Origin of the sequence: Mesorhizobium norvegicum, from assembly GCF_004919685.1 — a bacterium.
Taxonomy (GTDB): Bacteria; Pseudomonadota; Alphaproteobacteria; order Rhizobiales; family Rhizobiaceae; genus Mesorhizobium; species Mesorhizobium norvegicum.
Genome location: NZ_SMYZ01000003.1, coordinates 1 through 56456, shown reverse-complemented (window position 1 = coordinate 56456; position 56456 = coordinate 1). Strand labels below are relative to the sequence as shown.

Below are 56456 nucleotides of genomic sequence, written 5' to 3'. Positions count from 1 at the left end.
CCCAGCACCACGTTGGCGGCGCTCTCCGGCAGATCCTCGCCGAAGGCGCGCTGGTAGAACTCCGCAACCACCGAGCGTTCCAGTTCGTCGCACTTGTTGAGGAAGGTCAGCCGGAACGCCATGCCGATATTGCCGAAGATCTCGGCATTCTCGGCCCAGGTGATGACGGTACGCGGGCTCATCACGGTCGACAGATCGCCATTGATGAAGGCCGAACGCGTCATGTCGGCGACGCGCACCATCTTGTTGACGATCTCCTTGCCCTTGGCGTCGCGATAGTGCTTGGCCTTGGCCAGCACGATGGCGACTTCATTGTCGTGCGGCAGGTAGTTCAGCGTGGTGACGATCGACCAGCGGTCCATCTGCGCCTGGTTGATCTGCTGGGTGCCGTGATAGAGGCCCGTGGTGTCGCCGAGGCCGACCGTGTTGGCGGTCGAGAACAGCCGGAAGGCCGGATGTGGACGGATGACCCGGCTCTGGTCGAGCAGCGTCAGCCGGCCCGACGATTCCAGCACGCGCTGGATGACGAACATCACGTCCGGGCGGCCGGCATCGTACTCGTCGAAGCACAGCGCGACATTGTGCTGATAGGCCCAGGGCAGGATACCGTCGCGGAATTCGGTGATCTGCAAGCCGTCCTTGACGACGATCGCGTCCTTGCCGACGAGATCGATACGGCTGACATGGCTGTCGAGATTGACGCGCACGCAGGGCCAGTTGAGGCGGGCGGCGACCTGTTCGATATGGGTCGACTTGCCGGTGCCGTGATAGCCCGACACCATGACGCGGCGGTTGTAGGCAAAGCCCGCAAGGATCGCCATCGTCGTGTTCTTGTCGAACAGATAGTCCGGATCGATGTCGGGCACATGCTCTGATGTCACCGAATAGGCCGGCACCACCATCTTGGACTCGAAGCCGAATTTTTCCTTCACCGACACCGTTGTGTCGGGCAGGTTGGCGATGTCACGATCGACCTTGTTCATATCTCTCAACGTCTCCACGGGCGAAACCCCTGATTTCGCCGGCAATCGATTTTGTCCGGGGGCGGTCTTAGAGCCTTTTCCAACCTTATGAAAGTTGGAAAACGACACGAACCGTATGGTCGCTCAGCACAGGCCCGCCTGTTTGAGCACGCGATAGGCCTGCAGCACATCGCGGAACCGGTCTTCCGAACCTCTGTCGCCACCATTCGCATCCGGATGGTGGAGTTTCACCAGTTCCTTATAGCGCGCCTTGATTTCCTTGCCAGTCGCCTTTGTATCAAGGCCAAGCGTTTCCAGCGCCTTGGCCTCAAGCGGCTTGGCCTTGCGCTCGCGCGCCTCGCGCGGATCCTTCGGCCCCTTGAACAGGTCGAAGGGGTCGCGCATGCGGTTGTAGTAGCCGGCGCGGCCGGAGCGCAGCTGCGCCATATCCGGCGACGAACGCGTCGAGGCGCCGTTGACGCCCATCTTCCAGGTCGGCCGGTGACCGGTCATCGCTTCCTTCTGGAAGCGCGCGACCTCGGTGTCCGGCACGCCGGAAAAATAGTTGAAGCCCTTGTTGTACTCGCGCACATGGTCGAAGCAGAAGCGGAAATACTCGCCCTCCTTCATGCGCCCGACCGGCGCACGATGAGTGCCCGCTTCCTTGCAGCCGTCCCACTGGCAAATCGGCGAGTGCGACTTCAGCTCCGCGTCCTTGTCGGGGCGGACGCGAATCTTCTCGAAATATTTGGGGTACGGCTTCATCTAACCCATTTATGGGGCGTTCGCAGATGCGAAACAAGAATTGACATTTTCGAGATCATCGCCCTAACCGCTGAATCGCGGCATAAAGCAGGCGAATGGCGGATTTTGTTGCGCGGCAGCGGCTTTTGCGGAAACCGATTCCGGTTTTGCGGGCTGACACGCCGACCATATGTGGTGAAGGGAGACGACGATGTCCATACAGACGACCATGGAAGACAAGCTCAACAAGGCATTTTCGCCGGAGCGGCTTGTCATTATCAACGAAAGCCACCTCCATGCCGGCCATCACCATCACGGCTCCGACCATCACGGTGCCTATGACGGCACCGGCGAGACGCATTTTCGCGTCCGCGTCGTCTCTTCAGCCTTTGCCGGCATGAGCCGCATCGACCGTCACCGCGCCGTCAACGAATTGCTTGCCGACGAACTGAAGGCAAGCGTGCACGCGCTGGCGATCGAACCGGCGGCTCCCGGCGAAAAGACCCGCTGGTAGGCCAGACCCGCCCTCACCTCCGCCGCGCTCAGAGCACCGCTTCGATGAGGAACGGCCCGCGCCGCGACAACGCGCTGTCCAACAGCGCGTCGAACCGCTCGCACGTATCGGCGCGAGCCGCTTCCACGCCCATGCCTTTGGCCAGCGAGACCCAGTCCAGCGACGGATGGTCGAGATCGAGCATACGCCTGGCGTTCTCGCCGATCGCCTCGACACCGACATTCTTCATCTCGCCATGCAGGATCGCATAGGTTCGGTTGGCAAAGACGATCGTCACCACGTCGAGCTTTTCCCTGGCCTGGGTCCACAGCCCCTGCACCGTGTACATGCCGCTGCCATCGGCCTCTAGATTGATCACCTTGCGGTCCGGGCAGGCGATTGCCGCCCCGGTCGCCATCGGGATGCCTCCGCCGATCGATCCGCCTGTGCCCATCATGTAGTCGTGCGGCGCGGCAAAGGCGGACAGGCCGAAGAAGCGCCGCGCCGAGGTGATCGCTTCATCGCAGACGATCGCATCCTCGGGAAGCCTTCGCGCCACCGACAATGCGATGGCATCTTCCGTCAGCCTGCCGTTCGGTGTTGCCTCGTCGGGGAAAGCGGTCGCGAACACCTGTTGTTGCGACGGCTTTATGCCGAGTTCGTCGCGAAGCGCTTCCAGCGCCGCATGCAGATCGTTGCCATGGGCGGCCAGCGTCAGCACCTGGCACCCCTCACGGACAAGCCGCCCCGGTTTTCCCGGATAGGCGAAGAAGGCAACGGGTTCCTTCCCGCCGACCAGGATCAGGACGTCGATATCCCTGAGCACGGCCGTCGCAGCATCGACCGGATAGGGGATGCGCGTGGGCGCGACACGCCCGCGTCCGCGCTGCATTCTGGCGATCAGAACCTCGCTGAACAGGCGGACATCGCTGCCCGTCGAGATCTGCCCGGCGATGGCGAGCGAATCGGCTCGTGCGGCCCTCCCGCGAACGGCCATGCCGGCCCGACCCGGAGCGGCACGGATCGCCGCTGCGATCTTGCGTACCGCGTCCATGTCGACGGCGGGCGGCGGCGCCAGCCTCACCTTGCCAACCGAGACCGCCCCGACTTCACCCCAGGCGGCATCCGCCGGCAGGATCAGGGTCGTGACGCCGGGAGGTGTCAGCGATGCGCGCAAGGCCGCCTCGGTCGCCGGCGCGACATCGTCCGGGCCACCGATGCGGCGCACCCAGTTCGACATCGGCCTCGCAAGGCCCTCTATATCGCTGGTGAGCGGCGCATCGAGCGGCAGATGGTAAGACGCATGGTCGCCGACAATGTTGATCATCGGGCTCAGCGCGCGCCGCGCATTGTGCATGTTGGCGAGGCCATTGGCGAGGCCTGGACCGGTATGCAGCAGCGTCGCGGCGGGGCGATCGGTCATCCGCGCATAGCCGTCGGCGGCACCGGTCACCACACCCTCGAACAGGCCAAGCACGCAACGCATCTGCGGTTTGCGGTCAAGTGCGGCAACGAAATGCATTTCGGACGTGCCGGGATTGGCGAAGCAGACCGTCACATCGTTGGCCAGAAGCACGTCACACAGGACATCGGCGCCATTCATGCAATTCTCTCCTGTTGACGATCGAAGAGCAATTCCAGGAAAAGTGTGAAGCGGTTTTCCGTCCGGAATTGCGTCAAAACAAACAGAGAGAGCACTTGCACCTGTGGGCGTCCGCACGGCAATATCCCGCCAGTGCTTTTGGTCTGATCCAGTCGCGCTGACGCCGCTGCCTCGGAGGCTCGGGATCAGCCGACCGTCGATTTCAGGAATGCAAGCGCCGCGGTGGTCAACGCGTCGCCATCCTCGCCGAAATCGTGATTGATCGACATGTGCGTATAGGCGCTGCCGTCGAACAGCGTGACCCTGGTGCCGGTGGCGCGCAGGCGCTCGGCAAAGGCCTTCGAATCCTCGCCACGGCCAGACGCCCGCGAATAGGCAATGAAGGTCGGCGGATGCTTGCGGCCGTCGACATAGCTGGCAGGCGAAAGTGCCGCCCATTGCGAGGGGTCGGAAAACACACGCGCATAGGCCCGCACCATGCCGCCATTTTTGGCAAGCGCTGCAAGATCATAGGCCCTGGTGTCGTCGAGGATGAGCGCAGCTATGCCAGGCAACCCGCCGCGCATGCCGGTCAATGCAATCAGATGGCAGCCGGCCGAATGGCCCATGCCGACAATGCGGTTGGGGTCGCCGCCATGCTGGGCGATATTGGCGCGCACAAAGGCATAGGCCTTTTCGACATCGCCCGCCTGGGTGGCGACGTCGGCCTCGGGCAACAGGCGGTAGTCGATGGAGACAAAGCAAAAGCCGTTGGCGAGCAGAAAGGTCGGCTTGGCGTTGACCTGGCTGCGTTTGCCGAATTGCCAGGTGCCGCCATGGACGAAAAACACGACCGGCAGGCCGCTTGCACCATCAGGCGCATAAATGTCCAGCTTGGCTGGCCCGTAGTCGAAGGTTTTTGGCGCGGGTTGGCGCGAGCGCTGCGCGGCCGATGCTCCCAATGGCAGCATCGCCGCCACGGAGGCCAGAATGAGGCTTCGGCGATCGATCATCATGGTCTCCCGAGCGTGTAGGCCAACAGTGTCCGCAGGCGCCACGAGCGTCCAGTTAAGGATTGGTAATACCCTCTGGCTCGGCGATCGATCATCGATCCGGACCTCGAAAATGGCACTCGAGCTTTTGGGGGCTCATCCGCTGCAGAGGAAGCCGGATCAACCGGGCTTCGTCGAACTCGCACCGGGTCGCAACTTTCGCCGCTTCAGGCCGCATCAACGCACTGCCCTTGTCGTTCAGTTCACGAAATCAATATCTACCCCTTGACGGTCTCATCTGGCCATCACCACTTAAGTATTTGGACAAGAATTTCAGTGACATGGGTAGTGTCCCAGGTCTCAATGCCAGATGCACGCGCTCTCCTTCATGTGAAGGAACCACAATGCGTTCCGGCAGTTGAATATATGATGAGCCAGCCGGCAGCCAGAACGGCTCTGAGGGCAAAATATCATGCGAGAGAACCAGTCTGACGTCTTCGATCTGTTTTCGGAAATTTATACGAATGCGGCGCAGGAAGAGATCAGCCTCCAGCAATATCTCCTTGCCTGCCGCGAGGACAGATCGATGTATGCCTCGGCGCCTGAACGGATGGTCGACGCGATCGGCGAGCCGAACCTGGTCGACACCAGCAAGGACGAGCGGCTCGGCCGCATTTTCTCCAACCGGACCCTGAAGGTGTACCCCTCCTTTGCAGATTTCTATGGCATGGAGGACACAATCGAGCGCATCGCCGGCTATTTTCGCTATGCGTCCCAGGGGCTCGAGGAGCGCAAGCAGATCCTCTATCTCCTCGGCCCGGTTGGCGGCGGCAAATCCTCCCTTGCCGAACGGCTGAAGAAATTGATGGAGCAGCGCCCGATCTACACGCTGAAGGTTGGCAACCAGGTCAGCCCGGTTTTCGAATCACCACTTGGCCTTTTCCATCCCGATCGCATGGGCGACCTGCTGCAGGATAAATACGGCATTGCCCGGCGCCGTTTGAACGGGCTCATTTCGCCATGGGCGGCCAAGCGCCTCGACGAACTGTCCGGTGATATTTCCAAGTTCAGCGTGGTCAAGCTGATGCCTTCGCGATTGCGCCAGATCGCCATCGCCAAGACCGAGCCCGGCGATGAGAACAATCAGGACGTCTCGGCCCTGGTCGGCAAGGTCGACATCCGGCAATTGGAAAATTTCAGCCAGTCCGATCCGGACGCCTATTCCTACAGCGGCGGACTGAACCGGACCACACAGGGCCTGCTTGAATTCGTGGAGATGTTCAAGGCGCCCATCAAGGTCCTGCATCCGCTGCTGACCGCGACCCAGGAGGGCAGCTACAACGGCACCGAAAATTTTGGCGCCTTTCCCTACCAGGGGATCATCGTGGCCCATTCCAACGAGTCGGAGTGGCAGCAGTTCAAGAACAACAAGAACAATGAGGCCTTTCTCGATCGCATCCTCGTGGTCAAGGTGCCCTATTGTCTGCGGATCACCGAAGAGAGGCAGATTTACGAAAAGCTGCTGCGGGAGAGCGAATTGGCCGCCAGCCCCTGCGCCCCCGAGGTGTTGGACATTCTCAGCCGGTTTACAGTCTCGACCCGTCTGGCCGAGCATGACAATTCGCCACTCTACACCAAGATGCGCGCCTATGACGGCGAGAACCTGAAGGACGTCGACCCCAAGGCGAAGTCGGTTCAGGAATATCGCGACGCCGCCGGCGTCGCCGAAGGCATGACCGGCGTCAGCACACGCTTCGCCTTCAAGATCCTGTCGCAGACATTCAACTACGATACGAAGGAGGTGGCTGCCGATCCTGTGCATCTGATGTACATCCTGGAAGAGGCGATCAAGCGCGAGCAGTTTCCAAAGGAGACGGAAGCTGCCTATCTCGAGTTCATCAAGTCGGAACTGGCAACGCGCTATGCCGAGTTCATCGGCCACGAAATCCAGAAGGCCTATCTGGAATCATACAGCGAGTATGGCCAGAACCTCTTCGACCGTTACATCGCCTATGCCGATGCCTGGATCGAGGATCAGGACTACAAGGATCCCGATACCGGCCAGGTTCTCAATCGCGAGGTATTGGACAAGGAATTGTCGCAGGTCGAAAAACCGGCCGGCATCGCTAATCCCAAGGACTTCCGCAACGAGGTGGTGAAGTTCACGTTGCGCGCGCGCGCAAGAAACCACGACCGCAACCCGTCATGGACGAGTTATGAAAAACTGCGCGAAGTCATCGAGAAGCGGATGTTCGGACAGGTCGAGGATCTCTTGCCGGTGATCAGCTTCGGTTCCAAGCAGGACAGCGTCACGGAAAAACGCCACAATGAATTCGTGCAGCGCATGGTCGAGCGCGGCTACACCCAGCGGCAGGTGCGTCGCCTTGTGGACTGGTACATGCGAGTGAACAAGGCGGGCTGAGAGAGCCCGGATGGTTCCATGCCGATCTTCATCGACCGTCGCCTGAATCCAAAGGACAAGAGCCTCGGCAATCGCCAGCGCTTTCTCAGGCGTGCGCGCGAGGAACTGAAGCGGAGCATACGCGATCAGATCCGCACCGGCAGGATCGCCGACGTGGATGCCGAGCACGCCGTGCCCATGCCTGAAAGAGGCACAGGCGAGCCGAGCTTCAACAACGCCTGGAACAGCGGCAGGCGCCAGCACATCCTGCCGGGCAACAGGCATTTCTCCCCTGGAGACCTGATCCCCAAGCCCGGCCAGGGCGGCGGCGCGGGAGCGTCGTCCCCGGGAAACACAGCGTCTGAAGACGACTTTCGTTTCGTGCTCTCACGCGAAGAGGTGCTCGATCTTTTTTTCGAGGATCTCGAACTCCCAGACATGGTCAAGCTCAGCCTCAAGGAAATCCTTGCCTTCAAGCCGCGCCGGGCTGGCTTCGCCGCTTCCGGTTCACCGACCAACATCAATGTTGGGCGCACGATGCGTAACAGTCACGGCCGCCGCATTGCACTGAGGCGTCCTAAGCAGGAGGAATTGGACGCGATCCTCCGGGAAATCGCCACGCTTGAGGTGGTGCCATCCAGCGCAGCGGCGCGCCAGCGCACTGCAGCGTTGCGCGAAGAGCTTGACCGGCTGGAGCGGCGGCGCAGGCGAATTGCCTATGTCGATCCGGTCGACATCCGATTCAACCGCTTCGATCTCCGACCTGTGCCGAACGCCAATGCCGTCATGTTCTGTCTGATGGATGTGTCCGGCTCGATGGGCGAGCGCGAAAAGGATCTGGCCAAGCGCTTCTTCGTGCTGCTGCACCTGTTCTTGAAACGTCGCTACGACCGCATCGACATCGTCTTCATCCGCCACACGCACCTGGCCCAGGAGGTCGATGAGGAAACATTTTTCTACAACACGCAGAGCGGCGGCACTGTCGTTTCCACCGCGCTGGAGGAAATGCACCGCATTATTGAGGAACGTTACCCTGCCCGCGAATGGAACATCTACGCCGCCCAGGCCTCGGACGGCGACAATTTCGCCGGCGATTCCGAGCGATGCATAGCATTGCTCAACGGCAAGCTCATGCGGCTGTGCCAGTATTTTGCCTATGTCGAGATCATCGATGAGCGTGAAGCCCATATCTTCGGCACGACCGAAAACGGGACATCGCTGTGGCGTGCCTATAGCGAAATCGACCTGAGGTGGCCGAACTTCCAGATGAGCCGTATCGCCACGCCCGCCGATATCTATCCGGTCTTTCGCCAGCTCTTCGGCAGACAGCCGGCTCCCCGTAAGAGAGCGTGAGTGGGTCCGATGGCCAGACAAGCCAGCAAATCCAGCCTGCTTTTTTCAGGATCCGACTGGGATTTCAAGACATTGTCGCGGGCCTATGACGCGATCGAAGCAATAGCGGTCGAAGAGCTTCATCTCGAAACCTACCCCGTGCAGATGGAGATCATCTCCTCCCAACAGATGCTCGACGCCTATTCGTCGGCCGGCATGCCACTGATGTACCGTCACTGGTCTTTCGGCAAACATTTCCTTCACCAGGACCTGCTCTATCGCAAAGGCGGGCGAGGGCTTGCCTATGAACTGGTCATCAATTCCAATCCCTGCATCGTCTATCTGATGGAGGAAAACACCATGGCCCTGCAGGCCTTGGTGACGGCCCATGCTGCGCTCGGGCACAACCATTTTTTTAAGAACAATCAGTTGTTCAAGCAGTGGACGGACGCCGGGGCAATCCTCGGCTACCTGGACTTCGCCAAGGGCTACATTGTCCGTTGCGAGGAGCGGCACGGCCTCGCCGCCGTCGAGGCTGTTCTCGATTCCGCCCACGCGCTGATGGCGCAGGGCGTGTTCCGCTATCACCGGCCGCCGAAGCTATCGTCGGAGCGGCAGCGCGAAGGGCTTCGCGAGCGCCTAGAATACGAAGAACACTCCTATAATGATCTGTGGCGCACACTGCCGCCGTCGCAGCAAACGGCCAACGACAAGGGACACGACCTGGAGCGGAAGAAATCGCTCAACCTGCCCGAGGAAAACCTGCTTTACTTCCTGGAAAAGAACAGCCTGATCCTAGAGCCTTGGCAGCGTGAGATCATCAGGATCGTTCGTGTCATAGCACAATATTTTTATCCTCAACGGCAAACACAGGTGATGAACGAGGGCTGCGCCACTTTCGTCCACTATACGCTGATGAACATGCTGTTCGATCGCGGCCAGATCAGCGAAGGCGCCATGCTCGAAATCCTGCGCAATCATTCTAACGTGGTCTTCCAGCCGGCATACGACGATCCGCGCTTTTCCGGCATCAACCCCTACGCACTCGGCCTCGATATGATGCAGGACATTCAGCGCATCTCGACCGAGCCTACGGCGGAAGACCGGGAATGGTTTCCCGACATCGCCGGCCACGGCAACTGGCTCGAGATCCTGCTCAATGCCTGGGCGGACCACCGCGACGAGTCCTTCATCCGCCAGTATCTCAGTCCGACTTTGATCCGGAAATGGCGGTTCTTTGTGCTCGGTGACGCTGCCGACCAACCGCATTGCCAGGTCTCCTCGATCCACAACGAACGCGGCTATGCCAAGATCCGCGCCGCGCTTGCCCACAGCTACGAGATCGGAGCGAACCAACCGGACATCCAGGTTGTGGATGTCGATCTGCTCGGCGACCGCCATTTGCGGCTGCAGCACAAGGTCAATGACGGCATCCTTCTTGAGGATGCCAGCCGCGATGCCACGCTTCGTCACATCCGCAGGCTTTGGGGTTATGAGGTCAGCTTGGCGGCCGTCGACGCTGAGACGGGCGCGGCTATCCACGAACGCTCGACGAGCCAGATCGCAGAATGAGGCTCCACAGCTGCGCTGGTTCTCATGGCGCCAAAAAGTGCGCAGCGGTTTTGGGCGACGTGCATCAAAACGGGGCTTGAAGCGCGTCGCCTGTCTTCGTTTCAACGGGATGCGTCTTAACCGTCGCCGGCTGGCCTTATCCTCAACCTTGCGATCCGGTTCTTGTCGCGCTTCATGACGGTGAAGCGCTTGCCGTGGAACGTAAAAGCCTGCTTCTCCTCCGGGATCAACTGCGTCTCGTGAATGACGAGGCCGGCGATCGTGGTCGCCTCCTCATCCGGCAGGTTCCAGTCGAGCGCCCGGTTGAGATCGCGGATCGGCACATTGCCATCGACGACGACGGAGCCGTCGGCCTCCTGCTTGACGCCCTGAATGTCGACATCATGCTCGTCTGCGATCTCGCCGACGATCTCCTCGATAATGTCCTCCAGCGTCACCAGCCCTTCGACCTCGCCATATTCGTCGACGACGATAGCGAAATGCGCCTTGCGGCGCAGGAAGGCGTTGAGCTGTTCCTGCAAGGTCGTCGTGTCGGGCACGAACCATGGTTTCGAGGCGATCTTCATCACATCGATCCTGGAGAAGTCGTTGCCGACTTCGTTCAAGGCACGCAGCAGATCCTTGGCGTGCAGCACGCCGACGATGTTGTCGAGCGAGCCCTTCCACAGCGGCATGCGGGTGTGCGGGCTCTGCAGGATCTCGCGCACCACCGCTTCCGGTGCATTGTCGGCATTGACCGAGCGCATATTGGTGCGGTGGACCATGATGTCGGACACTTCAAGCTCGGCGAGATCGAACAGGCCGCCGACGCGGTCGCGGTCCTCGCGCACCACCTGGCCGTCGCGGCGGAAATCGTCCACCGCGCCGCGCAACTCGTCCTGGCTCGAGCGCAGCGGCTCGATGCGAGACAGCTCGTAGCCGAACATGGCGAGGAGGCGCGTGCGCACGGCAACGACCAGCAGGAGAAGGATGGCAAGGACGGCGACAACGATCCAGCCGGTGTCCATCTCAGCCGGCTTTCCCGTTGGCTGGATGGTTTTCCCTCAGGAACGACAGCACTTCCGAGGCCGGCACGTCCTTGGCGATGAAGGCCTGGCCGACGCCGCGCGTCAGGATGAAGGTCAGCGCGCCGCGCGACACCTTCTTGTCCTGGGTGATGAAGGCCAGCAGTGCTTCGGCATCGGGCAAATCGCCCGGAATGTCGGCCATGCGCCAGGGCAGGCCGACGGCGCGCAGATGCGCCTCGACGCGCGCCGCATCGTCGGGGCTGGCCAGATTGAGCCGCGACGAGAACCGGTACGCCAGCGCCATGCCGATGGCGACCCCCTCGCCGTGGACGAGGCGAGCTCCGTCATACTGCGTGGCGGCTTCCAGCGCGTGGCCGAATGTGTGGCCGAGATTGAGCAGGGCGCGGTCGCCGGTCTCGAACTCGTCGCGGGCAACCACGTCGGCCTTGGCGCGGCAGGCTTCGGCAATGGCCTGCGCCCTCTCCGGCCCGCCGGCAAACACCTTTGCCCAGTTCTCTTCCAGCCAGGCGAAAAACTCCGGCCGGTCGATGAGCCCGTATTTGGCGAGTTCGGCGTAGCCAGCGCGGAATTCACGGATCGGCAACGTGTCGAGCACTCCGGTATCGGCCAGCACCAGCTTCGGCTGATGGAAGACGCCGACGAGGTTCTTGCCGCGCGCACTGTTGATGCCGGTCTTGCCACCGACAGAGGAATCGACCTGCGCCAGCAGCGAGGTCGGGATCTGCACGAAATTCATGCCGCGGCGCACGATGCCGGCGGCAAAGCCGGCGAGATCGCCGATGACACCGCCGCCGAAGGCGATGACGATGTCGCCGCGCTCCAGCCTGGCAGCCAGCACACCGTCGACCACCTCTTCGAGATGGGCGAAGCTCTTGGTCTTCTCGCCAGGCGGCAGCGTGATGATGGCGGGCTGGATGCCGCTCGTTTCGAGGCCGGCCTTCAGCGCATCGAGATGTGCCGCCGCGACATTGGCGTCGGTGATGACGGCGGCGCGGGTGCCTGGCAGGCGGCGCGAAATCTCGGCACCGGCGCGCGACAGCAGGCCGGAGCCGATCAGAATGTCGTAGGTCCGGTCGCCAAGGCCGACTTCGACAACAACGGGTGCATCAACGCTCACGATTCCACCTCGCCTGTCGCGGCGGTCTCATCGATGCCGAAATGCCGGCACAGCGCGTTCACCACCTCGGTGGCGATGACCTCCTTGCGGTCGTCGCGGGTCGGCACGGTGACATCGGATGTCGCATAGACCGGATAGCGCTCGCCCATCAGCCGCTCCAGCACGGCACGGGGGTCAGCACTTTTCAGGAGCGGCCGGTTCTGTTTCTTGGAGACGCGATCCATCAGAAGGTCGAGCTCAGCCTTCAGCCACACCGACACGCCGTGCGCGGCGATCGCCTCGCGCGTCTGCGCGTTCATGAAGGCGCCGCCGCCCGTCGACAGCACTTGCGGGCCGTTTTCCAGCACGCGCAGGATGACGCGCTGCTCCAGCGCCCTGAACTCGGTCTCGCCATAACGCTCGAACAGCTCCGGAACGGTCATGCGCGAGACGCTTTCGATCTCCTGGTCGCTGTCGATGAAGGGCAGCGCCAGCATCGTCGCCACCTTGCGGCCGATCGCCGTCTTGCCGGCGCCCATCAGCCCGACAAAGACGACGGAACGGCTGCCCAACCGGCCAAGCAGCGCGGCGTGGGTCTCGTCTGGAGGATTTGCTGGCAGCGCGTTCATCGAATGTTTCTAGGGCCCTCTTTGCCGGCGTATCGACATGAAAAGCCCGTTTGCGTCAAGCGTGGCAAGCGCCTTGAGCCCGATATGGGCTGGCAGGGCTCTGCATCAGAAGTTGCTAACAGGCCTCAGCTTCTTCCTTGAATTGGCCGGATTGGCGTCCCATAAGGGGACAGGGTTTGGAAACGCAGAACAAGAAGACGGGCGAAAATTGATGCCGACACTGTTTCGCTTTGTCGTAATAACAGCGATTCTGGCTGGCATTGCCTATGGTACGATGTTCGCACTGGTGATGTTCGTCGAGCCCAAGAAGGGGGAAATGAGCGTGCGCATCCCTCCGGAAAAGCTCAATCCCAAGAAAAGCTGAATGACAAGAAAAGCTGAATGAACAGCGCCGCCCGCATCGAAGCCTTTCTGGAAATGATGAGTGCCGAGCGAGGCGCTGCCGAAAACACGCTTTCCTCCTACCGCCGCGACCTCGAAGACGCCTCAAGCGAGATCGATGGCGGGCTCGCCGGCGCGGCCGCCGCCGATATTCGCGCCTATCTCGACGACATCGCCGCCCGCGGCTTTGCCGCCACGTCGCAGGCGCGCAAACTGTCGGCGATCCGCCAGTTCTTCAAATTCCTCTACGCCGAAGGCCTGCGCGGCGATGACCCAACCGGCACGCTGGACAGTCCGAAAAAAGGCCGTCCGCTGCCCAAGACGATGAGCGAGGCCGACACCGGCAGGCTGATCGACCGCGCAGCGCTTGAGGCCGGCGATGCCAGGCTCGGCAACGATGCTGCGCTAGGCAACAGTGAGTGGCTGGCGGCACTGCGCCTGCATGCGCTGGTCGAGGTGCTTTATGCCACCGGCCTGCGCGTTTCCGAACTGGTCGGCCTGCCGGTGACGGTGGCGCAGCGCGACGACCGCTTCTTCATGGTGCGCGGCAAGGGCGACAAGGAGCGCATGGTGCCGCTCTCGGCCAAGGCGCGCATGGCGATGAAGACCTGGCTTGCCGCCCGCGCCAAAGTTCCAGCCTTCGCCGACAGTCCGTTCCTGTTTCCGGCCGCATCCGACAGCGGCTATCTCTCGCGCCAGGTCTTCGCACGCGACCTGAAAGGGCTGGCGGCAAGGGCCGGCATCGCCTCGGCGAAGATCTCGCCGCATGTGCTGCGCCATGCTTTCGCCAGCCATCTCCTGCAGAACGGCGCCGATCTCAGGGCCGTGCAGCAATTGCTCGGCCATGCCGACATATCGACGACACAGATTTACACCCATGTGCTGGAAGAGCGGCTGGTGCGGCTGGTCAACGATCATCATCCGCTTGCCGACTAGGCCTCATATCGCTATGTGAGGACGACATTCCACCGCCCGGAGCCTTGTATTCAAGGGTTCCGTCAGCCATTGCCTTCCGACGTATCGGTCCGCTCACGCATGTATAATTACCTCGATTTCGAAAAGCCGGTGCAGGACCTCGAGGGCAAGATCCTCGAGCTGAAGAAGCTTGCCGAGAACGGCGAGGCGGTCGATGTCGGTGACGAGATCAGCCGTCTCGAGAAGCGCTCCCGCGACGCGCTGCGCGACGCCTACAAGGCGCTGACGCCGTGGCAGAAGGTGCAGGTGGCGCGCCATCCCGACAGGCCGCATTGCGTCGACTACATCAAGGGCCTGTTCAACGATTTCACACCGCTGGCCGGCGACCGCAATTACGGCGAGGACCAGGCGATCGTCGGCGGTTTCGCCCGCTTCCGCGGCGAACCTGTTGCCATTATCGGCCAGGAAAAAGGTTCCGACACGACCAGCCGCCTGAAGCACAATTTCGGCTCGGTGCGGCCGGAAGGCTACCGCAAGGCGGTGCGGCTGATGGAACTCGCCGACCGCTTCAAGATCCCGCTGCTGACGCTAGTCGACACCGCCGGCGCCTATCCCGGCGTCGGCGCCGAGGAGCGCGGCCAGGCGGAAGCCATTGCGCGCTCAACTTCGGCCTGCCTTGGCCTGAAAGTGCCGTCGATCTCGGTGGTCATCGGCGAAGGCGGCTCGGGCGGCGCCATCGCCATCGCCACCGCCAACCGCGTCTATATGCTCGAACACGCCATCTATTCGGTGATTTCGCCGGAGGGTGCTGCCTCGATCCTGTGGCGCGACACGACACGATCGAAGGACGCGGCGACCAACATGAAGATCACCGCGCAGGATCTTCTGGAGCTGAAGATCATCGACGCCATCATTCCCGAACCGCTCGGCGGCGCGCATCGCGGCGCCGAAACGGTGATTGCCGCGACCGGCGACCTCATCGCCAGGACGATGAAGGACTTTGCCGGCGCCAACACCGATTTCCGTGAGCAGCGCCGCGAGAAATACCTGGCAATGGGCCGCAGCCTCTGACCGCAGGCAGCCTTGCCCGCCACAATGTGGCGGCGCGGAGCATTTTTGCCACAAAAATGCCGCTGCATTCGGCTCAATGAGACTGCCGCAGGGGGACGCGTCGGCACTTGCGGTAAGGAATTTTCAAGGTTAACGGGCTTAGGGTCCGTCGATGCGCAGTGCAGTAGCCGGGGCAAGAAACGCCCGGGCGCCAGAGAAAAGACGATATCCGTAGCCATGTTTGTCAAGCTTGCCCGCACCGGAATCCTGATCGCAGCCCTCGGCGTTGCCGGGTGTAACAATTCGTCGATGAAGGATTTCGCGCCGGAGGCCAACAAGCCGCTGCCCGACAAGATCCTCGCCGACATGAGGGCCAAGGGCATGGTCCGTACCTCCTCGGTGATGGCCCGCATCTTCAAGGAAGAGGGCAAGCTCGAGATCTGGAAGGCCAAGACCAACGGCCGCTACGACATGGTCGCCAGCTACGACATCTGCAAATGGTCGGGCAAGCTGGGGCCCAAATACACCGAGGGCGACCGCCAGGCGCCGGAAGGCTTCTACACGGTGCGGCCGTCGCAGATGAATCCGCGCTCGAACTATCATCTGTCCTTCAACATCGGCTTTCCCAACGCCTATGACCGCGCCAATGGCCGCACGGGTCAGAACCTGATGGTGCACGGCGCTTGCTCGTCGTCGGGCTGCTATTCGATGACCGATGCGCAGATCGAGCAGATCTATGCCTTTGGCCGCGACGCGTTTCAGGGCGGGCAGACCGAGTTCCAGGTCGAGGCCTTTCCGTTCCGCATGACCGCCGCCAACATGGCGCGCTATCGCAACGACCCGAATTACGAATTCTGGAAGATGCTGAAGGTCGGCTACGACAATTTCGAGATCACCAAGGTGCCGCCGAAGGTCGATGTCTGCGAAAAGCGCTATGTCTTCAACCAGGTTGCCGCCGACGGCCAGACATTCGATCCGACCGGCGCCTGCCCGGCGACGACGCAGCCTGATTCGCTGAAAAGCGCCTACAATTCCTACATGAGCACCTATGACGCGGCTTTCAACGGCGCGGTCAAGGCCAGCGTGCCCCCACCCAAGCCGACCATCGCCGGCATCAAGGAAGCCAGCATCGTCTCCGACTGGTCCAAGCGCCGGGCGCGCGGCGAGCGCGTGCCGATCGACCCGCCGTCGCTCAACAATGACGGCTCGGTCACCGAGACGGCGCGCATGGGCCGCATCGATTCGCCGGCCGGCCGCAAAATGGCTGCGCTCGACGCCGAAAAAGCCGCCAAGCAGAAGGCCGAGGAGCAGAGGCTGGCTGCCATAGAGGCGGCCAAGCAAGCCAAGGAAGCCGCCAAGGCCCTGGCTCTGGCTGAAAAGGAGGCCGAGAAGGCCGCCAAGGAAGCCCCTGTCGCCACCGCGACCATCGCTGCCCCTTCCGAAGCCGCGCCGGTAGCGGAAACGCAAGCGGCGAGCGCCGACGAGAGCCGCGTGACGAAGCTGAAGAACAAGCTGCTCGGCATGTTCGGCGGTTGATTTCACCCGTGGCTGATCGCGCCGCTGTTTATGACCTCAAGGGGCTGAACTGCCCCTTGCCCGTGCTCAAGGCGAAGAAACGCCTGGCCGGGATGCAGCCGGGCAGCCGGCTTTGGTTAGAGACCACCGACCCGCTCGCCGTCATCGATATTCCGGCCTTCTGCTCCGACAGCGGCCACCAGTTGATTGAGACGGCGGCGGTCTCCGGTGGTCATCGCTTCCTGGTCGAGCGCGGCGCGCCGTAATCGTAGAGGTCAACGTCCGGCAATCGCCAGCGGGTTGTTTTCCAGCGCCGCGCGGTCGGGCGTGTCGATCGACGGCCGGTTGGTGAAGGCGGCGAACAGCCTGCGGATATAATCTTCCGGCATGTCGAGCGTGATCAGCACCAGCCGCGTGCCGCGCTGGCCATCGGGCCAGGACGGCAATTGCACCGGCGGATGCAGGATTTTCTGCACGCCATGGATGACCAGCGGCCGCGACGGGTCTTCCCTGAGCTCGATGACGCCCTTCATGCGCAGCAGGCGCTCGCCATGGGTCGAACGCAGCAGGTCGAGAAACATCTCGATGGCTGAAAACGGCACCGGGTCGTCATGCACCAACGAATAGGAACGGACGCGCGAATCGTGGCGATGACCATGGCCATGCTCGTGATCATGGCCATCATGATGGTGATGATCATGAGCGGCTTCCTCGCCAAGCCAGCGCCGCACATCGGCGGATTTCGTCGCCGGGTTGTAGAGGCCGCAGTCAAACAGCGCCGCCACGCCTGTCCCCGTGTCGGCGACATCGAGCAGTTCGGCGCCCGGATTGATCTGCCGCAGGCGCGCCCGCAACGTTTCCAGGTCGCCGGGGTCGGCGACCAGATCGGCTTTGCTGAGCACGATGCGGTCGGCGACGGCGACCTGCTTGACCGCCTCGACATGGGCGTCGAGCGTGGCATTGCCGTTGACCGCATCGACCAGCGTGATGACGCCGTCGAGCCGGAAGGCCTGGACCAGCGCCGGATGCGCCATGATCGACTGCAACACCGGCGCCGGATCGGCCAGCCCCGTGGTTTCGACGATGACGCGGGCAAGTCGGGCGATGCGGCCGGTCTGCAGCCGGTCGACCAGGTCGGCCAGCGTGTCGACCAGCTCGCCGCGCACCGTGCAGCACAGGCAGCCGTCCGAAAGCTGGATGATGCCGTCGGAAGACTGCTCGACCAGCAGATGGTCGATCGCCACCTCACCGAACTCGTTGATGATGACCGCCGTGTCAGCCAGCGCCGGATCCTTCAACAGCCGGTTGAGCAGCGTCGTCTTGCCGGCGCCGAGGAAACCGGTGAGCACCGAGACGGGGATCGGGAAGCCGCTCATTGAGTTCTATCTGTTTGTTTGAGCATGATCTTTTCCGAAAACCGGTATCCAAGTTTCGCTGACGCGGACCTTCGGTTCGGGATCATGCTCTAGTTCGCAACCTTGGCCGGCTGGTCGCCCAGCGCGGCGGAGCCGGCAATCTTCGGACCGGTGCCGGCCGGAGCCGGTCTATCGGGCCGCCAGCTCGGGATCGGCACGTCGGCGTATTCCTGCGCACCCTGGTCGAGGATGGCCTTCGGCGCCGGACCGGTGGCGCCGCCGAGCCCGACGGCAACCAGCGTCGGCACATGGTCGAGCTTTTCCTGATAGGGCGATTTCGGCACATCCTTGGCGACGACCGGCGGCGCTTCGGACTGCTCCTGCGGCGTCTTTTTCTTGCAGACCTCGTCATGCATGTCGTTGGGCGAGACGGTGTCGCCGTAGGGCGCCAGCGTGGTGACGGTGGCCGAGCCGGCGGCAGGCGTGTCAAAACCCTGGTCGAGCAATCTCGCGGCGGCCTCGGCACGGGTGACCGCCGACTTCTCGCCAAGCACGACCGCGACCAGCGTGCGCCCGTTGCGGGTCGCCGAACCGATCATGTTGAAGCCGGAGGGGCAGACAAAGCCGGTCTTCATGCCGTCGGCGCCGGGATAGCGGCCGATCAAGAGATTGTAGTTCGGGATCGCCTTCTTGCCGACGGCAAGGCCTTCGATCGAAAACCAGGGCGCGTATTGCGGGAATTCCTTGCGGATCGCCATCACCAGCAAGGCGAGGTCGCGCGCCGTCGTATACTGCTCCGGCGAAAACAGCCCATTCGGGTTGACGAAATACGTTCCGGTCATGCCGAGGCGCCGGGCTTCAGCGTTCATGCGAACGGCGAAGCCCGCCTGCGAGCCGCCGACATTTTCGCCGACGGCCATGGCGATGTCGTTGGCCGATTTGACCAGCATCATCTTCAGCGCGTTGTCGAGCCGCATCACCGAGCCCGGCTTGAAGCCCATCTTGCTTGGCGGTTCGGCGGCGGAGTGTTTGGTCACCTTGATCGGCGAATCAAGCTGGACCTCGCCGGCGGCAATGGCCCGGAAAGCCACATAAGCGGTCATCAGCTTGCTCAGCGACGCCGGATACCAGCGCTTGAACGCATCCTGATGCTGCAGGATCTTGCCGCTGTTGAGGTCGAACACAACCACCGGATTGGCCAGCGCCGGCCCGGCCAGAACCGACAGCGCGATTGTGCCAGCCGAGAATAGTTTGAGGAAATGCCTGTGCCGCATGATCAAATCCGAAATCGCCTCTTGCCGTAGTCGCCCCTGGCTCCGTAAGATTTCGTTACGCGATCGCCAGCATGATAGGTCCGACCCTCAAAAACCGGACCGTATCGTTGCGGTGCTATTTACTCTATGTGACGCCAACATGGCAAAGTGCCTGGCGATCACAATTGCAAGGCGGCGGGCAATACCCGCCTGTCCCAACAGCGAGATGGAACCATCATGCCAATCCTGAACCGTGCCGCCGAAATGCAGGACGAAGTTGCCGGCTGGCGCCAGCATCTGCACCAGACGCCAGAACTGAACTTCGATGTCTTCAAGACCGCAGCCTTCGTCACCGAGAAGCTGAAAGCCTTCGGTTGCGACGACGTGGTGACCGGCCTGGGCAAGACCGGCGTGGTTGGCATCATTCGCGGCCGCCAGGGCGAAGGCCCCACCATCGGCCTGCGCGCCGACATGGACGCGCTGCCGCTCAACGAGATATCAGGCAAGTCCTACGCCTCGACCATTCCCGGCAAGATGCATGCCTGCGGCCATGACGGCCACACGGCAATGCTGCTGGGTGCCGCGAAATATCTCGCCGAAACGCGCAATTTCACCGGCTCGGTGGCGGTGATCTTCCAGCCGGCCGAGGAAGGCGGCGGCGGCGGCAACGAGATGGTCAAGGACGGCATGATGGACCGTTTCGACATTTCCAAGGTGTTCGGCATGCACAACATGCCGGGCTTGCCTGTCGGGCAGTTCGCCATTCGCCCGGGCCCGATCATGGCGGCGACGGCCGAGTTCACCATCACCGTGCGCGGCAAGGGCGGCCATGCGGCCATGCCGCACGGCACGATCGACCCGATCGTCATCACCAGCCAGCTGGTCGGCGCCTTGCAGACGATCGCCTCGCGCAGCACCGACCCGGTCGAGGCCGTGGTGGTGTCGGTGACCAAGTTCCACGCGGGTGACGCCTACAACATCATCCCCGAAACGGCGGAAATCGCCGGCACCGTGCGCACCTTGCGCAAGGAAATCGCCAAGAAGTCGGAAGAGCGCATCCGCACGATCTGTGAAGGACTGGCGACCGCCTTCGGCGCCAAGATCGAGGTCGACTATCAGGCAAACTACCCCGTGACCTTCAACCACGCGGAGGAGACGGTGTTTGCCAGCGATGTCGCGATCGGCGTCGCCGGCGACGCCCATGTCCATCGCGGCATCCAGCCGGTGATGGGCGGCGAGGATTTCTCCTATATGCTGGAAGCCCGCCCCGGCGCCTTCATCTTCGTCGGCAATGGCGACACCGCCGGCCTCCACCACCCGGCCTACGATTTCAACGACGAGGTCATCCCGCACGGCATGAGCTATTGGGTGAAACTGGCGGAGACGGCACTCGCCGCCTGACGCAAACCGCGCAAAGGCTGGCCGAATTGCGTTCGGCCGGCCTCTTGGCGAAACGATCCGAAGCGGCTATGTGTCGGGCCGCGTGGTCCCGTAGCTCAGTAGGATAGAGCGGCAGATTCCTAATCTGTAGGTCACAGGTTCGATTCCTGTCGGGATCACCATGCATTTCAAAGGCTTAGCGAGCCGCCATACTTTTTGCGAAATTGGGTCCGTTGGAGTGGACGAAACCATCACGCCCTCCTTCGCGCATTTGACAACGGTCGGGCCTCGGATGTGAAAGAGAATCCTCGCCTGCGCTGGCATTTCGGCATTCGTCTGCTGCATTGGCTAACCGTGATCGCTCTCGCGGCGCAAATCGCCATTGCCTTCGGACCGATGGACGGACCGGGCATGGCAACGATGAACTGGCTTCCGCTTCACATGTCGATCGGCGTGACGATCCTTGCCGTCATCGTCCTCAGGCTTTGCTGGCGCATCTTCACCCGAGCCCCTGTCAGGCAAACCTCACGGTTCATGCGGTTTGCGACGGCTTTCTTCCACATGTTTCTCTACGTTGCGATTCTCGCCGTCCTGATAACGGGATGGCTGGGCTACCGGCCAATGCCTTTCATGCCTCCCGCACGGCTTTTCGGAAACTTGCCTGTCCCGTTGGCGCCATCCGTCGGCGCGCTGTCGGCAAGGGGTTTCGCGTTCATCCATGCAAAGCTGGTCTGGGTATTGCTTGGACTTACCGGTGTTCACGTCCTTGCTGCCCTGGTGCATTTCGGGCTGTTGCGCGATGGTGTCATGCGAAGCATGGTCTTCAGCCGGTCGAACACCGCCTCGCGGGAATAGAAAATGCCGCTTGCGGTCGACGATGAGGACAGCTGCTCACGCCATTGCCCACAATCCTCCCGCGACGATCACCGCATAGCGCGCGGCCTTGCCTATTGCGACAAGAGCAACGAACACGCCAAGGTTCACGCGTGCCGCACCAGCAGCAATGGTGAAAGCGTCTCCGACAACCGGCAGCCAGGCAAACAGCAGCGTCCATTCGCCAAAGCGTCGGAATATCCGGCTTGCCTGCTCATAGCGCTCAGGACTTACAGGAAACCAGCGTCTGGTCCGCAGCGTGTCAATGCCACGCCCCAGAATCCAGTTCACCACGGAGCCGAGCGTGTTGCCGATCGTGGCGACCGCAAGGAGCAGCCAAGGATCACCGCGGCCCGAGACGATCAGGCCAGCGAGCACCGCCTCCGACGAGACCGGCAGCACGGTTGCGGCGAGGAACGCGCTGATGAACAGCGCGCCATAGAGCGCCGCCACGCCGGACTATGCCTGCACGTCGACAATGCCCATCATACCGAGCTGCTCGTGCTCGAGGATGTGGCAGTGATACATCCTCGGCCCCGGCCGGTCCTGTCGCAACAGCAGGCGCACCGTCTCTCCGCGCGCGACGTTGACGGTGTCTTTCCAGGCGCGATAGGCCGGCTTTGATCTCTTGCCGCCGCGTTCGTGCTCGACCACTTGGAACTGCGTCCCATGCACATGGAATGGATGATCCATGTCCGCCTTGTTGACGATTTCCCAGAGTTCGACCTGTCCAGCCTTGGCGACGACGTCGACGCGGTTCATATCGAAGGCGGCGCCGTTGATCAGGAACCCCATCTCCATGCCGCTGGCGTTCATGGCCATGGTTTCGGTGAAGACGAAGCGGCGGCGGACGGCAGGAGCGCCGAGCTGCGCGATCGGCCGCAGCCTGTCGGGCAATGGCGGGACCGGCTCGGCCGGCATCTCCGAAACATTGACCGTGAAGAGTGTCAGCCCGGCATCGGCAGGACGTCCAGCGCCCATCCAGCCGCGATCGTATTCGAGCGTGTAAAGCGTCGCGGGGCCGGGCTTGTCGAAAGAGACGACCAGTTCAAGCCGTTCCGCCGGGCTGAGCAGGATGTCGTCAGCCGCGACTGGCGCCTCCAGCAGACCGCCATCCGTTCCGATGATCGTCATCGGCGCGCCGTCGAAGGAGAGCCGCAAAAAGCGCGCGTTGGTCGCATTGTAGAACCGGAAGCGCCGCTTCGCGCCTAAGGGGACCGTCAGTGCAGGATTCTTCTGGCCGTTGACCAGCACATGGTCGCCGACGCGCCCGTTCATCAGGTCCGTCATCGTGTTGTCGGGCAAGGTGCCATCGGCCGCAAGGCGCAGGTCGGTGAACACCAGCACGGTGTCGCCATAGGCGGCCGGGATCGGATCGGCCTTCGGCTTGACCACGATCGCGCCGGCAAGGCCGCGATAGACCTGCTCAGCCGTCTTGCCGTGCGGATGCGGGTGATACCAATAGGAACCGGCGCTGCCTTCCGGCAGGTCGAAGCTGTAAGTGCGATCGGTGCCTGCCGCGACAGGGTCCATCGGATTGCCGTCCTGGTCGGCCGGCACCGGCATGCCGTGCCAATGGATGGTGCTTGCCTCGTCCACAATCCGGTTGGCGAAGGTGATCTCAACGCGGTCGCCCTCGACCGCCTCGATCAGCGGCCCCGGGCTGGTGCCGTTGTAGCCGAGGATCGGCGTGTCCAGCCCTTCCGCAAAACGCACCGTGGCGGACCCGGCCGTCAGCTTCGCCTTGAACAGGCCGGGCGTGCTGGCTTCGTTCGCCAGCAGGGGCAATTCGCGAAGTGCTTCTCCTTCCGGCAGCACGGCCGCGCCTTGCGGCGCGGCGCCCATGTCGTGGCCCGCGTGGCCACCCATGTCCATGCCGGGCATGTCGTCCATCTTCATCTGGGCGACGGCACGCCCGCTCACAAGAACCGTCGCAAGACCAGCCGCCAGAAAACCACGTCGATGCATCTGTCGTCTCCTCGATCAGCCATGAACGCCAGGGGCGATCCCAAGAAGACTGCCGAAGCCCAACCAGGTCAATGCGGCGTTTAGGCCGCCTGATCGGCCCGGCATCATGGCCGTTGGAAAGCCGCGTCTAGCAGAGCGGGCAACCATCGCGCCAAAGACCCGCCAGGGGCGCCAACCGACGGCGGCCCACGCAATCAGGCCGCCTCAGCCGACCCTGACGACAAAATGCTTCGTCACCGGCTCGATGATCTTCCAGGTTCCCTTGAAATCGGCTTCCACCACGAAGGCGTCGCCCGGGCCGACTTCGACCGGGGCGCCACCGTCCGGCGTGATGATGATGCGGCCGGCAATCATGTGCACGAACTCGTAGTCGGTGTAGGTCGCGTGATAGGTGCCGGGCGTCGCCTGCCAGGTGCCCGACAGCACCTTGCCGTCTTCGGTCGTGTGCTGGACGGCGGTCTTCATGGTCGGCTTGCCCTCGACCACGACCCAGCCGGCCAGATCGCCGGCGTCCGCGTTTTCGACGGCGCCGAATTTGAGAATCGTGCTGCGTGTCATGTCCTGGGCTCCGTCTGGTGCGTTGTGCCGGCGTTATGTGCCTGGACGGTCAGATATCCGATACCCCTGGCGCGGGCAATGCCGGCGCCGTGCGGCCATGGCGCGCCTGCGCACCCGGTTCGACGGCCGGGTTTAGGGTTTGTGTTGTGCCGAAACCAGCTCGGCCTTGCGCCGCGCCGTCTCCAGCCCGAGGCCGATGAAGGCGCGTGCGTGTTTGGCGAGCGCCAGATTGTCTGTCCACAGATTGCGCCAGATGGCGGTTTTCTTCGACAGGTTCTCATCGACGATCTCCGACGAGAAGGATTCGAAGCTGAGGTCGTCGCTGTAGCCGATGGCCGTCAGCGCATCGAAGATCGCGGTGAAGTCGATGTTGCCGGTGCCGAGGAAACCGCGATGGCTCTCGCCGATATGGACATAGCCGATCTTGCTTGCGGCGTGGCGGATGGCCAGCCCGACATCGGCCTCCTCGATGTTCATGTGGAAGGTGTCTAGATGCAGGAAGATGTTGTCCGAGCCGGTATCCTCGATGAACGCCAGCCCTTGCGCGGCGGTGTTGAGCAGATTGCTTTCGAAGCGGTTGACGATCTCGAGATTGAGCGTGACGCCGGCGGCCTTGGCCGTCTCGGCGACCTTCGCCAGCGTGCCGGCGCTGCGCTGCCATTGATCGCGTGTCGGCGCCTCGACCTGCAATCCGTGGCTGGTCGAGAGAATGCCGGCCACCTTCCGGCCGCCAAGATCGCGCGTCAGCGCGATGGTGTCGTTGAGGATTTCGACGCCGCGCGCGGCAATCGCCTTGTCGGCGCTCGAAATGTCGCCATCACCAGGCAATCCGATGCTGATCGCGACGCCGAGGCCGAGATCGGCGATGCGCCTGGCGAGCCCGCCAATGTCGACATTGGCCGGGTCGAGATAGGAGAACTCGATGAGGTCGAAGCCGGCCTCCCTGGTGTTGGCCAGCGTCCGCTCGAGATCGGCCTGTGCCGAGCTCGCCGACCAGACGAAAGAATGGATTCCAATGCGCGACATCATCGTCTCCGGCTTCTGCGCGGCATCGGATCCAGAAGCGGAAACCGATGCCTGGACAAGACGTGCGGCCGGGTGATCCCGGCCGCACGTTTTTGATGGGAACGTTAGCGGGCCGCGGTCCAGCCCTTGTAGTCCTTCAGGTTGTCGGCCGTGATCAGCTTCGGGTCGAGCAGCACGATCGGCTCCGCCGGCTTCTTGCCGGCAAGAAGCTCGGCCGCCATCGTCAGCGACTGGCCGGCCATCACATAGGGGTCCTGCGAGGCCGAAGCCTTGATCATCGAGGTGCCGGAGGAGAGTTCCTTCTCGATATCGGGCGCGCCGTCGACAGCGGTGAAGATGAACTCCGCGCGGTTGAGCTGCTTGGCGGCGAGCTGGGCGCCGATCGCCGTCGGATCGTTGATGGCGAACACCGCATCGATCTTGTCGAAGCGGGTCAGCAGCGACTGGAACACCTTCAGGCCGCCGTCGCGCGAGCCTTCGGCATTCTGGTCGTCGGAGAGGATCTTGATGTCGGAATGCTGCGCCAGCACGTTCTTGCAGCCCTTCACCCGCTCCAGGATCGACGACGATGCCGGCCCGTTGAGGATGACGTAATCGCCCTTGCCGCCCGTATGGTCGACCAGGTACTGGCAGGCCTCTTCGCCGGCCTTGACGTTGTTGGTCATCACCGTGACGTCGGCGCCCGGCGCCGAAACGTCGAAGGCGGCAACGACGATGCCCGCGGCTTGCGCCTTCTTCACCGCCGGTGCGATCGCCTTGGCGTCGACGGCATTGAGCATGATCACGTCGACGCCGGCGGCGATGAACGAATCGACCTGCGAGACCTGCTTGTTGAGGTCATAGTCGGCCGACACCGATGTCACCTCGACCTTCGGGTTGATCTTCTTGGCCGCGTCCTCGATGCCCTTGATGGTGGCGACGAAGAAGGGGTTGCCGAGCAGGCCGACCGAGATGCCGACCTTGTTGAGGTCCTTGGCCGACGCAGGCGCGATGGCGAGCGACGCGAGTGCGACGCCGCAGAGCAGTTTGGCGATGGTCTTCATTGCTTTCCTCCGATTGCCCCGCGCCTCTCACGGTGCGTTACACAAACCGGTCGTTTACGCCGGCGACTAAGGTCAATCACGTTCTTGCTCCTGCCTGGAGCCTGTAGCGGTCGAGGGCGACCGCCACGATGATGACCAATCCCTTGATGATGTACTGCCAGATGTCCGAGACACCGGCCAAGATGAGCCCGTTGGAGAGCACCGCGATGATCAGGCCACCGATCAGCGTGCCCCAGATCGAGCCGACGCCGCCGACGAAGCTGGTGCCGCCGAGAATAACCGCTGCAATGGCGTCGAGTTCGTAGGACTGCCCCAGTTGCAGGCCGTTGGCGGCGTAGAGCCGGGCCGCCGACATGGCGCCGCCAAGGCCGGCCAGCATGCCGGAAACGCCATAGACGAAGAGCAGCACCAGCGGCACCTTGATGCCGGTCAGCCGCGCCGCCTCGGCATTGCCGCCGACGGCATAGATCCAGGTGCCGAGCACGGTGCGCTTGAGCACCAGCCAGGACAGCACCACGACCGACAGCGCGATGATCACCAGCCAGGGAATGCCGAACAGCGAACCGTTGCCGATGAAATCGAACGGCAGGTCCGAATTGAACACCGTCGTGTCCTGGCCGAGCAGGCGGGCGACGCCGCGCACCGCGGTCAGCGAACCCAGCGTGACGATGAAGGGCGGCAGCTTGATGTAGGCGATGAGCAGCCCGTTGATGAGGCCGAAGCCGAGGCCGACCAGAATGGCCGCCGGCACGCCGAGCAGGCCCCAGTCCGGCACCAGCGACACCATAACCGCCACCATCGCTGATGCGGCAAGGATGGCGCCGACGGACAGGTCGATGCCACCAGTCAGGATAACGAAGGTCATGCCGGCCGCCAGCACGATGTTGATCGACGACTGCTGGGTGACGATCAGCAAATTGGTCTCGGTCAGGAAGCGCGGGTTCATGAACTGGAAGCCGGCCGCCAGCAGGATCAGGACCGGCAGCATGCCAAGGGCAGCGATTGCGGTGCGCAACCGCCGGCTCGTGCCGGTGGCTTGGCCGCCCGCGCTGATCTCGGTCGCCCTGTCGGTCATTGCTGAGCCGCTCCCGTTGCAAGTTCCATGATTTTCTCCTGGCTGAGCGGCTCGCCTTCGGATGCCGTCACCTCGCCCGATATCGTGCCGTCGCGCATCACCAGCACGCGGTCGGCGACGCCGATCACCTCCGGCAGTTCGCTGGAAATCATCAGGATGGCGATGCCCTGCTTGGCGAGATTGTCGATCAGCCGGTAGATTTCCGACTTCGCCCCGACATCGACGCCGCGGGTCGGCTCGTCGAGGATGACGACCCTCGGCTCGGTTTCGAGCAGGCGGGCGAGTAGCACCTTCTGCTGGTTGCCGCCCGACAGCGAGCCGGCATTGGCCTGCACCGAACCGGTGCGGATAGAGAGATCGGCAACAGCCTTGGAAGCGCGCCGTTCGGCGGCCGCGAAGTCGCGCAAGCCGCCGGCGCGCGAATCCCTCGCCAGCACGCCCATGCTGATGTTGTCGGAAATCGACATGTCGAGGAACAGGCCGAGTTCCTTGCGGTCTTCGGTCAGATAGGCAATGCCGGCATCCAGCGCCTCGCGCGGCGAGCCGATGGTTACAGGTTTGCCGTCGAGCTCCAGCGTGCCCGCTGTGCGCCTGTCGGCGCCGAAGATCAGCCGCGCAAGCTCGGTGCGGCCGGAGCCGACCAGCCCCGCCAGCGCCAGCACCTCGCCCTTGTGCAGGTCGAACGAACAGTTCTTCAGGAGACGGCTGTCGGACATGCCGCGCACCGAAAGCGCCACCGCGCGCTTTGCGTCCGGCGGCCGATGGTCCTTCTTGTAGAAGGCGGACAAATCGCGGCCGACCATCATTGATACGAGGCGCGAGGCGCTAAGGTCGGCGCGCTCGAGCGTACCGACATAACCGCTGTCGCGCAGCACGCTGACGCGGTCGGCAAGCTGGTAGACCTCTTCCATGCGGTGGCTGATGTAGATGATGGCGATGCCTTGCGATTTCAGCGTCGCGATGACCTCGAACAGCCGGTCGGTCTCGCGCGAGGTCAGCGACGTGGTCGGCTCGTCCATGACGATGATGCGTGCATTGGTCGACAGCGCGCGGGCGATCTCGACCAGCTGGCGCTCGCCGAGCGACAGGCTGGAAACCATGTCGCGGGCCGAGAAGGAGACGCCGAGCCGCGCGATGATCTCCCTGGCGCGCCGGGTGCACTGGTCGCGGTCGACAATGCCGAAGCGTCGCGGCTCGTTGCCGAGGAAGATGTTCTGCGCCACCGTCAGATTGGGCGCCAGCGACAGCTCCTGATAGATGACCGCGACGCCGCTGGCGCGCGCCTTGATCGGATCGCCGGTCGCGGCGGGCATGCCGTCGATCAGTATCTCGCCGCCGGCATCCGGACGATAGGCGCCTGAAAGCACCTTCATCAGCGTCGACTTGCCGGCACCGTTTTCGCCCATCAAGGCGTGCAACTCGCCGGCATGGACGCTGAGCGAGACATCCTGCAAGGCGCGGATGGCGCCGAACGTCTTGGAGATGTGCCGCATCTCCAGCACCGGCTGGCGCGCCGTCTCGACCTTGGCGGCCGCACTCATCGCGCGCCTCCCACTGCCGCACCGGCGATGCCACGGTCCATGGCCAGCGCACGCCAGTCACTGCGATAGAAGGCTAATCCAGTGAAACGCGACGCACGCACCGGCTCCAGAACCTCGGCGGCAAATTCGCACCCGACGCTCTCGAAGGCGAGCGCCGCCGCGCCCGTGGCGCTGCCTTCCAGCGTGGCGCCTTGCAGGAAGGCCTGGCCGGGACGCAGATCGGCCAACAGCCCGGCGAGCAGACCGCCCGTGTTCAGCCCGCCATCGACGATCACCGTGTTGTTCGAATGGATGAGGTCGAGGCAGAGATCGACCATCAGCGCGACGTAGAGCAGCGCCACGGCCGCCCGCTCCTCGGCATCGGGCGCACGCCCGACCAGCCGGCCGAAATGGCCGGACATCGGCCCGCCCGGCGCGAAGCTCGGCAGCGCCATGATGCCGGCGTCGATCACCCGCTGGATCGAGGATAGGCCGATCCCGCGTTGCCAGCCGCCGCTGATGGTTGCGAATTCGCGCCCGCCCATGAAGCGGATGGTCGGCACCGGACCGCCATCGACATCGACATTGACCAGCATGTCGCGGCCCTGGTCGAGCGCGTCGAGCGGGCAGTCCGGATTGAGCACTATGACCCAGGTGCCGGTCGAAACGACGGTGACCGGGCCGAGTTCCTGCCGGCGATAGGCATGCAGCGCCGCATTCGAGTCATGGACGCCGTTGTGGATGGCGATCGGCCGTGCCGCACCGCTGAGGCGCCGTTCGCCGGTCACGGCGCCGGCGCGCTCGAAGGCAGGCATCCGGTCACGCCAGCCCTGCGCGTCGACCAGCGAAGAAAAGTCGCGCTTGCGCGGCGCCCACAGATGCGAGTGGCAGCCAAGATAGGACACTTCCGAGACCGCCCGCCCGCCAAGGCGCCAGCTCCAGTATTGCGGATAGCCGAGGATCGATTTCGACGCAGCGAATGCGTCGGGATCGACCTCCTGCAGCCACAGCATGTGGCGGCCGTAATTAAAGCCGAGCGGCAGTCGCGGCGAGAACGTCTCGGCAAAATCCGGAATGCGGCGATCGATCCGCGCGGCAATCTCGGCCGGCGGCTCTTGCTCGTAGTCGAGGATCGGATGCGTCAGCGCCGCCTCGTCGATCAAGGCAAAGGTGCAGCCATGGCCCGACACCATCAGCCCCTCGACGCCATGGTTGTCGACCGCATCGCGTACGGTACTGAGTGCCCAATCGTGGAGCGCTGTCTCGTCGAGCACGCTGAAGCCGCCTTGGCGCACCCATTTCGGCTGTGTCCGACGCTCGCCGAGAATGCGCCCGTCCTGACCGAAGACGAACAGCTTCGAATTGGTCTTGCCGAAATCGAGGACCGCCACCTTCACTGGATGGCTCCCGAGGATGAGGCTATCCGCACCATGACGCCGGCATCTTCCAGCATGCGCGCATCGGTGTCGGAGAGGCCGTCATCGGTGACCAGCGTGCCGATACGGGAAAGCGGCAGCGCGACATTGCGTGCATGGATCGACAGTTTGCGGCTGTCGGCCAGCACCACGATCTGGTCGGCGCACAGGCTGAGGTCGATGATGGAGCGCACCAGCAGCGGATGCGATTCCATCACGCCTTCCTGGCCAAGGCCTTGTGCACCGAGAAAGAATTTCGAGGCGTAGAAGGGCACGGCCTGAGTGAGCGAATGGATGATGCCGGGTTCGCGATGCAGGTCGCCGCCGGCAACCGTCAGGCTGCAATGGCCGTGGTCGCTGAGATAGGCCGCGAGCGGCATCGAGTTGGTGTAGAGCCGGATGTTGCGCTCGGCGAGCTTGACCCCGAGATGGAAGCAGGTCGAACCGCCATGCACGATGACCGCATCGCCGTCGCGCACCATGGTCGCCGCGAGAGCGGCGATCTGCCGCTTGGCCTCGACCGCAAGGTCGCGGTTCTCGTCGTAGGGCCTGGCATAGGCGACACCGGCCTGGGAAGCCCCATCGAGCGCCGAGATGCCGCCATAGACCTTCCGCGCCTCACCGGCCTCGTCGATCCTGTCTATGTCGCGCCTGACCGTCGCGGCTGAAACGCCAAGCCGCTCCTGCAGCTCGCGCACCGAGGCGAACGGGCGATCCCGCAGCAGTTCGACGATCTGACGCTGGCGGCCGGAGTCGCTCAACTCTTTCCTCCCGAATGCCCTTTTCCATGGCAATTGGCGCAACTTACTCAACATTAGCCAGATTGCAAGCGGGTTTTGATGATAGTAGATCACTGTTGACGTAGATCACTCGTATCTGCGATATCAGCGCCAATTCGATCCCGGCAACGGGATTTCGCGCAGGACACGGCCGAGCCGTTGGAGGAGAAGCGCCATGGCGACCCAAGCTGACGCGCAGGAACTGACCGCCTTGCGGGCGCTTTCGGCCAGCATCGGGCAGAGCCCGCATCTGACCCAGGCGGCAGGCGGCAACACCTCGCTGAAGGCCGGCGACACGTTGTGGATCAAGGCCTCCGGCACCTGGCTGAAGGACGCGCTCACCGACGACATCATGGTACCGGTGGCGATGGCGCCGCTGCTTAGGGCCGTCGAGCAGCGCGACCGCGCCGCCGACCAGCCGCAGGGTTTCACCATTGCGGCGCTCAACCCGCGCGGCTTGCGTCCGTCGATCGAGACCACGGTGCACGCCTTGATGCCGCAGCGCGTCGTTCTGCACGTCCATTGCGTCGACACCATCTCGCTTGCCGTGCAGGCCGATGGCGAGGTCGAGGTCGCCAGGCGGCTCGATGGCATCGAATGGGCGTATGTGCCCTATTTCCGGCCAGGCCTGCCGCTTGCCCGCGGCATTGCCGAAAAGCTTCGGCCTGATGTCGACGTGCTGATCCTTGGCAATCACGGACTGGTCGTCGCCGCCGAAACCGTCGCCGGGGCGGAGCTTCTGCTGCGCCGCGTCCGGTCGCTGCTGGCCCGGCCGGCGCGCGCGACCGCCGCACCCGACCTTGCGGCTTTGACGGGGCTTGCCGGCGACAGCGGTTATAGATTGCCGGCCGATGTCGAAGCGCATGCGGTCGCGCTCGACCCAGAAAGCCGCCGCATGGCGGAGGCCGGCAGCCTCTATCCGGACCATGTCATCTTCCTCGGCCAGGGCTCGGTCGTGGCGAAGCCTGGCGAGACCGTGGCCGATGTCATCGCACGGCTGGGCGCGCCGCCGGCGGCGATCCTGTTTCCCGCCACTGGCGTGCTGATGCGCGGCGACGCCAGTGCCGGCGCGGACGCCATGCAACGCTGCCTCGCCGATGTGACGGCGCGCGTCGACATCGCGGCGCGGCTGAACTATCTCACCGCCGCCGAGAATGACGAGCTGGTCAATTGGGACGCAGAGCAGTATCGCCAGAAGCTCAACGCGGCCGGCAGCTAGCAAATGACAGAAGATGTGATGTCACTTGCCATAGGCATCGACATCGGCACGTCAGGTGCGCGCGCTGTCGCCATGCGCCCGGATTTCTCCCTAGCCGGGCATTCCGCCGTTCCGCTCGACAGGTTCGGCCGGAACCCGCGCGATCCCGCTGTGTGGTGGTCAGCGGTTGGCGCAGCGCTGACGGAACTGCTTTCCGGCATTGACCGCGCAGCGGTCCGCGCCATCGCTATCGATGGCACGTCGGGCACGCTGCTGCCGGTCGATAAAGCCGGGCGACCGCTGGCCGAGCCGCTTATGTACAACGACAAGGTCGCCGATGATGACATCCTGGCCGCGATCGCCCGCGAGGCGCCGGCTGCAAGTGCCGCGCACGGAGCGACATCCGGCCTCGCCAAGGCCCTGCGCTTCCAGAGCGCGCCCGGCATTGCGGCAGTGCTGCACCAAGCCGACTGGATCGCCGGAAACTTCTCCGGCCGCTTCGATGTCAGCGACGAGAACAATGCGCTGAAGACAGGCTATGACGTCGAGGCCCGGCACTGGCCGGACTGGATCGCGGCGGCCGGAATGCGCATGGAGCTGCTGCCGCGCGTCGTCGAGCCCGGCGATGTCACCGGCACCCTCACCGCAGCCGCGGCTGAGCTGTTCGGCTTGCCGCGCGATGTGGCCGTTGTCGCCGGCACCACGGATGGCTGCGCCTCGTTCCTGGCGACCGGTGCCGCGGCCATCGGCGACGGCGTCACGGCGCTGGGATCCTCGCTGACCATCAAGATCCTCTCCGACCGGCCGATCTCGGCGCCGCGCTTCGGCATCTACAGCCATCGGCTCGGCAACGCCTGGCTGGCGGGCGGGGCGTCGAATTCCGGCGGCAAGGTGCTCGCCCAGCATTTTCCGCTGGCGCGTATCATCGAACTCAGCACCGCAATCGACCCCACGACCACGACCGGCCTCGACTACTACCCGCTCAGCACATCAGGTGAACGCTTCCCGATCGCCGATCCGGCGCTGCCGCCACGCCTTGCGCCACGGCCAGCGGATGACGCGGACTATCTGAAAGCGATGTTCGAGGGCATCGCCGCCATCGAAGCGCTCGGCTATGACAGGCTTGCCGAACTCGGCGCGCCTGCGCTGACATCGGTCAGGAGCGTCGGTGGCGGCGCCGCAAACCCGGCCTGGACGGCAATCCGGCAGCGCAAGCTCGGCGTCGATTTCCTCCCCGCGCTTTCCGATGAGGCCGCCGCCGGCACGGCACGACTGGCGATGATGGGCGCGAGCCAGGCGGGGCTCCTATGAGTGCGAAACGGGCCGAACGTCTCGACGGCATCGGGCCGCTCGCGGAGCGCTATGCAGTGTTCCTGCTCGACCAGTTCGGCGTGCTGCATGACGGCTCCGCCCCTTATCCAGGCGCGGTGGCGGCCCTGTCGACGCTGAAACGCGCCGGCAAGACCGTGGTGCTGATTTCCAATTCCGGCAAGCGGGCACGACCCAATGAAAGCCGGCTCATGAAACTCGGCTTCGAACCGGGAAGCTGGGACCATTTCGTCTCTTCCGGCGAGGTGGCGTGGCGATCCTTTAATGATATGGCGGCAACGGGAAAGCTGCGCCTCGGGACACAATGCCTGCTGATCAGCCGCGACAGCGACCACACCGCGATCGACGGCCTACCCTTCGTGCTGACGGAGGCCGGTGAAGACGCCGAACTGGTGCTGATCTCGGCCAGCGAGGGTGACCGCTACGACCTCGACCATTACCGCCGGCTGCTTGCCCCAGCTGCGGCGCGACAAGTGCCGTGCTTCTGCACCAATCCCGACAGGATCATGCTGACGGCTGTCGGCCCCCGCTTCGGCGCCGGCGAGATCGCCGATCTCTACGAAAGCCTTGGCGGCAGCGTCACCCGCATCGGCAAACCCTACAAGGCGATTTTCGACACAGCACTGGCGCTGGCCGGCAAGCCGGACCGTAGCACCGTGGTCTGCGTCGGCGACAGCGTCGAACACGACATATCAGGCGGCAATGGTGCCGGCATCGCCACGGCACTGGTGCTCAGCGGAATATTGGCGAACACATCAAATCTCGACGCCGTTTTCGATGAACAGCAGGCTTGGCCGGACTACATCACGGACAGGTTCAGCCTCCGCTGACCGCTTCCAGCATGCGCCGCGCGCTTTCCTCGTCGGTGATCAGGATGGTCGGGGCGATGAGGGTCATGGCGCCGAGCAGCGCCTCGGTCTTCTCCGCACCGCCGGAGGTGAGGATGCGGATCGGCGCCTTGCGCAGACGGTCGACATCCACCGACATCACGTGGCTGTTGACGGGATGGTCGACCAGATCGCCATTGCGGTCGAAGAAATGGAACAGAAGGTCGCCAACGGCGCCACGCGCAAGCAGTGCCTCCCGATCCGCTTCCTTGAGAAAGCCGCCGCGAGAGAAGGTGGTGGCCGAGGCGATGCCGCCGACGCTCAGCAGAACGGCATCGAGCACGTTGGCCATTTCAAAAACCTCCTGCAAGCCGCAGCGCTCGACCAGCGCGATCTTGGTCTCGACGCTGTCGACGACGGCCGGCGTCGGGATCAGATAACCGTCGCCCTGGAAGATTTGGGCGAAGCGCCAGGCGAACTCGGCGGGGTTGTATCGGCGCACGACGCCGACACCGCCAAGCAGCGAAATGACCTTGAAGTCGGTGAGCGACTTGGCGCTGATGAAGGGCAGGCTCGAGAACAGCGTCTGACCCCAACCGACGCCGACCCGCATGCCGGACTTCATCGTGTCCGACAGGAAACTGCCCGTTTTGGCGCTGATCGCCGGTATCGGATCGGCGTCGGGCGTGGAAAGCGGCGCCACCAGCGCCTGCTGCAACCCGAAGGTCTTTTCCAGCGCGCGCTCCAGCCGCACGATCTCAGACAATTCGCTCTCGATGCTGATCTTCACCTCGTTGCGCGCACGGGCGTCCGCCAGCATGCGCACAATGGTAACGCGGCCGACGCCAAGCACATCGGCGATCTCGTTCTGCGTCATCTGCTCGACAAAATACATCCAGGCGGCGCGGATCCTGAGGCGATCCGTCCGGCTTTCGCTGGCGACCTGCTCGGTTGCCGCGCCTCGCCCGTCTTCGCCTTCGCCCTGTCGTCGCCTGCCCACGCCTGTCTCTCCCCCTGCGGCGACGGACGAGCGTGCCGTCGCCGATTCTGCATGCTGGTCTAGTATCGCCTATTGATCTACCAATCGATAGGAACAATGTAGAGGTGGCCGCCGCCCCCGGTTGGTGGCCATCCGCAGCAATTTCGAGGCGATCCGCGATGCTCCGACAAATCTCCGAAGATGTCCGCGTCAACCTGAAGGACCGGTTGCGGGAAGTCCGCGAAATCATCCGTCAGAGCCGCCACGACGGCAGTGGCCACGCCAGTGTGCTGCGCGAAGCAACCAGCCATCTGCCGCCGTTTCCGGGCAAGGGCATCGAAGGTCTGCTCAGCCATGCCGCGAGTGCCGTCGACGAAGCGCTGTCGATCGCCGAATCCTTTGTCCCGCATGAGCGCCCGATAAAGGTGGACGGCACGACCGTAAAGGGCCTGGGCACCTATTTCCCGGTCGGCAACGAGGATCGCCAGCTGAGCGCCGAGCGCCTGTTCCGGCGCGATATGTATTATCTGACCAAGGCAGTGCTTGCCGGCCTGAACATCGACAATGCTCGCATCCACGAAGCCGATTTCGCGGCCGTCCATGCCACGATGCGCAAGCGGCATGGCGAGCTTTTGGCCGCGTTGGCCGCGCCGGGCGCTGGACTGCAGGCAATCGCGGCCACCTGTTCGGCGCTGCTGGTCGAGTGCCTCAACCAGCGTCCCGTTCGCTTTGCCGAGACCGCGCCGGAAACGCCGGCGGGCGGCCGGGCGCTCGACATAAGCTGCCTGGCGCCGCTCGCTCTGGCCTGCGGCCTGGCAACCACCGGCAGGGACGGTGCGCCGGAGCCGGATATGCTGGAGATCGCCATCCTGGCCGCCGATATTCGTCATGACCGCATCGTTCAGGCCTGCGCCAAGGCGAGCCCGATCGATGAATTGACGCCGGTCTTCGCCACCTTGCTTGCCCATTTGCCGTAGATTGCCGGTAGCGGCCGCTCAGATTTAGTCTCCAGCGGCCATCGCCATGATCGTCTTCTTGGCGCGCTGGATCGAGGCCGGGCTCATCGAGAGTTCGGTCAGCCCCATCTTCACGAAGGTCGCAATAAGGTCGGGACGGCCGGCCGCCTCACCGCACATGCCGACCATGATGCCGGCGGCGACACCGGCTTTTGCCGTCATTTCGATCGCCGACATGACGGCCGGATTGGTGACGTCGTTGAGCTTCGCCACCGTCGGGTTCAGCCGGTCGGCGGCCATGATGTACTGGGTGAGATCATTGGTGCCGATCGAGAAGAAGGCGACCTCCTTGGCCAAAGCCGGGGCGATCAGCACGGCAGCCGGGGTCTCGATCATCACGCCGAGATCGAACGTCGCATGCGGCACCCCTTCGGCTTTCAGTTCGGCGGCGCATTCCTCGACCAGAACCCGCGTCTGCCTGACCTCGCCGATGTCGGAGACCATCGGCAGCATCACCTTGATGTTGCCGTGCACGGCGGCCCGCAGCAGCGCCCGCAACTGGCGCTTGAAGATGTCGGGCCGGTCGAGGCACATGCGAATGCCGCGCCAGCCGAGGAAAGGGTTTTCCTCGTCTGGAAATTCGATGCCGGCAATCGGCTTGTCGCCGCCGATGTCGAGCGTGCGCACGATGACCGGGTACGGCGCAAAGGCCTTGGCCAGCGCCGCATAGGTTTCCGCCTGCATGTCTTCCGAGGGGAGATGCATATGGCGCATGAACAGAAGCTCGGTGCGGAACAGGCCGACACCCATGGCGCCAGCCTCCTGTGCCGCCTCGATTTCCTCAAGCGAGCCGATATTGGCCGCGACCTCGATGATCCTGCCGTCGGCGAGCTTCGGCGTCACCGTCTTGAAGACGGTCAGCCCGGCGCGCTCCTTTGCCGCCGCTTCGACGCGGCCGGCGAAATCGGCGCGGGTCGCCGCGTCGGGGTCGATGATCACATGGCCGCCATTGCCGTCGAGTGCGACTTCTCGCGCGGTGCGCAAGGCATTGACCTGGGTACCGAGGCCGAGCACCGCCGGAATGCCGTGCGAGCGGGCAATGATGGCGATGTGCGAGGTGGCGCCGCCATGGCCGCAAACCACGCCGCCGATCCGCTTCAGCGGCGCACGCGCCAGATCCCAGGCACCGATGTCGTCGGCAATCAGGATAGCCCCTTCGGGGATGTTTTCGAGGCTGATATCGTCCTGACCTAGCAGCACCAGGCAGATCTGCCGGCCGACCGCATGAACGTCGTCCGCCCGCGCGTTGAGATAGTGATCGTCGACGGCACTGAAATCGGCGGCGATGGTGGACGCTGCGGTGATGACGGCCGAAATCGCATCGTTGCCGCCCTTGATCAGGCCCTCGGCCTCGCCGGTCAGACTGTCGTCGGCGGCAATGTCCCGGAGTGCGGCGACAATGCCGCGGTCTCCAGCCGACAGGCTGTCCTGCGCCAACGCATCGTCCATGCGCGCCTGGACCGCGCGGATAGCGGTGCGGAACCTGTCGATCTCTCCGCCGATCTCCTCGGCCTGCAACATGCGGCCTTGTCCGGCAATATCAGGCGGGAAATGCGCAAAGGCCGGGCCGATGGCGAAACCCTCGCTTGCGGCCACGCCGCGCAAGCCGTTCGCTCGACCAAGCACCGCCGGCGCGGATTCGGGCACTGGCGCGGGTGCCACTTCCTGCCCGGTATCATTCGCCGGGCTCTGCGACTCAGCTTCATCATCCAGGCCCGCCCTCGGATTCTCGAGATAGCCGATCAGCGCCTCGAGCGCCTCGATGGCGTCGGCGCCGTTCGCCCGCACCGTGACTTCCTGGTTCTCCTTGACCGCCAGCAGCATCAGCTTGACCGAGCTCTTGGCGCTGACCGCCTTGCCGTCCTTGACCAGCTCGACATCGGATTCGAACCCCTTGGCGAGCTTGACGAACCGCGTCGCGGGACGGGCGTGCAAACCTTCATGCACTCTGACGATGGTCGAGCGTTCCATGGCAAATACTCTGGTTTTGGGCGCCGCTCCCAATATAGGTTGTGGCGCGAATGCTGTCAGGCGGCGATGGTGATGATCGCGCCGGTCTTCAGGGCGGCCACGAGCGCTTGCGGGTCGACTTGCGACGCACAGATTTCGCCCGGCCTTTCGGCCTCGGTGGCGCCATTGAACGAGATGACGACATGGCCCATTTCGAGCACCTTGCTCCAAGCGCTGGAGCCGACCGCCGTTATAACAGCGGCAACCGGGCCGAGGGTGATCGAAGCGCCCTTGGCGGGCGCTCCGTCACTTGGTCCCTGCTCCGTCTTGTGGAGCACCGAAACCTCGGCAAGCTCCGGTGGCGAGCCATCCGCGAACAGGATGACCACGCCCCCTTCGGCAAGGTCCGCCACTTCGGGTCCGATGGCAGTGACCCGTGTTCTCAACAGAACCGTCATATGGCGAACCTCATTTTCCAACTTTACTCTAGAGCGGCGAACCGCTCTATCTCTTTGTTTTTACGCAATTTCCACGGGAAAGCGGTGCTTTTCCCGGGAAAACCGTTTCGGGCTTTTCCAGGAATTGCCTCAGAACACGATCAGGCTGACGACCCAGGCGATCAGCACCGAGACCGGTCCCATGATCTGGCGGCTGATAAGCACCGCCGGAACACCGATTTCGATCGTCTTCGGCTTGGCCTCACCGAGCGCCAGGCCGACGGGGACGAAGTCGCAGCCCACCTGGGTATTGTAGGCAAAGAGCGCCGGTAGTGCCATCGCCGGCGAAATCGTGCCGTTGGCGATCTGCGGGCCGATGATGGCAACGCCGATAACCTGCGCGATGACAGCGCCTGGCCCGAGGATGGGCGACAGGAACGGCAGGCCGCAGATCGCCGAGATGATCAGCAGGCCGACGATGTTGTTGGCCAGCGGACCCATTGGCTGTGCCAGCACATCGCCGATGCCGGTGTAGAGGATCAGGCCGATGAGCATGGTCACGAAGGCCATGAACGGCAGCACGTTGCGGATGACCTGATCGATGGTGCGGCGGCCGGCATTGAAGAAGATGCCGACGATACGTCCCATGACGCGGCCGATCGTGCTGATGAGGCCGATCAGCCCACCCTCGCTTGGCAGCGGCTGTGGTGCCGCATTGGTGTTGCTTGAACTCATCGCTGCTGCTCCCCCTGCAGTCGTGACCGTTTCGGACCCGTCCGCCATTGTGATGTTGGCCGGCTTCACGCCCGAAACATAGATGTCCTCGGTGATGAACTGGGCCAGCGGCCCGGACTGACCGACCGGCGTCAGATTGACGGTCGGGATGCGCTTGCGCGGATAGACGCCGCATCGTGCGGTGCCGCCGCAATCGACGACGACCACCGCCATCTCGCTTTCGATCGGCGGCGCCCTGAAGCCGTCGACGGCTTCAGCACCGGTCATATCGGCGATGAGCTGGGCCACCGGGTGAATGCCACCGCCGGTCACCGAAACAACCTTGCTTCGCTGCGCGGTCGGCTCGATGACCAGCGGGCCACCCCAGCCGGTTTTGCCCTGGGAGATCCTTACGGCTTTGTATGTCTTGGCCATGATGTCCTCCCCGCCCTTACAGCTCGACGCCCTGGCGGCGTGCCATGATGGCGGTGATGCGTTCGGTCAGCATGCCCTTGAGCAGGATGACGACGAGGCCGACGATGGCGTACCAGATCGCCACCTTGACGTGGTAGCCGGCGACGACGACGCCCTTCTTCTCCAGCTCCAGCAGCGCGACGAGAATGCCGCCCCAGACGAAATACTCGCCGGGATTGATGTGCGGGAACAGGCCGAGCGGCGGGTGCACATAAGACACGGCCGCGTCATAGAAGGCCGGCTTGTGCTTTTCTTCCAGGAACGATCCGAACGTATAGGCCATCGGATTGGTGAGGAAGAACACCGCCAGCAGCGGCAATAGCGTATAGCGCGTCAGCGCGATCCGGCCGGCGCCGCGCGCCAGGCCATGCACGCGCTCTTCGCCGACCAGTTCGGTGACGGCGTAGAAGGCCGTCATCAGCACCACCAGCGTCGGAATGATGCCGGTGACGAAGCCGGCGAACACCTCGCCGCCCTTCTGGAAGATACCGATGAAGTACTTGCCGATCGCGGTCAGCCAGCCGAGCTGCTCTTCCTGCTGAACGTCCTTCAGCTTTTCCTTGAACTGATCGACGGTGATCGGCCCGCTGTCCGCTTGCGCCAGGACAACGAGATGGTCGGAGGCATGCTCGACGGCGAGCTTGCCATGCAATGCAGCATCCGAAACCATGGCACCTGCGACATGCAGATTGTGCACGGCCATGTCGGCATGCTGCGCCAACAACGAAAATACAGACATTTCTCCTCCTTATGCCGCCCGCCGGTTAATCCCAGTCGGTGCGCGGCGTCCTCTCGTCCTCTAGGCCCTTGCTATGTTCAAGCCGGACAGACCCGGCTTCTTCCCCGGCTCCGACCGTGTTCTGTCGATCTGTTCGATCGCCCGCTTCACGGCCTCGGCCACACCGGGTTCCCCCTCCCCCATGATTGCAGGGTTGGACCGGAGTCGATCGAGGGGAACGCCCTCGAACTCTTCATGTCTTTTGAATTTGGTGAACACGGAACGGCCGCTCATCACCATCAGGCGGCGCACGACCAGATCGGGTGTCACCACGACGAGCGCGATGGTGCCCTTGGCCAATCGACCGCGAAAATTGCCGGCTCCGACGAAGCCATCCTTGTACTGGTCGGTGACGCCCCTGAAGACATCCGAATAGTGCCGCATCTGCAGCCAGACGCCGAGCGACTGCAACGCCCACACGATAACCAGCAGAAGCAGTCCCCACTGCCAAATCGCCATTCGGTTCTCCTCCCGAAGCCTCAGTTGAACCGCACCTTGGACCGGCGCGTGACAACAGCAAAGTGAGAACATTTGTTTCCGAGAATGTCAATATGTATGATATTGGCCTCAGCTGCCATCATCCACAGGGACGCTGACAGATTTCGGCGGCGGCGCCATTGTGCTAGCCTGACCGGGAAACAGGATACGAGGAATATGGATCTGCCCTTCAGGGACGAACTGGCCTTGATGCCCGACCTTCGCCATCGGTTGCGGCAGTTGCGCTGGTTCCGCGCCACCTTTCGCGGCAGCGCCAAGGTGGTCTCGGACACGTTCGGCGTGCGCTTCGAGATCGATGAGGCCAAGCTCACCAGGGCCTTTCTCGACTGGGTCGAGATCATGGAGGCGCAGAAGCGCTTCGCCGCGATCGATCGCGCTGACTTCATCGTCTTTGCCGCTGGCCTTGTGTTGCGCGAGCTGATCAAACAGGCGCCGGCCAGGGAAATCTCCGGCCTCACGCAGCTGATCGAGACGGAAACAAACGCCGGCACGCTGGAAATCGTCCGCTTCTGGCCGGAGGGTTTCCTCTACACCAACTACTGCGTCTCGGTGATTTCGGCGATCCACGAGCAGGAATTCGGCACGGCACCGAGCATCGACAAATGCGCCGACGACCTGCGCACATGGTGGTCCTATCGCGAGAATGTGACCGAGATGCCGGCCTATGCGGTGGCCTTCCTCGACCGCTTCCTCGGCGCCGAACCGAACTGGATCACGCCGGATCGCGCACAGTCCCGGCAAGCCATGCAGCGGGCGCTCGGATCCACACGCGCGAGCGATGCGCTGCGCCAGCTTTGAGCCCGCCGGTTTTGCGCTCCAAAACACCCGCGCTATTGAACATTTGACTTTTTGCCGATAGCGATGTGCGAAATCGACTCGATGGAGAAGCGCGTGGCGCGAGCAAGGCCTATCATTTTCGATTGCGACGGCGTTCTTGTCGACAGCGAGCCGCTGGCCGCACGGGCCTATGAGCGCGTCTATGAAAAGCACGGCATGTCCGGCGTCAACACCAGCATCATCGCCCAATGCATCGGCATGAAGCAGTCCGATATTATCGCCAAGATCAGGGATTTGACCGGCCACCAGTTTCCGGCGGCGGCGGATGGCGACATCTGGGCCGAAACCAAGATCCTTTTCTCCGAGGAATTGAAGCCGACACCCGGGATCACGGCGTTTCTGCAGACGCTTGCGGGCGACCGCTGCGTTGCCTCGTCATCCTCCGTCGAGCGCATAAACCACAGCCTTGCCGTGACCGGATTGGCAGGATTTTTCGGCGACGCGATCTACAGTTCCTCGATGGTCAAGAACGGCAAGCCCGCACCCGACATCTTCCTGTTCGCAGCCGACAAGATCGGCGCCAACCCCGCCGACTGCATCGTCATCGAGGATTCGCCCTTCGGCATCCAGGGCGCGGCTGCCGCCGGCATGACGGCGATCGGTTACACAGGCGGAGGTCACACCTATCGCGAGCACGGCGCGCGGCTGACGGCGGCCGGCGCCGATTTCGTATGCGCTGACTGGCTAGAAGTTAGCCGGCAATTGGCTGGACTCGGTATCCCCGCCTAGGCTGTTATCGAACAGGCAGTCCAAGGCGGACCCATTGGTCGGGCGGAATCACTGGCCCGACACGGAAATTGAAGGACAAGACCTTCGTCGCATCGGTGTCGACCTCGCACCGGAAGCCCAAATGATACCATGTGGTTGTGGTGCGGAAGGCGACATCCGGAGCGTCAAGGATATTCCCGGCCCTAAGCGGAACACTTGGGATCAACTCGGGGAAATAGGAGGCGTCCAGCAATTGCTGCTGCAACGCACTGGCGCAAAGTTGGGCAGCCCGCTTGCCGCGAGGCACACCGTCCATCGAAGTCGTGGCCAACGCATCGCCGGTCGCGCCTTGCGAATAGAGTCTGTGAACACCCGGAAGGCCGGAATAAGTCCGCGACTTAGCAACGGCCACGTCCTTTGGGCTTGGCTTCCCGGCACCCCCGCTTCCGGATTTCGAGACCTTTGAAGGGCTGGGTTTCGGCGTACTTGCGGGTTTGGGCTTCGGCGCTTCTGCCGACGCGGGAAGCTCGATCTCACCTTCGCCGGCAGCCAATGGCGTTGGTGACGCTTCCGGCTGCTGTTTGTCTGCCTGCTGTTTGTCCATCTCCTGAGTCGGAGTTTCCTGCTTCTCCGCATCCTGTGTGGGCTCGGCCGATTTGTTCTCTGCAGGCTTCGGCACGACAGGCGGCTTCGAAACATCATCCTTGGCCGGCGACGGCGAGTCGTCTTTGGCGCTGCCCCCATCCAGGGATTTCCTCGGGCCACTATCCTTGTCGCCAAACTGAAAAACGGGTTTCAGGACCTCGACTGACGGGGGCTTGCTCACCTGCTTTTCCGGCGGAGATGGTTTTTCGACTTTCGGTTCCGGCGGCTTAGGGGGCGGCACGGGAGCAGGTTTGGGTTTCGGCTGCTCGGGCGGAGGCACAAGCGCGACATTGACCGGCTGCTCCTCCTGCGGCTGTTGAGGAGGCACCGGCAGGCCATAGACCAGGAGCGCCGCGACAAGCGCATGCAGGATCAGCGATGCGGGGATGCCCCACAACAGATTCCGACGCCGTTCTCCTGTCTCGCCCTTCATCCTGACCGATGTGGAATGAAATAGCGGCGGCTTCAAGCATAAGCACCGGATTGGCGCAGTTTAGCCGCTGACAGGTTGGTGATCTGGATGACCCACGCAGAGCTGCGCCACCGAAGCGTTGGCGCGACTCAACGAGCGGCTGCCCACGATCCGAGTCCATCAGACCTGGGAATCAGCCAATCTGCCGCTGACGCTGGATCCCATCCAGAAACCGTTCGTCCAGCCGCGTTTCACCGAACCAGTTCAGCCGATTGATGCTGACGAAGCCGGCATCGATCGCCGCGTTTTCGTCACCTGGTTCACTCGCATGAGCGCGCCCGCGCGGCACGGTGATGACAGTGCGATCGCCATCGCTTTCCACGATCTCGGCCTTGCGGGCGATCTTGTCGCGGCCAATGCGTGGCTGGCGGATTTCGGCTGGCAGCGCGGTCGGCAGGTTGACGCTCAGCCAATGGCCCTCCGTCGCCCAGTCGGTGCACGATTGCCACAGCGAGGCTATCAGCTCGCCAAGCCATTGGTCGTCGCCATCGGTGAAGTCAGGATTCTTCACACGCGAAAAACCGATCGCCGGCACGCCCCAGAAGGTCGCCTCCCGCGCAATGCCGAGTGTGCCGGAATAGGCAAGATCCTCGGCGACGTTGCGGCCGTCATTAACGCCCGACAGCACCAGGTCCGGTTTCTCTGCATCGGCAAACAGCCAAGTCATCGCGCTCACCACGCAATCGGCCGGCGTGCCGGAACAGGAATACCAGCCCGGCCTGACGCGCTGCATGGTCAAGGGCCTTGCGATCGTCAAGGACGATCCGGTGGCGGTGCGCTTGCCATCAGGCGCGACCACCCAGACATCGTCGCTCAACCCGCCGGCAGCCTTGACGAGACGGGCAAGCCCCGGCGCTTCGATGCCGTCATCGTTGCAGATCAGAATTCTCATCGTTTTCTTGCCTCCGGCACCGCGATGCGCTGGCCAGTGCGGCATTGCGTGCGCAGCGACGGGATGCGGCTTTGCAGATCGCCGAGAAGTTCGGCGGCGCAGGAGTGACCGAGTGCCGCGGGACGCCCGGCCTTCTCCCAGATGTCGACATTGCCCGACAGCGTCGGATGGGTCGGCATGCGCACCCAGTCCGCGCGGCCGGCCTTGTGCAACAGATCGCCAGCCGAGCCTGACGGCAGATGCCCGGTGAGCAGCACCGGAAAACCAGCCTGGTCGGCACGCGGCAGCAGCCGCGACGACGGGCCGGCCTCACCCATGCCATCATCGGCAAGCAACGGCATTGAAGGCAGGGGATCAGCATCGGTCCAGTCGGCTGCGCCTTGCAGGCGGGCAAGCAAGAGCTCTGAAACACCTGGCAACAAGGATGCGGCGGCTGAGATTTGCGCGTTGAGAGAATCGCGCATGCCGGCGTGGATGGCAAACGGCCCCGGCAAGGCCGCGATCAGCTCCAGCGACCGCCCCGAGAGCGGCGTCGGCAAAAGACATCCGTCTGAATGGCTCGCTACCCACTCCGAGATTTGGCGCGCGCGCGCCGTCCCCGGCACCGAATCGGCGCCATAGGAGGCATCGAGGACAAGCAGGTCGCAGCGCGGGATCGTGTCCATCACGAACACATTGCTGTCCGGCACCACATCGGCCGAATAGGCGACGCGGCTCTCGCCATCGTCGACGGCAAACCACACACCGCCCACCACATGCCCCGACCGTCCCGTCCGGATCGCGAGATTGCCGCTCGTCAGCGTGTCGCCGGGCTCGAAAAGCGTGATGCGATCTTCCGGAAAGGGAAATTGCCTGAGATCCCGGGGATCGGCATAGCCGGCAAGCGTCGCCGGCGCCTCATCGCGGGTCTCGGCCGTCATGAAAATCGGGCCGCCATAGCCGCGCGACAACAGCCAGCTCAGCGCGCCGACATGATCCTCATGGGCATGCGAGACGAACAGCGCGTCAATGTCGGCGATCGACCCGTTCAGCGCCGGATAGTAGTCCGCCCCAGAGGCGCCGACCTTGATGCCGATGTCGAGCAGGATGCGATCGTTGCCGCTGCTGACGGCAAGACTGGTGCGGCCCTTTTCGCCAAAGCCGCCGAACAGGTCGAGCATCATCACGCTACTGCCCCCGCCGCCGGGATCAGCCAGCCGGATCGTATCCGCAGACGCGCCTGGGCTCCGCTCTCCAGCACGACAGGGTCGGGCTGTTCGAAATGCAAGGTGAGGTCGGGACTGGTCGAAGGCGTGAATTCGATACGCGCCGAGCCGCCTTGATAGATCACCCGCTTGACCAGCCCGTCGAAGCCGGGGCCATCCGGCGACACGTCGAGATCCGCAGACCGGCAGCAGATCTTTGCCCCAGTTCGCGGCCGCTCGCCGGGTCGGCAGCGCACAACCAGTTCAGCGCCGAGAACTCGAACCTTGCACTGGCCTGCCTGCTCCGCGCTCAGCACATCGGCGGGCAGCAAAATGCCTTGCGAAATGAAGGAAGCGACCATTTCATTTGCCGGCTCATGATAGAGTTCGCGCGGCGTCGCCAGCTGGGCGAGGCGCCCACCGTCCATCACCGCGATCCGATCGGCCAGCGCCATCGCCTCGGCCTGATCATGGGTGATGTAGACGATGGTCGTGCCGGTGCGTTTGTGGAAGGACGCGAACTCGTCCTCCATCGAGGCCCTCAGATGCACGTCGAGATTGGCGAGCGGCTCGTCGAACAGCACCAGCGAGGGTGCGGCGACAAGGCAGCGCGCCAGCGCCACGCGCTGGCGCTGGCCGCCGGAAAGGTTGGCCGGCCTGCGGTCGCCCAGCCCTTGCAGATTGACCAGCGCCAACGCGTCTTCGACCTTCTGGCGCGCGACCGCCTTGTTCAGCTTCGCCACTTTCAGCGAATAGCCGATGTTCTCGGCCACCGTCATGTGCGGCCACAGCGCATAATTCTGGAAGACAATGCCGACGCGCCGCTTTTCCGGCGCGACGCTGCCGCCCCTGCCCGACACGACCTCGCTGCCGATGCGGATTTCGCCTGAAGTTACTTTCTCGAATCCCGCGACCAGCCGCAGCAACGTCGTCTTGCCGCAGCCGGAGGGGCCGAGCACCGCCAGGAACTCGCCGTCGCCGACGTCGATCGACACATCGTTCACCGCATCGAAGTTGGCGAAGCTCTTGGTCACATTGTCCAGGCTCAATCGCGCCAAGGCAGCACTCCGCTGGGTAGGTAGGGGGCAAGCAGATTGGTCACCAGCATCAGCACGAAGGTGACCGCGACCGTGATGACGGACATCGCCGCCGCATAGTTGGAATCGCCGCCCTGCTCGAAGGAGAACATCACCACGCCGATCGTTTCCGACCCCGAAGACCACAGCAGCGCCGAGACAGTGAGCTCGCTGAGCGCCGTCATGAAGATCAGCAGGCCGCCGGCGATCGCCGCCGGTGCGAGGAGCGGGAAGATGATCGTGCGCATGCGCGTGAACAGCCCGGCGCCCGCCACTTGCGCTGCTTCCTCCAGCGCCCGGTCGATCTGGTGATAGCCGCTGATGGTTGGCCGCAGCGCCAGCACCAGGAAGCGGGCGAGATAGGCGTAGAGGATGATCCAAACGGTGTTGTAGAGCTGGATGCCGGTCAGCGGGATCGGCCGCAGGAACAGCAGCAGCGAGGCGATCGCCAGCACCACGCCGGGCAAGGCATAGGGCAGTTCGACCGACAGATTGAGCAGCCGCACCCAGCGCTGCTTGCCCCAGGCGATCAGATAGCCGATCGGCACGGCGACCAGGACCGCGAAGAAGGCGGCCGCGATCGACAGCCAGAAGCTGTTGAAGAAGGCGCGGCTGGCCGCGTCATGCTCGAACAGCACGAAGCGATAATTGTCGAGCGTCACCGTCTTGGCCGTGAGCGCAATGCCGTAGCCCGGCACCAGCGATGTCAGCACCAGCCCGAACAGCGGCAGGACCAGCACGACCACGATCAGCAGCCACATGCCCGCGTGGACGGCGGGCCGCCAGCGGCCGAGCTCGTAGGGCTCGGCCGCCAGCGATGTGGAGCTGATGCGATAGTCCCGGCGACGGCTCATGACCTCCTGGGCAAGGATGCCAGCCATGGCGATGACGCCGATCAGCACCGACAGGAACGCGGTTTCGCCGAGCACGGCGGGGCCGCCGCCGGCCAGCCGCTGATAGATCAGCGTCGGCAGGACGAGATAGTTGGCGGGAATGCCGAGAAAGGCAGGGATGCCGAAATTGCCGACGCAAGAGACGAAGGCGAGTGCGGCGGCCGCCATGATCGACGGCGTCATCAAAGGCAACACGATGGTGACCAGCACGGTAAACCAGCCGGCGCCGCCCGCCCGCGACGCTTCGACCAGTTCGCGCGGCAATTTGCGCAGGCCGGCACGCACCAGCAGGAAGACCAGCGGGCCATACTGCACGCCGAGCAACAGGATGATGCCCGATGTGGAGTAGAGCGGGTTTTTGGTGCCGAGCGGCGGTGCCGCGCCAAACAGCTTGAGGAACGGACTTGCCGGGCCGAACAATTGCAGCCAGGCCAGCGCCGTCACCTGCGGCGCGATCATCAATGGCATGACATAGCAGAGCACCAGAGCGCTGCGGCCGCGTATGTCGGTCAGCGTGATGAGGACGGCCACCAGCGTTCCCGACAGCACCGCAAGCAGGGTGCCGCCGATGCCGACGACCAACGTGTGCCAGGTCGCGACCCAAGTCGCCGGACTGGCGAGCCCCGCCTTTATCGCGACAGTCGACAGCGTGCCACCAGGTGCCACGATCTCCTTGATGAGACGCAGCATCGGCAGCAGGGACAGCAGGACGATGACGATGGCTACCGCCGTCGTCAGGGCCATTTCCTGGCCCCGGCTTTCCCTGATCCGTGTTGACATGATTGCGTTTCCTGGGATCGATCCGCCGATGCGATCGGGTTTCGCCGGTCAGGGATGCCGCTGGGGACGGCATCCCGCCGGGATTGCCGGCTCAGCCGCCGAACAGTTCCGAGAACTTCGCCTTGTCGGCGTCGGTCGTGGCAACGATTGCCTTGGTGTCGAACGGCATCACCTTGACCTTGACGCCTTCCGGCAGCCATTCGGGGCGGCCGACCGAGGCGCGCGCCGGCAGATAGCCCATGGACAGTGCCAGCTTCTGGCCGTCATCCGAAAGAATGAAGTCGACGAACTTCTTGGCGCCGTCGACATTCCTAGCGGTCTTCATGATGGCGACCGGTTCGGTCACAGCCGGCACGCCTTCGCTAGGGAACACGAACTCGACCGGCGAGCCCTTCTTCTTGGCGTTCATCGCCATGAAGTCGACCAGGATGCCATAGGGTTTCTCGCCTGATGCCACCGACTTCAGCACGGCGCCATTGCCGCGCACGCTGACGGTGTTGTTGGTCTTCAGCTTCTGGAAGAAATCCCAGCCATAGTTGGCGTCGCCGACGAAGCCCGAAAGCAGGTAGGCGGCCGCGCCCGAATAGAGCGGACTGGGCATGACCAGGCCATCGGCATAGGCCGGCTTGGCGAGATCGGCCCAATGTTCCGGCTTTTCCGCCGCCGCGGTGTTGTAGACGATGCCGGTGGTGATCAGCTTGCTGCCGAAATAGGTCTTGTCGGCGTCATAGGCATCCGCCTCGATGCCGTCGAGCTTGGCTTCGGGATAGGGCAGCAGCCGGTCGTCCTTCTTCAACAGCTCCATCGAGACCGCGTCGGCGATCAACAGCACATCGGGCTGCGGGCTGCCGGCAGCGAACTCCGCTGCCATTTTGGTGAGGATGTCGCTCGTTCCCGAACGATAGATGGTCACGTCGATACCCGGCTGCGCCTTCTTGAACGCATCCACGGTCTTGGCCGCGTCGGCTTCCGGCTGGGATGTGTAGAGCGTCAGTGTTTCGGCGCTTGCCACGCCGGCAAATAAAGTTGCCGCGAGCGCCAGCTGGCCGGCCAGCAGCTTGATGATGTGCGTCTTCATGAGACCTCCTGTCTTGTCTGTGCATGACCGGTCCGGCCCCTGGCCAGCTCCCTGTCTCTTCCTCCCTGCACGGCGCATATGACTGGTGGATGACACAGCGCGTGAAACCCACAAAATATGTTCATATGTACAATGTCAATTACAAATGAACAGGATTATGCGACAATCGATGCGCAGGCGATCCGGCATCAGTTGACATCCGGCCGCCGTTTCTCCGAAGAGAGCAACCCGGCCAGGCCATGGCTCATGAGGACGAGGGCCGATGCCCACGGAAGAACCCAGACCGGCTCGCCTGCCGATGGTCTCGTCGGATCTCAACGTCAAGACGGCGTGGCTCTACTATGTCGAAGGCTTCACGCAGGAGCAGATCGCTGAAAAGCTCGACGTCTCCAGGGTGAAGGTCATGCGCACGCTCGCCGCCTGCACCGCCGATGGCATCGTCGTCACCATGATCAACGCGCCGACCGCCGGGCAGGTAGCGCTCGAACGGGAACTGGAAAAGCGCTGGGGTCTCAACGCCGCGGTCGTCATCCCGACGCCTTCGGCGCATGATCATCTGGAAAAGGCAATCGGCCATGCCGTCGCGGCCTATCTCGGCGAGCAGATGCAGGACGGTATGACGCTGGCGATCGGCGGCGGCGCGACGCTGCATGCCAGCCTCGGCTTCCTTGCCCGCAGGCAACTGAAGCGCGCCTCCGTGGTGGCGCTCGTCGGCAGCCTGCCGCATTCGCAATGGATCAATCCGTCCATCGTCGCCGCCAAGGTCGCCGATGTGTTCGAGGTCGACAGCTACCAGATCACCGCGCCGGTGATGGTGGACAACTCCTCGCTGCGCGATCTCCTGTGGGCACAGCCGACCTTGCAGGACGTGCGTCAACGCGCGGCGGCTGCCGACATCGCGCTGCTCACCGTCGGCGACATGTCGCCCGACGCCACGATCTTCCGGCACGGCATCGTGCCGTCATCGCTGATCGCGCCGCTGAAGGCGAAGGGCGCGGTCGCCAACATGCTGTGCTATTTCGTCGACGCCCATGGCGGGCTGGTCGACCACGAGGTCAACAAACGCGTCATGGCCATCGATCTCGATGTGGTCGGCCAGGTGCCGAATGTCGTGCTGGCCGCGGGCGGCAAGCGCAAGGTCGCGGCGATCCTCGCCGCGCTGAAGGCCGTCAGCACCAATGTACTGATCACCGACAACGACACGGCCGCGGCGCTGTTGGCAAAGGGCGGCTGAGCCGGCTTTCGGTCTAAAGTTTAGATAAGCCCGCGCTCGCGCAAAAAATCCTCGACGCCGACATGGGTCATGGATTCGAATTCGGCGATCGCCTCGGCCACCCGCTTGCGTTGCGCCGCCAGCAGCGTGAACACCTGCTTCATCTCGCCGGAAACGCCAAAACGGCTCCACCGCTCGGCGATGTGCGTGGGCAGGCCGATATCGGCACAGAACGCATCCAGGCTGTCATAGCCGAGGCTCGCGACAAGCTGCTTGGTCTCCTGCGCCGACATGCGCGGCTCAAAGGCGTGGTCGTGCAGGCGCTGCGCCACCAGCTTGATATCGGACGGCGACGCACCCATGACCTTGCCGAACAGGGTTTTGACATCAGACGGGTCGAATGCAGGCATGTTGGCCTCCCTGGCTCGCAGTCCAGCTAGAACATGGGTCAAGGGTCGGCGCCTGACAAGTCGTTTTTGATTGTGAGCCGGCGCATCATTGGCGCCGGCACACGATCCGACCTAAACCAGCATGGCCATCGGGTTTTCGATCAGGCGCTTGAAGGCGACGAGCAGTTCGGCACCCAGCGCACCATCGACGGCGCGATGGTCGGTCGACAGCGTCACCGACATCACTGTGGCTATTCTGATCTCGCCGTTCTTGACCACTGCCCGCTCCTCGCCGGCACCGACCGCCAGGATGGTCGCATGCGGCGGGTTGATGACGGCGGCAAAGTCCTTGATGCCGAACATGCCGAGGTTGGACACCGCCGTGGTGCCGCCCTGATACTCTTCGGGCTTCAGCTTGCGGCTGCGCGCCCGGCTGGCCAGATCCTTCATCTCGTTGGAGATGGTGGACAGCGTCTTTTCGTCCGCATGCCGAATGATCGGCGTGATCAGGCCGCCGGGGATCGACACGGCAACGCCGACATCGGCATGCTTGTGCTTGACCATGGCGCTTTCGGTCCATGATGCATTGGCATCGGGCACCGCCTTCAGCGCCATCGCCATCGCCTTGATGACCATGTCGTTGACCGACAGCTTGTAGGCCGGGGCCTCACCCTTATCGGTCTTCTTCACCGGGGCTGCCGCATTGATCTGCGTACGCAGCGCCAGGAGCGCATCGAGCTCACAGTCGAGCGTCAGGTAGAAATGCGGGATGGTGGTCTTGGCCTCGACCAGGCGGCGCGCGATGGTCTTGCGCATATTGTCATGCGGGACGAGGTCGTAGGAGCCAGCCTCGAACAAGCGCAGCACGTCCCCCTCCCCCTTGAGGGGAGGGTGGCCGGCCAAAGGCCGGTCGGGTGGGGTCGTTGCGGCAGTGCTCGACGTTATGGCGGTGCCTTCTGAGGCGACCCCCTCCGTCCGCTTCGCGGACACCTCCTCCTCAAGGGGGGAGGAAAGTGCTGCGTCGACATCGGCTTTTACAACGCGGCCGTATGGGCCTGTGCCGGATATGCCGGAGAGGTTCAGGCCCGCCTCGCGAGCCAAGCGGCGAGCCAAAGGTGTCGCGCGGGTCCTCCCCTCCCCCTTGAGGGGAAGGTGGCCGGCCGCAGGCCGGTCGGGTGGGGTCGTTGCAGCAGTGCTCGGCGCCGGGGCGGTGCCTCCTGAGGCGACCCCCTCTGTCGACTTTGTCGACATCTCCCCCTCGAGGGGGGAGATTGGCGCATAGCTTTCATCGTCGGCATAAATCCACGCCACGGCCGCGCCGACCGCAATGTCAACACCCTCCTTGCCGGTGACATCGCGCAGCACACCGCTGGCCGGCGCGTCGATCTCCATCGCCGCCTTGTCGGTTTCGATCTCGAACAGCACATCGCCCTTCTTGACGTGCGCGCCTTCCTCGGCAAACCAGCGCGAGATCTGTCCGGTCGCCATGTCCATGTCGACCTTGGGAAGAATGACTTCGGTCGGCATGGGCTAGCGGACCCCTTTCACGAGGTCGCGCGCGGCGGTGATGATGTCGGGAATTTGCGGCACCGTCGCTTTCTCGAGTTCCGGATTATAGGGGATCGGCGTCTCGGCGCCGCCCAGCCGCACGATCGGCGCATCGAGATAGTCGAACGCTTCGCTCTCGGCGATCATGGCGCTGACCTCGGCGCCGATGCCCAGCGTCTTGACCGCTTCGTAGACGCACATCAGCCGCGACGTCTTCTTGACGCTGTCGATGACGGTCTGCTTGTCCATCGGCCGGATGGTTCGCAGATCGACGATCTCGACGTCGATGCCTTCGCTCTCCAGCACGGCAGCGGCGTCGAGCGCCTTCTGCACCATGATCGAGGTGGCGACGATGGTGAGATCCCGGCCCTCGCGGCGGATATCGGCCTTGCCGATCGGCACCGTGTAATAGCCTTCGGGCACCGGGCCCTTCATCTTGTAGAGCAGCTTGTGTTCAAAGATCATCACCGGATCGGGATCGGCGACCGCCGCCAGCAGCATGCCCTTGGCATCATAGGGCGTCGCCGGCTGGATGACTTTCAGACCCGGCACATGGCCGAGCCAGGCCTCAAGGCTCTGGCTGTGCTGGGCCGCCGCACCGGTGCCGGAACCGGCGGGAAAGCGCATCACCACGGGAACCGAAACCTCGCCGCCCAGCATGAAGCGCATCTTGGCCGCCTGGTTGACGATCTGCTCCATGGCGAGCGTGGCAAAATCGGAAAACTGGAATTCGAAGATCGGCCGCATACCGGTGAGAGCAGCACCGACGGCGACACCCGCCCCGCCCAGTTCGGAAATAGGCGTGTCGATCACCCGCTCGGTGCCGAAACGCTCGACCAGATCGCCGGTCACCTGGAAGGCGCCACCATAGACGCCGATATCCTCACCCATCAGGAAGACGCGTTCGTCCATGTCCATGGCGATCGCCATGGCTTCCTGGATCGCCTGGGCGTAGCTCAGTTCACGCACCATGGCGTCCATCACGCCTGCTCCGTATAGACATAATTGCCGGTGTCGCGAACGTCCGGCGACGGGCTCGCCTTGGCGAACTCGATGCCGTCGGCGATCTCTTGCGCCACGGCGTCGCGAATGGCCTCGATGCCCTTGTCGTCGATGAAGCCGAATTCCCTGAGCTCGCTTTCAAACAAGGTGATCGGGTCGCGATTCGACATCCAGTCCTCGATCTCCTCCTTGGTGCGATAGCGGTTGCGGTCGCTCTTGGAATGGCCGCGATGGCGATAGGTCTTGGATTCGATCAGCGTCGGCCCCTCGCCCGCGCGGGCTCGGGCGACAGCCTGATGCGACGCCTCGGCGACCTCGGAGAAGATGTTGCCGTTGACGATGACGCCCGGCATCGAATAGGCGGCGGCGCGCTCGGCGATGTTCTTGACGGCGGTCGAGCGGGCCGTCGATGTCGACATGCCGTAGCCATTGTTCTCGCAGACGAAGATCACCGGCAGCTTCCAGATCGCCGCCATATTCAGCGCCTCATGGAAGGCGCCTTCATTGTTGGCGCCATCGCCGAAGAAGGAGACCACGACCTTGCCGGTCTTCATCATCTTGGAGGACAGTGCCGCCCCGACGGCGATCGGGATGCCGCCGCCGACGATGCCGTTGGCGCCGAGATTGCCCTTGCCGACATCGGCGATGTGCATCGAGCCGCCACGGCCCTTGCAGTAGCCTGATGTCTTGCCGAAGAACTCGGCGAACATGCGCTTGACCTCGGCGCCCTTGGCGATGCAGTGGCCATGGCCGCGATGCGTCGAGGTGATCTGGTCATCCTCGGCAAGCGGCATGCAGATGCCCATGGCGCTGGCTTCCTGGCCGATCGACAGGTGCATGGTGCCGTGGATGAGGCCGCGCGTGTAGCACTCCTCCGCGCCCTCTTCGAAGCGGCGGATGAGGTACATCTTGTAGAGCACCTCTCTGAGCTGCTCGGCGCTGTACTGGCGGTAGACGAAGGGCAGATTGGCGCGACTATCAGTGACGGCTTTGCTGGCTCCGGCCATGATCACGCTCCCGCGGACCCGTAGACGAGCTTGTCCTGGCGGGCGCGCAGTTCGGCGATCTTGGAGCCCGCCGCGGGAGCGGCATTCGCATAGGTGATGAGCTCGCCCTTCCTGATCGGCGCGGTGACCGAGCCGCCCTGCAGCAGGCCGCAGGGAATGGCCTTGGCGGCGCGCGCCTCCGGCGTCGTCATGATCCAGGCGCGGTAGCAATATTCGCCGATCGCATCGAGCTTCTCGCCGGGCTTCATGTCCTTCTTGGCCACCGCGCAGACCTCGGCCACCGGTTTGGCCAGTGGCACCATGTCGGCCTTGCCGTAGAGCACGACGCGGGCGCAGGTCAGCGGCACTTCGAGCGAGGTCAGGTGATAGGGACGGTGGAAGGTGAAGTACGGGCCTTTGCCCATCTTCAGATCTTCCATGCGCTCCGAGATGCGCGGATGCGACATGTCGGCAACGACGAAGACGCCGGGCGCGACACCCTTGCCGATCGAATAGTCGACGACGCCGACCTTCGACAGCACGCCGCCATCCTTCTGCGGCACCAGCACCTTGGACAATTCGCCGAGCGTCGCGGCCGGGCCATGCATGCCGGCCTTGTCGGGAACCAGCCCGGTGGCATTGGCGATCGCCGCCATCTCGACCATGGTCTTCGAGCCGTCGACGAATTCGACCAGCATGCGCACATTCATGTGCCGGCGCTTGGCTTCCTCCTCATAGTCGGGGGGAATGGCGTCGATGTTGAGCGGATTGTTCTTGCCCTTGCCCGCGGCAACGATCGGGTGACCCATGGCCGAAACGAATTCGATCAGCTCCATGCAGGAAGACGGCTCGTCGCCGGCGCCCAGCGAATAGGTGACGCCGAGGCGGTCGGCCTCGCTTTTCAGATAGGCGCCGATGGTGACGTCGGCCTCGACATTCATCATCACCAGATGCTTGCCATGTTCCATGGCGCGCAGGCCGATCTCGGCGCCGACGGCGGGAACACCAGTGGCGTCGATGACGACGTCGATCAGATCATTGTTGATGACAAGGCTGGCATCGTTGGTGACCGCCACCTTGCCGGCCTCCATCGCCGCCGTCATCGCCGACGCGTTCGAGACTTCGCGCGCATGCCCGGTTTCCTGGAAGGCGATATCGACCGCCTTGCTGGCCGCGGGCAGGTTCAGTTCGGAAATGGCGCCGATCTCGATGCCCGACATATGGGCGACGCGGGTGACGATGTCGGTTCCCATCTCGCCGGAGCCGATCAGGCCGATGCGGATAGGCTTGCCCGACTTGGCGCGTTCCTCAAGATCGCGGGCAAGACCCGTCAACGAAACATTGGAAGCCATACCGCTCGTCCTCCCATAATGCAGGCTTGTTCAATTGCCTGACGGGTATTGAACATCTGTATTTCTGTCAAGACTAATGTCCAAATCCGTGCGCATTTAGGGCACTTTCCCGGCAGCCCGGGCGGGAGCGAAAAAGCGCTGGGCAAAGCCTGATGTCGCGCAGTCAAGCGGTTCACCGCAAGCCCGGATGACCCCCATAAAAGTCAGGCGATTTGACGCCGCTTCTTCCGGCAAAAGGCAGCCGGGGCTGTCGGTAGCTAATCA

At 63.5% G+C, this 56456-nt stretch carries 53 protein-coding genes and 1 tRNA gene (1 of these 54 running past the window's edge); 19 read left to right on the top strand and 35 right to left on the bottom strand.

Features of this window, described 5'->3' with window-relative positions; all coding sequences use genetic code 11:
- Together cobS and FCU66_RS01405 are read right to left on the bottom strand one after the other, a co-directional pair.
- Positions 1–983, bottom strand: partial view of a cobaltochelatase subunit CobS gene (cobS, locus tag FCU66_RS01410; protein ID WP_109671608.1) — the 5' portion only. Its footprint begins 4 nt before the window's first position; 983 of the gene's 987 nt are visible here — the first part of the coding sequence; the start codon lies at positions 981–983; its stop codon lies beyond the left edge, outside the window.
- A 123-nt stretch (positions 984–1106) separates the two neighbouring features.
- Entirely contained in the window at positions 1107–1727 is a 621-nt protein-coding gene (locus tag FCU66_RS01405) for a J domain-containing protein (RefSeq protein ID WP_136620370.1), read from the bottom strand.
- A gap of 190 nt (positions 1728–1917) precedes the next feature.
- Here FCU66_RS01405 and FCU66_RS01400 point away from each other — a divergent pair, with 190 nt between their 5' ends.
- Positions 1918–2220, top strand: a complete 303-nt coding sequence (locus FCU66_RS01400) for a BolA family protein (RefSeq protein WP_136620371.1) — start codon at positions 1918–1920, stop codon at positions 2218–2220.
- A gap of 28 nt (positions 2221–2248) precedes the next feature.
- Here the strand turns inward: FCU66_RS01400 and FCU66_RS01395 are convergent, their stop codons facing one another.
- Positions 2249–3802, bottom strand: a complete 1554-nt coding sequence (locus tag FCU66_RS01395; RefSeq protein WP_136620372.1) for an acetolactate synthase large subunit — start codon at positions 3800–3802, stop codon at positions 2249–2251.
- A 185-nt stretch (positions 3803–3987) separates the two neighbouring features.
- Entirely contained in the window at positions 3988–4794 is an 807-nt protein-coding gene (locus FCU66_RS01390; protein ID WP_136620373.1) for an alpha/beta hydrolase, read from the bottom strand.
- 451 nt (positions 4795–5245) lie between these two features.
- Between FCU66_RS01390 and FCU66_RS01385 the strand changes: the two genes are divergently transcribed.
- Genes FCU66_RS01385 through FCU66_RS01375 form a run of 3 tightly spaced genes read left to right on the top strand, consistent with a single transcriptional unit; the run spans position 5246 to position 10078 of the window.
- The gene (locus FCU66_RS01385) at positions 5246–7195 is read left to right on the top strand and encodes a PrkA family serine protein kinase (protein WP_136620374.1); all 1950 of its coding nucleotides are present in this window, start codon (positions 5246–5248) and stop codon (positions 7193–7195) included.
- Between the two features lie 18 nt (positions 7196–7213).
- The gene (locus FCU66_RS01380; RefSeq protein WP_136620375.1) at positions 7214–8527 is read left to right on the top strand and encodes a YeaH/YhbH family protein; all 1314 of its coding nucleotides are present in this window, start codon (positions 7214–7216) and stop codon (positions 8525–8527) included.
- A 9-nt stretch (positions 8528–8536) separates the two neighbouring features.
- Positions 8537–10078 carry a SpoVR family protein gene (locus FCU66_RS01375; RefSeq protein WP_136620376.1) on the top strand — a complete coding sequence of 514 codons (1542 nt, stop codon included), beginning with the start codon at positions 8537–8539 and terminating at the stop codon, positions 10076–10078.
- A gap of 116 nt (positions 10079–10194) precedes the next feature.
- On the opposite strand, the gene FCU66_RS01370 is transcribed toward FCU66_RS01375, so the two are convergent.
- Genes FCU66_RS01370 through FCU66_RS01360 form a run of 3 tightly spaced genes read right to left on the bottom strand, consistent with a single transcriptional unit; the run spans position 10195 to position 12831 of the window.
- On the bottom strand, positions 10195–11085 hold the full coding sequence (locus tag FCU66_RS01370) for an HlyC/CorC family transporter (protein WP_136620377.1): 891 nt from the start codon (positions 11083–11085) through the stop codon (positions 10195–10197).
- 1 nt (position 11086) lies between these two features.
- On the bottom strand, positions 11087–12223 hold the full coding sequence (gene aroB, locus FCU66_RS01365; protein WP_136620378.1) for a 3-dehydroquinate synthase: 1137 nt from the start codon (positions 12221–12223) through the stop codon (positions 11087–11089).
- Positions 12220–12831: a shikimate kinase gene (locus tag FCU66_RS01360; protein ID WP_136620379.1), complete on the bottom strand. Its 612-nt coding sequence runs from the start codon at positions 12829–12831 to the stop codon at positions 12220–12222. Before FCU66_RS01360 ends, aroB begins: the two co-directional genes overlap by 4 nt.
- A gap of 211 nt (positions 12832–13042) precedes the next feature.
- On the opposite strand from FCU66_RS01360, the gene FCU66_RS01355 reads away from it, so the two are divergent.
- The 5 genes from FCU66_RS01355 to FCU66_RS01335 all read left to right on the top strand — a co-directional run bounded on the left by FCU66_RS01355 (position 13043) and on the right by FCU66_RS01335 (position 16958).
- Entirely contained in the window at positions 13043–13195 is a 153-nt protein-coding gene (locus tag FCU66_RS01355) for a histidine kinase (RefSeq protein WP_136620419.1), read from the top strand.
- Positions 13196–13212: 17 nt separating this feature from the next.
- Entirely contained in the window at positions 13213–14148 is a 936-nt protein-coding gene (locus FCU66_RS01350; RefSeq protein ID WP_136620380.1) for a site-specific tyrosine recombinase XerD, read from the top strand.
- Positions 14149–14247: 99 nt separating this feature from the next.
- Positions 14248–15198, top strand: a complete 951-nt coding sequence (locus FCU66_RS01345) for an acetyl-CoA carboxylase carboxyltransferase subunit alpha (RefSeq protein WP_136620381.1) — start codon at positions 14248–14250, stop codon at positions 15196–15198.
- Positions 15199–15414: 216 nt separating this feature from the next.
- Entirely contained in the window at positions 15415–16713 is a 1299-nt protein-coding gene (locus FCU66_RS01340) for a L,D-transpeptidase family protein (RefSeq protein ID WP_136620382.1), read from the top strand.
- A gap of 8 nt (positions 16714–16721) precedes the next feature.
- A complete protein-coding gene (locus tag FCU66_RS01335) occupies positions 16722–16958 on the top strand; it encodes a sulfurtransferase TusA family protein (protein ID WP_168992033.1) in 237 nt (78 codons plus the stop codon).
- A 9-nt stretch (positions 16959–16967) separates the two neighbouring features.
- Here the strand turns inward: FCU66_RS01335 and FCU66_RS01330 are convergent, their stop codons facing one another.
- Positions 16968–18068: a CobW family GTP-binding protein gene (locus FCU66_RS01330; protein ID WP_136620384.1), complete on the bottom strand. Its 1101-nt coding sequence runs from the start codon at positions 18066–18068 to the stop codon at positions 16968–16970.
- Positions 18069–18157: 89 nt separating this feature from the next.
- The gene (locus tag FCU66_RS01325; protein ID WP_136620385.1) at positions 18158–19321 is read right to left on the bottom strand and encodes a D-alanyl-D-alanine carboxypeptidase family protein; all 1164 of its coding nucleotides are present in this window, start codon (positions 19319–19321) and stop codon (positions 18158–18160) included.
- A gap of 216 nt (positions 19322–19537) precedes the next feature.
- Between FCU66_RS01325 and FCU66_RS01320 the strand changes: the two genes are divergently transcribed.
- From FCU66_RS01320 to FCU66_RS01310, 3 genes are all read left to right on the top strand, one after another.
- The gene (locus FCU66_RS01320; RefSeq protein ID WP_136620386.1) at positions 19538–20701 is read left to right on the top strand and encodes a M20 aminoacylase family protein; all 1164 of its coding nucleotides are present in this window, start codon (positions 19538–19540) and stop codon (positions 20699–20701) included.
- 84 nt (positions 20702–20785) lie between these two features.
- Positions 20786–20862, top strand: a tRNA-Arg gene (locus FCU66_RS01315).
- 112 nt (positions 20863–20974) lie between these two features.
- The gene (locus FCU66_RS01310; RefSeq protein WP_246093717.1) at positions 20975–21535 is read left to right on the top strand and encodes a cytochrome b; all 561 of its coding nucleotides are present in this window, start codon (positions 20975–20977) and stop codon (positions 21533–21535) included.
- Between the two features lie 36 nt (positions 21536–21571).
- On the opposite strand, the gene FCU66_RS01305 is transcribed toward FCU66_RS01310, so the two are convergent.
- The 9 genes from FCU66_RS01305 to FCU66_RS01265 all read right to left on the bottom strand — a co-directional run bounded on the left by FCU66_RS01305 (position 21572) and on the right by FCU66_RS01265 (position 30919).
- Positions 21572–22006, bottom strand: a complete 435-nt coding sequence (locus FCU66_RS01305) for a YqaA family protein (protein ID WP_136620387.1) — start codon at positions 22004–22006, stop codon at positions 21572–21574.
- 6 nt (positions 22007–22012) lie between these two features.
- Positions 22013–23521, bottom strand: a complete 1509-nt coding sequence (locus tag FCU66_RS01300) for a multicopper oxidase family protein (protein WP_136620388.1) — start codon at positions 23519–23521, stop codon at positions 22013–22015.
- Positions 23522–23725: 204 nt separating this feature from the next.
- On the bottom strand, positions 23726–24079 hold the full coding sequence (locus tag FCU66_RS01295; protein WP_136620389.1) for a cupin domain-containing protein: 354 nt from the start codon (positions 24077–24079) through the stop codon (positions 23726–23728).
- Between the two features lie 132 nt (positions 24080–24211).
- Positions 24212–25105, bottom strand: coding sequence for a sugar phosphate isomerase/epimerase family protein (locus FCU66_RS01290; RefSeq protein ID WP_136620390.1), 894 nt, complete (start codon positions 25103–25105; stop codon positions 24212–24214).
- 104 nt (positions 25106–25209) lie between these two features.
- Entirely contained in the window at positions 25210–26148 is a 939-nt protein-coding gene (locus FCU66_RS01285) for an ABC transporter substrate-binding protein (RefSeq protein ID WP_136620391.1), read from the bottom strand.
- Between the two features lie 76 nt (positions 26149–26224).
- Complete coding sequence (locus FCU66_RS01280) at positions 26225–27223, bottom strand: ABC transporter permease subunit (RefSeq protein ID WP_136620392.1); 999 nt, start codon at positions 27221–27223, stop codon at positions 26225–26227.
- Entirely contained in the window at positions 27220–28764 is a 1545-nt protein-coding gene (locus FCU66_RS01275) for a sugar ABC transporter ATP-binding protein (RefSeq protein WP_136620393.1), read from the bottom strand. Before FCU66_RS01275 ends, FCU66_RS01280 begins: the two co-directional genes overlap by 4 nt.
- Positions 28761–30140 carry an FGGY-family carbohydrate kinase gene (locus FCU66_RS01270; protein ID WP_136620394.1) on the bottom strand — a complete coding sequence of 460 codons (1380 nt, stop codon included), beginning with the start codon at positions 30138–30140 and terminating at the stop codon, positions 28761–28763. The genes FCU66_RS01275 and FCU66_RS01270 overlap by 4 nt, the downstream gene beginning before the upstream one ends.
- On the bottom strand, positions 30137–30919 hold the full coding sequence (locus FCU66_RS01265; protein ID WP_136620395.1) for a DeoR/GlpR family DNA-binding transcription regulator: 783 nt from the start codon (positions 30917–30919) through the stop codon (positions 30137–30139). The genes FCU66_RS01270 and FCU66_RS01265 overlap by 4 nt, the downstream gene beginning before the upstream one ends.
- Positions 30920–31112: 193 nt before the next feature.
- Here FCU66_RS01265 and FCU66_RS01260 point away from each other — a divergent pair, with 193 nt between their 5' ends.
- Genes FCU66_RS01260 through FCU66_RS01250 form a run of 3 tightly spaced genes read left to right on the top strand, consistent with a single transcriptional unit; the run spans position 31113 to position 34294 of the window.
- Complete coding sequence (locus FCU66_RS01260; RefSeq protein WP_136620396.1) at positions 31113–32156, top strand: class II aldolase/adducin family protein; 1044 nt, start codon at positions 31113–31115, stop codon at positions 32154–32156.
- Between the two features lie 18 nt (positions 32157–32174).
- Positions 32175–33446, top strand: a complete 1272-nt coding sequence (locus tag FCU66_RS01255) for an FGGY-family carbohydrate kinase (protein WP_246093716.1) — start codon at positions 32175–32177, stop codon at positions 33444–33446.
- On the top strand, positions 33443–34294 hold the full coding sequence (locus tag FCU66_RS01250; RefSeq protein WP_136620398.1) for a TIGR01459 family HAD-type hydrolase: 852 nt from the start codon (positions 33443–33445) through the stop codon (positions 34292–34294). Before FCU66_RS01255 ends, FCU66_RS01250 begins: the two co-directional genes overlap by 4 nt.
- Here the strand turns inward: FCU66_RS01250 and FCU66_RS01245 are convergent.
- Positions 34281–35291, bottom strand: a complete 1011-nt coding sequence (locus FCU66_RS01245; protein ID WP_136620399.1) for a sugar-binding transcriptional regulator — start codon at positions 35289–35291, stop codon at positions 34281–34283. The two genes, FCU66_RS01250 and FCU66_RS01245, sit on opposite strands and share 14 nt — an antisense overlap.
- A gap of 158 nt (positions 35292–35449) precedes the next feature.
- On the opposite strand from FCU66_RS01245, the gene FCU66_RS01240 reads away from it, so the two are divergent.
- Positions 35450–36247 carry a hypothetical protein gene (locus FCU66_RS01240; RefSeq protein ID WP_136620400.1) on the top strand — a complete coding sequence of 266 codons (798 nt, stop codon included), beginning with the start codon at positions 35450–35452 and terminating at the stop codon, positions 36245–36247.
- Between the two features lie 24 nt (positions 36248–36271).
- Here the strand turns inward: FCU66_RS01240 and ptsP are convergent, their stop codons facing one another.
- From ptsP to FCU66_RS01215, 5 genes are all read right to left on the bottom strand, one after another.
- Positions 36272–38257, bottom strand: a complete 1986-nt coding sequence (gene ptsP / locus FCU66_RS01235) for a phosphoenolpyruvate--protein phosphotransferase (protein WP_136620401.1) — start codon at positions 38255–38257, stop codon at positions 36272–36274.
- Positions 38258–38313: 56 nt separating this feature from the next.
- Positions 38314–38694 carry a PTS glucitol/sorbitol transporter subunit IIA gene (locus FCU66_RS01230; RefSeq protein ID WP_109671577.1) on the bottom strand — a complete coding sequence of 127 codons (381 nt, stop codon included), beginning with the start codon at positions 38692–38694 and terminating at the stop codon, positions 38314–38316.
- Positions 38695–38823: 129 nt separating this feature from the next.
- Positions 38824–39822 carry a PTS glucitol/sorbitol transporter subunit IIB gene (gene srlE / locus FCU66_RS01225; protein WP_136620402.1) on the bottom strand — a complete coding sequence of 333 codons (999 nt, stop codon included), beginning with the start codon at positions 39820–39822 and terminating at the stop codon, positions 38824–38826.
- 16 nt (positions 39823–39838) lie between these two features.
- Entirely contained in the window at positions 39839–40600 is a 762-nt protein-coding gene (srlA, locus tag FCU66_RS01220) for a PTS glucitol/sorbitol transporter subunit IIC (protein ID WP_013529328.1), read from the bottom strand.
- Between the two features lie 60 nt (positions 40601–40660).
- The gene (locus FCU66_RS01215) at positions 40661–41098 is read right to left on the bottom strand and encodes a transcriptional regulator GutM (protein ID WP_136620403.1); all 438 of its coding nucleotides are present in this window, start codon (positions 41096–41098) and stop codon (positions 40661–40663) included.
- A gap of 195 nt (positions 41099–41293) precedes the next feature.
- Here FCU66_RS01215 and FCU66_RS01210 point away from each other — a divergent pair, with 195 nt between their 5' ends.
- Together FCU66_RS01210 and FCU66_RS01205 are read left to right on the top strand one after the other, a co-directional pair.
- Positions 41294–41935 (top strand): hypothetical protein, encoded by a 642-nt coding sequence (locus FCU66_RS01210; protein ID WP_136620404.1) that lies wholly within the window; start codon positions 41294–41296, stop codon positions 41933–41935.
- A 93-nt stretch (positions 41936–42028) separates the two neighbouring features.
- Entirely contained in the window at positions 42029–42703 is a 675-nt protein-coding gene (locus FCU66_RS01205) for an HAD family hydrolase (RefSeq protein ID WP_136620405.1), read from the top strand.
- A gap of 4 nt (positions 42704–42707) precedes the next feature.
- On the opposite strand, the gene FCU66_RS01200 is transcribed toward FCU66_RS01205, so the two are convergent.
- The 6 genes from FCU66_RS01200 to FCU66_RS01175 all read right to left on the bottom strand — a co-directional run bounded on the left by FCU66_RS01200 (position 42708) and on the right by FCU66_RS01175 (position 49702).
- Complete coding sequence (locus FCU66_RS01200) at positions 42708–43760, bottom strand: DUF930 domain-containing protein (protein ID WP_136620421.1); 1053 nt, start codon at positions 43758–43760, stop codon at positions 42708–42710.
- 172 nt (positions 43761–43932) lie between these two features.
- Entirely contained in the window at positions 43933–44691 is a 759-nt protein-coding gene (gene surE, locus FCU66_RS01195; protein WP_136620406.1) for a 5'/3'-nucleotidase SurE, read from the bottom strand.
- Complete coding sequence (locus FCU66_RS01190; protein WP_136620422.1) at positions 44688–45854, bottom strand: MBL fold metallo-hydrolase; 1167 nt, start codon at positions 45852–45854, stop codon at positions 44688–44690. The genes surE and FCU66_RS01190 overlap by 4 nt, the downstream gene beginning before the upstream one ends.
- Positions 45854–46933, bottom strand: coding sequence for an ABC transporter ATP-binding protein (locus FCU66_RS01185; RefSeq protein ID WP_136620407.1), 1080 nt, complete (start codon positions 46931–46933; stop codon positions 45854–45856). The genes FCU66_RS01190 and FCU66_RS01185 overlap by 1 nt, the downstream gene beginning before the upstream one ends.
- Positions 46921–48624 carry an ABC transporter permease gene (locus FCU66_RS01180; RefSeq protein WP_136620408.1) on the bottom strand — a complete coding sequence of 568 codons (1704 nt, stop codon included), beginning with the start codon at positions 48622–48624 and terminating at the stop codon, positions 46921–46923. The genes FCU66_RS01185 and FCU66_RS01180 overlap by 13 nt, the downstream gene beginning before the upstream one ends.
- Positions 48625–48715: 91 nt before the next feature.
- Positions 48716–49702 carry an ABC transporter substrate-binding protein gene (locus FCU66_RS01175; protein WP_136620409.1) on the bottom strand — a complete coding sequence of 329 codons (987 nt, stop codon included), beginning with the start codon at positions 49700–49702 and terminating at the stop codon, positions 48716–48718.
- A gap of 262 nt (positions 49703–49964) precedes the next feature.
- Between FCU66_RS01175 and FCU66_RS01170 the strand changes: the two genes are divergently transcribed.
- Positions 49965–50936 (top strand): sugar-binding transcriptional regulator, encoded by a 972-nt coding sequence (locus tag FCU66_RS01170; RefSeq protein ID WP_136620410.1) that lies wholly within the window; start codon positions 49965–49967, stop codon positions 50934–50936.
- A gap of 20 nt (positions 50937–50956) precedes the next feature.
- Here the strand turns inward: FCU66_RS01170 and FCU66_RS01165 are convergent, their stop codons facing one another.
- The 5 genes from FCU66_RS01165 to FCU66_RS01145 all read right to left on the bottom strand — a co-directional run bounded on the left by FCU66_RS01165 (position 50957) and on the right by FCU66_RS01145 (position 56192).
- Positions 50957–51325: a hypothetical protein gene (locus FCU66_RS01165; RefSeq protein WP_136620411.1), complete on the bottom strand. Its 369-nt coding sequence runs from the start codon at positions 51323–51325 to the stop codon at positions 50957–50959.
- Positions 51326–51436: 111 nt separating this feature from the next.
- Positions 51437–52831: a pyruvate dehydrogenase complex dihydrolipoamide acetyltransferase gene (locus tag FCU66_RS01160; RefSeq protein WP_136620412.1), complete on the bottom strand. Its 1395-nt coding sequence runs from the start codon at positions 52829–52831 to the stop codon at positions 51437–51439.
- 3 nt (positions 52832–52834) lie between these two features.
- Positions 52835–53833, bottom strand: a complete 999-nt coding sequence (locus FCU66_RS01155; RefSeq protein WP_136620413.1) for an alpha-ketoacid dehydrogenase subunit beta — start codon at positions 53831–53833, stop codon at positions 52835–52837.
- Positions 53833–54861: a thiamine pyrophosphate-dependent dehydrogenase E1 component subunit alpha gene (locus FCU66_RS01150; protein ID WP_136620414.1), complete on the bottom strand. Its 1029-nt coding sequence runs from the start codon at positions 54859–54861 to the stop codon at positions 53833–53835. The genes FCU66_RS01155 and FCU66_RS01150 overlap by 1 nt, the downstream gene beginning before the upstream one ends.
- Positions 54862–54863: 2 nt before the next feature.
- Entirely contained in the window at positions 54864–56192 is a 1329-nt protein-coding gene (locus tag FCU66_RS01145; RefSeq protein ID WP_136620415.1) for an NAD(P)H-dependent oxidoreductase, read from the bottom strand.
- Positions 56193–56456: the final 264 nt, after the last annotated feature.

What these genes read in the sequence shown, in the direction of transcription:
- FCU66_RS01405 (WP_136620370.1), bottom strand. Translation starts at nt 1,727, where the DNA reads ATGAAGCCGTACCCCAAATATTTCGAGAAGATTCGCGTCCGCCCCGAC.
- FCU66_RS01400 (WP_136620371.1), top strand. Translation starts at nt 1,918, where the DNA reads ATGTCCATACAGACGACCATGGAAGACAAGCTCAACAAGGCATTTTCG.
- FCU66_RS01395 (WP_136620372.1), bottom strand. Translation starts at nt 3,802, where the DNA reads ATGAATGGCGCCGATGTCCTGTGTGACGTGCTTCTGGCCAACGATGTG.
- FCU66_RS01390 (WP_136620373.1), bottom strand. Translation starts at nt 4,794, where the DNA reads ATGATCGATCGCCGAAGCCTCATTCTGGCCTCCGTGGCGGCGATGCTG.
- FCU66_RS01385 (WP_136620374.1), top strand. Translation starts at nt 5,246, where the DNA reads ATGCGAGAGAACCAGTCTGACGTCTTCGATCTGTTTTCGGAAATTTAT.
- FCU66_RS01380 (WP_136620375.1), top strand. Translation starts at nt 7,214, where the DNA reads ATGCCGATCTTCATCGACCGTCGCCTGAATCCAAAGGACAAGAGCCTC.
- FCU66_RS01375 (WP_136620376.1), top strand. Translation starts at nt 8,537, where the DNA reads ATGGCCAGACAAGCCAGCAAATCCAGCCTGCTTTTTTCAGGATCCGAC.
- FCU66_RS01370 (WP_136620377.1), bottom strand. Translation starts at nt 11,085, where the DNA reads ATGGACACCGGCTGGATCGTTGTCGCCGTCCTTGCCATCCTTCTCCTG.
- FCU66_RS01360 (WP_136620379.1), bottom strand. Translation starts at nt 12,831, where the DNA reads ATGAACGCGCTGCCAGCAAATCCTCCAGACGAGACCCACGCCGCGCTG.
- FCU66_RS01355 (WP_136620419.1), top strand. Translation starts at nt 13,043, where the DNA reads ATGCCGACACTGTTTCGCTTTGTCGTAATAACAGCGATTCTGGCTGGC.
- FCU66_RS01350 (WP_136620380.1), top strand. Translation starts at nt 13,213, where the DNA reads ATGAACAGCGCCGCCCGCATCGAAGCCTTTCTGGAAATGATGAGTGCC.
- FCU66_RS01345 (WP_136620381.1), top strand. Translation starts at nt 14,248, where the DNA reads ATGTATAATTACCTCGATTTCGAAAAGCCGGTGCAGGACCTCGAGGGC.
- FCU66_RS01340 (WP_136620382.1), top strand. Translation starts at nt 15,415, where the DNA reads ATGTTTGTCAAGCTTGCCCGCACCGGAATCCTGATCGCAGCCCTCGGC.
- FCU66_RS01330 (WP_136620384.1), bottom strand. Translation starts at nt 18,068, where the DNA reads ATGAGCGGCTTCCCGATCCCCGTCTCGGTGCTCACCGGTTTCCTCGGC.
- FCU66_RS01325 (WP_136620385.1), bottom strand. Translation starts at nt 19,321, where the DNA reads ATGCGGCACAGGCATTTCCTCAAACTATTCTCGGCTGGCACAATCGCG.
- FCU66_RS01320 (WP_136620386.1), top strand. Translation starts at nt 19,538, where the DNA reads ATGCCAATCCTGAACCGTGCCGCCGAAATGCAGGACGAAGTTGCCGGC.
- FCU66_RS01300 (WP_136620388.1), bottom strand. Translation starts at nt 23,521, where the DNA reads ATGCATCGACGTGGTTTTCTGGCGGCTGGTCTTGCGACGGTTCTTGTG.
- FCU66_RS01295 (WP_136620389.1), bottom strand. Translation starts at nt 24,079, where the DNA reads ATGACACGCAGCACGATTCTCAAATTCGGCGCCGTCGAAAACGCGGAC.
- FCU66_RS01290 (WP_136620390.1), bottom strand. Translation starts at nt 25,105, where the DNA reads ATGTCGCGCATTGGAATCCATTCTTTCGTCTGGTCGGCGAGCTCGGCA.
- FCU66_RS01285 (WP_136620391.1), bottom strand. Translation starts at nt 26,148, where the DNA reads ATGAAGACCATCGCCAAACTGCTCTGCGGCGTCGCACTCGCGTCGCTC.
- FCU66_RS01280 (WP_136620392.1), bottom strand. Translation starts at nt 27,223, where the DNA reads ATGACCGACAGGGCGACCGAGATCAGCGCGGGCGGCCAAGCCACCGGC.
- FCU66_RS01275 (WP_136620393.1), bottom strand. Translation starts at nt 28,764, where the DNA reads ATGAGTGCGGCCGCCAAGGTCGAGACGGCGCGCCAGCCGGTGCTGGAG.
- FCU66_RS01260 (WP_136620396.1), top strand. Translation starts at nt 31,113, where the DNA reads ATGGCGACCCAAGCTGACGCGCAGGAACTGACCGCCTTGCGGGCGCTT.
- FCU66_RS01255 (WP_246093716.1), top strand. Translation starts at nt 32,175, where the DNA reads ATGTCACTTGCCATAGGCATCGACATCGGCACGTCAGGTGCGCGCGCT.
- FCU66_RS01250 (WP_136620398.1), top strand. Translation starts at nt 33,443, where the DNA reads ATGAGTGCGAAACGGGCCGAACGTCTCGACGGCATCGGGCCGCTCGCG.
- FCU66_RS01240 (WP_136620400.1), top strand. Translation starts at nt 35,450, where the DNA reads ATGCTCCGACAAATCTCCGAAGATGTCCGCGTCAACCTGAAGGACCGG.
- ptsP (WP_136620401.1), bottom strand. Translation starts at nt 38,257, where the DNA reads ATGGAACGCTCGACCATCGTCAGAGTGCATGAAGGTTTGCACGCCCGT.
- FCU66_RS01230 (WP_109671577.1), bottom strand. Translation starts at nt 38,694, where the DNA reads ATGACGGTTCTGTTGAGAACACGGGTCACTGCCATCGGACCCGAAGTG.
- srlE (WP_136620402.1), bottom strand. Translation starts at nt 39,822, where the DNA reads ATGGCCAAGACATACAAAGCCGTAAGGATCTCCCAGGGCAAAACCGGC.
- srlA (WP_013529328.1), bottom strand. Translation starts at nt 40,600, where the DNA reads ATGTCTGTATTTTCGTTGTTGGCGCAGCATGCCGACATGGCCGTGCAC.
- FCU66_RS01215 (WP_136620403.1), bottom strand. Translation starts at nt 41,098, where the DNA reads ATGGCGATTTGGCAGTGGGGACTGCTTCTGCTGGTTATCGTGTGGGCG.
- FCU66_RS01210 (WP_136620404.1), top strand. Translation starts at nt 41,294, where the DNA reads ATGGATCTGCCCTTCAGGGACGAACTGGCCTTGATGCCCGACCTTCGC.
- FCU66_RS01200 (WP_136620421.1), bottom strand. Translation starts at nt 43,760, where the DNA reads ATGAAGGGCGAGACAGGAGAACGGCGTCGGAATCTGTTGTGGGGCATC.
- surE (WP_136620406.1), bottom strand. Translation starts at nt 44,691, where the DNA reads ATGAGAATTCTGATCTGCAACGATGACGGCATCGAAGCGCCGGGGCTT.
- FCU66_RS01190 (WP_136620422.1), bottom strand. Translation starts at nt 45,854, where the DNA reads ATGATGCTCGACCTGTTCGGCGGCTTTGGCGAAAAGGGCCGCACCAGT.
- FCU66_RS01180 (WP_136620408.1), bottom strand. Translation starts at nt 48,624, where the DNA reads ATGTCAACACGGATCAGGGAAAGCCGGGGCCAGGAAATGGCCCTGACG.
- FCU66_RS01175 (WP_136620409.1), bottom strand. Translation starts at nt 49,702, where the DNA reads ATGAAGACGCACATCATCAAGCTGCTGGCCGGCCAGCTGGCGCTCGCG.
- FCU66_RS01170 (WP_136620410.1), top strand. Translation starts at nt 49,965, where the DNA reads ATGCCCACGGAAGAACCCAGACCGGCTCGCCTGCCGATGGTCTCGTCG.
- FCU66_RS01165 (WP_136620411.1), bottom strand. Translation starts at nt 51,325, where the DNA reads ATGCCTGCATTCGACCCGTCTGATGTCAAAACCCTGTTCGGCAAGGTC.
- FCU66_RS01160 (WP_136620412.1), bottom strand. Translation starts at nt 52,831, where the DNA reads ATGCCGACCGAAGTCATTCTTCCCAAGGTCGACATGGACATGGCGACC.
- FCU66_RS01155 (WP_136620413.1), bottom strand. Translation starts at nt 53,833, where the DNA reads ATGGACGCCATGGTGCGTGAACTGAGCTACGCCCAGGCGATCCAGGAA.
- FCU66_RS01150 (WP_136620414.1), bottom strand. Translation starts at nt 54,861, where the DNA reads ATGGCCGGAGCCAGCAAAGCCGTCACTGATAGTCGCGCCAATCTGCCC.
- FCU66_RS01145 (WP_136620415.1), bottom strand. Translation starts at nt 56,192, where the DNA reads ATGGCTTCCAATGTTTCGTTGACGGGTCTTGCCCGCGATCTTGAGGAA.